At 63.1% G+C, this 57,671-nt stretch carries 50 protein-coding genes, 1 tRNA gene and 1 pseudogene (2 of these 52 cut by a window edge); 18 read left to right on the forward strand and 34 right to left on the reverse strand.

Annotation, left to right across the window (positions count from 1 at the left end):
• A protein-coding gene (locus M0534_RS02420) for an ammonium transporter (protein ID WP_248566824.1) crosses the window boundary here: on the reverse strand, window positions 1-597 show its beginning. 651 nt of this gene lie to the left of the window's left edge; the window shows 597 of its 1,248 coding nt (coding positions 1-597); it begins with the start codon at window positions 595-597; its stop codon lies beyond the left edge, outside the window.
• Between the two features lie 30 nt (window positions 598-627).
• A complete protein-coding gene (gene glnK, locus M0534_RS02425; protein ID WP_248566825.1) occupies window positions 628-966 on the reverse strand; it encodes a P-II family nitrogen regulator in 339 nt (112 codons plus the stop codon).
• 320 nt (window positions 967-1,286) lie between these two features.
• Between glnK and ubiK the strand changes: the two genes are divergently transcribed.
• Both ubiK and M0534_RS02435 read left to right on the forward strand, forming a co-directional pair.
• Window positions 1,287-1,553 carry a ubiquinone biosynthesis accessory factor UbiK gene (ubiK, locus tag M0534_RS02430; RefSeq protein ID WP_248566826.1) on the forward strand — a complete coding sequence of 89 codons (267 nt, stop codon included), beginning with the start codon at window positions 1,287-1,289 and terminating at the stop codon, window positions 1,551-1,553.
• Window positions 1,554-1,634: 81 nt separating this feature from the next.
• Entirely contained in the window at window positions 1,635-3,134 is a 1,500-nt protein-coding gene (locus M0534_RS02435) for a YifB family Mg chelatase-like AAA ATPase (RefSeq protein ID WP_248566827.1), read from the forward strand.
• A gap of 86 nt (window positions 3,135-3,220) precedes the next feature.
• On the opposite strand, the gene M0534_RS02440 is transcribed toward M0534_RS02435, so the two are convergent.
• The gene (locus M0534_RS02440) at window positions 3,221-3,925 is read right to left on the reverse strand and encodes a TorF family putative porin (RefSeq protein WP_248566828.1); all 705 of its coding nucleotides are present in this window, start codon (window positions 3,923-3,925) and stop codon (window positions 3,221-3,223) included.
• A 335-nt stretch (window positions 3,926-4,260) separates the two neighbouring features.
• Window positions 4,261-4,851, reverse strand: coding sequence for a c-type cytochrome (locus M0534_RS02445; protein ID WP_248566829.1), 591 nt, complete (start codon window positions 4,849-4,851; stop codon window positions 4,261-4,263).
• Between the two features lie 181 nt (window positions 4,852-5,032).
• Between M0534_RS02445 and M0534_RS02450 the strand changes: the two genes are divergently transcribed.
• Window positions 5,033-5,109 (forward strand) — tRNA-Arg (locus tag M0534_RS02450).
• Between the two features lie 38 nt (window positions 5,110-5,147).
• On the opposite strand, the gene M0534_RS02455 is transcribed toward M0534_RS02450, so the two are convergent.
• On the reverse strand, window positions 5,148-5,558 hold the full coding sequence (locus tag M0534_RS02455; protein WP_248566830.1) for a transposase: 411 nt from the start codon (window positions 5,556-5,558) through the stop codon (window positions 5,148-5,150).
• A gap of 10 nt (window positions 5,559-5,568) precedes the next feature.
• Here M0534_RS02455 and M0534_RS02460 point away from each other — a divergent pair, with 10 nt between their 5' ends.
• From M0534_RS02460 to M0534_RS02470, 3 genes are all read left to right on the forward strand, one after another.
• The gene (locus M0534_RS02460) at window positions 5,569-5,772 is read left to right on the forward strand and encodes a hypothetical protein (protein ID WP_248566831.1); all 204 of its coding nucleotides are present in this window, start codon (window positions 5,569-5,571) and stop codon (window positions 5,770-5,772) included.
• 87 nt (window positions 5,773-5,859) lie between these two features.
• Window positions 5,860-6,531, forward strand: a complete 672-nt coding sequence (locus M0534_RS02465) for a helix-turn-helix domain-containing protein (protein ID WP_248566832.1) — start codon at window positions 5,860-5,862, stop codon at window positions 6,529-6,531.
• Window positions 6,532-6,621: 90 nt separating this feature from the next.
• Window positions 6,622-10,152, forward strand: coding sequence for a PAS domain-containing protein (locus M0534_RS02470; protein ID WP_248566833.1), 3,531 nt, complete (start codon window positions 6,622-6,624; stop codon window positions 10,150-10,152).
• A gap of 95 nt (window positions 10,153-10,247) precedes the next feature.
• Here the strand turns inward: M0534_RS02470 and M0534_RS02475 are convergent, their stop codons facing one another.
• Window positions 10,248-11,108: an MBL fold metallo-hydrolase gene (locus tag M0534_RS02475; RefSeq protein ID WP_248566834.1), complete on the reverse strand. Its 861-nt coding sequence runs from the start codon at window positions 11,106-11,108 to the stop codon at window positions 10,248-10,250.
• A gap of 101 nt (window positions 11,109-11,209) precedes the next feature.
• On the opposite strand from M0534_RS02475, the gene M0534_RS02480 reads away from it, so the two are divergent.
• Genes M0534_RS02480 through M0534_RS02490 form a run of 3 tightly spaced genes read left to right on the forward strand, consistent with a single transcriptional unit; the run spans window position 11,210 to window position 12,399 of the window.
• Window positions 11,210-11,536, forward strand: a complete 327-nt coding sequence (locus M0534_RS02480; RefSeq protein WP_248567134.1) for an ArsR/SmtB family transcription factor — start codon at window positions 11,210-11,212, stop codon at window positions 11,534-11,536.
• A complete protein-coding gene (locus tag M0534_RS02485) occupies window positions 11,533-11,967 on the forward strand; it encodes a YeeE/YedE family protein (RefSeq protein WP_248566835.1) in 435 nt (144 codons plus the stop codon). The genes M0534_RS02480 and M0534_RS02485 overlap by 4 nt, the downstream gene beginning before the upstream one ends.
• Before the next feature lie 3 nt (window positions 11,968-11,970).
• Window positions 11,971-12,399, forward strand: a complete 429-nt coding sequence (locus M0534_RS02490) for a DUF6691 family protein (RefSeq protein WP_248566836.1) — start codon at window positions 11,971-11,973, stop codon at window positions 12,397-12,399.
• Between the two features lie 5 nt (window positions 12,400-12,404).
• Here the strand turns inward: M0534_RS02490 and M0534_RS02495 are convergent, their stop codons facing one another.
• The 11 genes from M0534_RS02495 to cpaB form a co-directional block, all read right to left on the reverse strand.
• Window positions 12,405-12,797, reverse strand: a complete 393-nt coding sequence (locus M0534_RS02495; RefSeq protein ID WP_248566837.1) for an acyl-CoA thioesterase — start codon at window positions 12,795-12,797, stop codon at window positions 12,405-12,407.
• Window positions 12,794-15,313 carry a DUF3772 domain-containing protein gene (locus M0534_RS02500; RefSeq protein ID WP_248566838.1) on the reverse strand — a complete coding sequence of 840 codons (2,520 nt, stop codon included), beginning with the start codon at window positions 15,311-15,313 and terminating at the stop codon, window positions 12,794-12,796. Before M0534_RS02500 ends, M0534_RS02495 begins: the two co-directional genes overlap by 4 nt.
• 213 nt (window positions 15,314-15,526) lie before the next feature.
• Window positions 15,527-17,242: a pilus assembly protein TadG-related protein gene (locus M0534_RS02505; protein WP_248566839.1), complete on the reverse strand. Its 1,716-nt coding sequence runs from the start codon at window positions 17,240-17,242 to the stop codon at window positions 15,527-15,529.
• A complete protein-coding gene (locus tag M0534_RS02510) occupies window positions 17,239-17,559 on the reverse strand; it encodes a DUF3613 domain-containing protein (protein WP_248566840.1) in 321 nt (106 codons plus the stop codon). The genes M0534_RS02505 and M0534_RS02510 overlap by 4 nt, the downstream gene beginning before the upstream one ends.
• 129 nt (window positions 17,560-17,688) lie before the next feature.
• A complete protein-coding gene (locus M0534_RS02515; protein ID WP_248566841.1) occupies window positions 17,689-18,471 on the reverse strand; it encodes a tetratricopeptide repeat protein in 783 nt (260 codons plus the stop codon).
• Complete coding sequence (locus tag M0534_RS02520) at window positions 18,468-19,334, reverse strand: type II secretion system F family protein (protein WP_248566842.1); 867 nt, start codon at window positions 19,332-19,334, stop codon at window positions 18,468-18,470. The genes M0534_RS02515 and M0534_RS02520 overlap by 4 nt, the downstream gene beginning before the upstream one ends.
• Complete coding sequence (locus tag M0534_RS02525) at window positions 19,331-20,218, reverse strand: type II secretion system F family protein (RefSeq protein WP_248566843.1); 888 nt, start codon at window positions 20,216-20,218, stop codon at window positions 19,331-19,333. The genes M0534_RS02520 and M0534_RS02525 overlap by 4 nt, the downstream gene beginning before the upstream one ends.
• Complete coding sequence (locus M0534_RS02530; RefSeq protein ID WP_282571255.1) at window positions 20,212-21,489, reverse strand: TadA family conjugal transfer-associated ATPase; 1,278 nt, start codon at window positions 21,487-21,489, stop codon at window positions 20,212-20,214. The genes M0534_RS02525 and M0534_RS02530 overlap by 7 nt, the downstream gene beginning before the upstream one ends.
• A gap of 4 nt (window positions 21,490-21,493) precedes the next feature.
• Complete coding sequence (locus M0534_RS02535; protein WP_248566844.1) at window positions 21,494-22,702, reverse strand: CpaE/TadZ family protein; 1,209 nt, start codon at window positions 22,700-22,702, stop codon at window positions 21,494-21,496.
• A gap of 81 nt (window positions 22,703-22,783) precedes the next feature.
• Window positions 22,784-24,049, reverse strand: coding sequence for a type II and III secretion system protein family protein (locus tag M0534_RS02540; protein ID WP_248566845.1), 1,266 nt, complete (start codon window positions 24,047-24,049; stop codon window positions 22,784-22,786).
• Window positions 24,049-24,951, reverse strand: a complete 903-nt coding sequence (gene cpaB / locus M0534_RS02545) for a Flp pilus assembly protein CpaB (protein ID WP_248566846.1) — start codon at window positions 24,949-24,951, stop codon at window positions 24,049-24,051. Before cpaB ends, M0534_RS02540 begins: the two co-directional genes overlap by 1 nt.
• 252 nt (window positions 24,952-25,203) lie before the next feature.
• Here cpaB and M0534_RS02550 point away from each other — a divergent pair, with 252 nt between their 5' ends.
• Both M0534_RS02550 and M0534_RS02555 read left to right on the forward strand, forming a co-directional pair.
• On the forward strand, window positions 25,204-25,398 hold the full coding sequence (locus M0534_RS02550; protein ID WP_248566847.1) for a Flp family type IVb pilin: 195 nt from the start codon (window positions 25,204-25,206) through the stop codon (window positions 25,396-25,398).
• A gap of 125 nt (window positions 25,399-25,523) precedes the next feature.
• The gene (locus tag M0534_RS02555) at window positions 25,524-25,976 is read left to right on the forward strand and encodes a prepilin peptidase (protein WP_248566848.1); all 453 of its coding nucleotides are present in this window, start codon (window positions 25,524-25,526) and stop codon (window positions 25,974-25,976) included.
• A 357-nt stretch (window positions 25,977-26,333) separates the two neighbouring features.
• Here the strand turns inward: M0534_RS02555 and M0534_RS02560 are convergent, their stop codons facing one another.
• Both M0534_RS02560 and M0534_RS02565 read right to left on the reverse strand, forming a co-directional pair.
• The gene (locus M0534_RS02560; protein ID WP_248566849.1) at window positions 26,334-27,083 is read right to left on the reverse strand and encodes a response regulator transcription factor; all 750 of its coding nucleotides are present in this window, start codon (window positions 27,081-27,083) and stop codon (window positions 26,334-26,336) included.
• Window positions 27,080-29,329 carry an ATP-binding protein gene (locus tag M0534_RS02565; protein ID WP_248566850.1) on the reverse strand — a complete coding sequence of 750 codons (2,250 nt, stop codon included), beginning with the start codon at window positions 29,327-29,329 and terminating at the stop codon, window positions 27,080-27,082. The genes M0534_RS02560 and M0534_RS02565 overlap by 4 nt, the downstream gene beginning before the upstream one ends.
• Window positions 29,330-29,454: 125 nt before the next feature.
• On the opposite strand from M0534_RS02565, the gene M0534_RS02570 reads away from it, so the two are divergent.
• Entirely contained in the window at window positions 29,455-29,937 is a 483-nt protein-coding gene (locus tag M0534_RS02570; protein WP_248566851.1) for a TadE/TadG family type IV pilus assembly protein, read from the forward strand.
• Window positions 29,938-30,039: 102 nt separating this feature from the next.
• Here the strand turns inward: M0534_RS02570 and M0534_RS02575 are convergent, their stop codons facing one another.
• On the reverse strand, window positions 30,040-31,215 hold the full coding sequence (locus M0534_RS02575) for a hypothetical protein (RefSeq protein ID WP_248566852.1): 1,176 nt from the start codon (window positions 31,213-31,215) through the stop codon (window positions 30,040-30,042).
• A gap of 301 nt (window positions 31,216-31,516) precedes the next feature.
• Here M0534_RS02575 and M0534_RS02580 point away from each other — a divergent pair, with 301 nt between their 5' ends.
• Complete coding sequence (locus tag M0534_RS02580) at window positions 31,517-32,737, forward strand: MFS transporter (RefSeq protein ID WP_248566853.1); 1,221 nt, start codon at window positions 31,517-31,519, stop codon at window positions 32,735-32,737.
• Window positions 32,738-33,047: 310 nt separating this feature from the next.
• Window positions 33,048-35,282 carry a putative bifunctional diguanylate cyclase/phosphodiesterase gene (locus tag M0534_RS02585; RefSeq protein ID WP_248566854.1) on the forward strand — a complete coding sequence of 745 codons (2,235 nt, stop codon included), beginning with the start codon at window positions 33,048-33,050 and terminating at the stop codon, window positions 35,280-35,282.
• A 12-nt stretch (window positions 35,283-35,294) separates the two neighbouring features.
• Here M0534_RS02585 and M0534_RS02590 read toward each other — a convergent pair whose 3' ends face one another.
• From M0534_RS02590 to M0534_RS02610, 5 genes are all read right to left on the reverse strand, one after another.
• Window positions 35,295-36,134 (reverse strand): endonuclease/exonuclease/phosphatase family protein, encoded by an 840-nt coding sequence (locus M0534_RS02590; protein ID WP_248566855.1) that lies wholly within the window; start codon window positions 36,132-36,134, stop codon window positions 35,295-35,297.
• Window positions 36,131-36,757, reverse strand: a complete 627-nt coding sequence (locus M0534_RS02595; RefSeq protein ID WP_248566856.1) for a thiol:disulfide interchange protein DsbA/DsbL — start codon at window positions 36,755-36,757, stop codon at window positions 36,131-36,133. Before M0534_RS02595 ends, M0534_RS02590 begins: the two co-directional genes overlap by 4 nt.
• A 123-nt stretch (window positions 36,758-36,880) precedes the next feature.
• Window positions 36,881-38,044, reverse strand: coding sequence for a c-type cytochrome biogenesis protein CcsB (gene ccsB / locus M0534_RS02600; protein ID WP_248566857.1), 1,164 nt, complete (start codon window positions 38,042-38,044; stop codon window positions 36,881-36,883).
• 11 nt (window positions 38,045-38,055) lie between these two features.
• Entirely contained in the window at window positions 38,056-40,125 is a 2,070-nt protein-coding gene (locus M0534_RS02605; protein ID WP_248566858.1) for a cytochrome c biogenesis protein ResB, read from the reverse strand.
• 153 nt (window positions 40,126-40,278) lie between these two features.
• Window positions 40,279-40,896, reverse strand: a complete 618-nt coding sequence (locus tag M0534_RS02610) for a c-type cytochrome (RefSeq protein ID WP_248566859.1) — start codon at window positions 40,894-40,896, stop codon at window positions 40,279-40,281.
• Window positions 40,897-41,056: 160 nt separating this feature from the next.
• Here M0534_RS02610 and yihA point away from each other — a divergent pair, with 160 nt between their 5' ends.
• Window positions 41,057-41,659 carry a ribosome biogenesis GTP-binding protein YihA/YsxC gene (yihA, locus tag M0534_RS02615; protein ID WP_248566860.1) on the forward strand — a complete coding sequence of 201 codons (603 nt, stop codon included), beginning with the start codon at window positions 41,057-41,059 and terminating at the stop codon, window positions 41,657-41,659.
• A gap of 228 nt (window positions 41,660-41,887) precedes the next feature.
• Here the strand turns inward: yihA and polA are convergent, their stop codons facing one another.
• Window positions 41,888-44,614 carry a DNA polymerase I gene (gene polA, locus M0534_RS02620; RefSeq protein ID WP_248566861.1) on the reverse strand — a complete coding sequence of 909 codons (2,727 nt, stop codon included), beginning with the start codon at window positions 44,612-44,614 and terminating at the stop codon, window positions 41,888-41,890.
• A gap of 234 nt (window positions 44,615-44,848) precedes the next feature.
• On the opposite strand from polA, the gene M0534_RS02625 reads away from it, so the two are divergent.
• Window positions 44,849-45,568 (forward strand): LOG family protein, encoded by a 720-nt coding sequence (locus tag M0534_RS02625; RefSeq protein WP_248566862.1) that lies wholly within the window; start codon window positions 44,849-44,851, stop codon window positions 45,566-45,568.
• 164 nt (window positions 45,569-45,732) lie between these two features.
• Here M0534_RS02625 and uvrD read toward each other — a convergent pair whose 3' ends face one another.
• From uvrD to M0534_RS02655, 6 genes and pseudogenes are all read right to left on the reverse strand, one after another.
• Window positions 45,733-47,904: a DNA helicase II gene (uvrD, locus tag M0534_RS02630; RefSeq protein ID WP_248566863.1), complete on the reverse strand. Its 2,172-nt coding sequence runs from the start codon at window positions 47,902-47,904 to the stop codon at window positions 45,733-45,735.
• Between the two features lie 93 nt (window positions 47,905-47,997).
• A complete protein-coding gene (locus M0534_RS02635; RefSeq protein ID WP_248566864.1) occupies window positions 47,998-48,930 on the reverse strand; it encodes a LysR substrate-binding domain-containing protein in 933 nt (310 codons plus the stop codon).
• A 62-nt stretch (window positions 48,931-48,992) separates the two neighbouring features.
• Window positions 48,993-49,415: a GFA family protein gene (locus tag M0534_RS02640; RefSeq protein WP_248566865.1), complete on the reverse strand. Its 423-nt coding sequence runs from the start codon at window positions 49,413-49,415 to the stop codon at window positions 48,993-48,995.
• A gap of 109 nt (window positions 49,416-49,524) precedes the next feature.
• Window positions 49,525-50,442, reverse strand: coding sequence for a hypothetical protein (locus M0534_RS02645; RefSeq protein ID WP_248566866.1), 918 nt, complete (start codon window positions 50,440-50,442; stop codon window positions 49,525-49,527).
• A gap of 157 nt (window positions 50,443-50,599) precedes the next feature.
• Entirely contained in the window at window positions 50,600-51,955 is a 1,356-nt protein-coding gene (locus M0534_RS02650) for a pyridoxal phosphate-dependent decarboxylase family protein (protein ID WP_248566867.1), read from the reverse strand.
• Between the two features lie 82 nt (window positions 51,956-52,037).
• Window positions 52,038-52,942 (reverse strand): annotated as a pseudogene (locus tag M0534_RS02655) (LysR family transcriptional regulator).
• Window positions 52,943-53,112: 170 nt separating this feature from the next.
• On the opposite strand from M0534_RS02655, the gene ycaC reads away from it, so the two are divergent.
• Both ycaC and M0534_RS02665 read left to right on the forward strand, forming a co-directional pair.
• The gene (gene ycaC / locus M0534_RS02660; RefSeq protein ID WP_248566868.1) at window positions 53,113-53,739 is read left to right on the forward strand and encodes an isochorismate family cysteine hydrolase YcaC; all 627 of its coding nucleotides are present in this window, start codon (window positions 53,113-53,115) and stop codon (window positions 53,737-53,739) included.
• Window positions 53,740-54,012: 273 nt separating this feature from the next.
• A complete protein-coding gene (locus M0534_RS02665) occupies window positions 54,013-54,888 on the forward strand; it encodes an undecaprenyl-diphosphate phosphatase (protein WP_248566869.1) in 876 nt (291 codons plus the stop codon).
• A 110-nt stretch (window positions 54,889-54,998) separates the two neighbouring features.
• Here the strand turns inward: M0534_RS02665 and glmS are convergent, their stop codons facing one another.
• Window positions 54,999-56,828, reverse strand: coding sequence for a glutamine--fructose-6-phosphate transaminase (isomerizing) (gene glmS / locus M0534_RS02670; RefSeq protein ID WP_248566870.1), 1,830 nt, complete (start codon window positions 56,826-56,828; stop codon window positions 54,999-55,001).
• A gap of 108 nt (window positions 56,829-56,936) precedes the next feature.
• A protein-coding gene (locus M0534_RS02675; RefSeq protein ID WP_248566871.1) for a universal stress protein crosses the window boundary here: on the reverse strand, window positions 56,937-57,671 show its 3' portion. The gene runs 102 nt beyond the window's last position; only the last 735 of its 837 coding nucleotides appear in the window; its start codon lies off the right edge, out of view; its stop codon occupies window positions 56,937-56,939.

The following is a 57,671-nucleotide window of genomic DNA, read 5'->3' on the forward strand; positions in this document are numbered from 1 at the left end:
GCCGTACTTGCCCTTGCGCGGTCCAAGCAGAATGACACCGGCAAGCGCTGCGGCGGCGCCAGCCATGTGCACGATGGCGGAACCGGCATAGTCGGAGTAGCCCAGCGCGTCCAGCCAGCCTTCGCCCCAGCTCCAGTAACCCTGGAACGGATAGATGAAGCCGGTCATGACCACCGCGAAGGCCAGGAAGCTGAACAGCTTCATGCGTTCGGCGACGGCCCCGGAAATGATGGACATGGTCGCGGCGGCGAACACCACCTGGAAGAAGAAGTCGGACGTGTTCGAGTAGTAGATGTCGCCATCACTTCCCAGCACCTCGGCCACCGTGTTCTCGGCGTCCAGGCCAAGGGCAAAGCCGGGGATGAATCCGGTGGCGCCGCCCGCGTACATGATCTGGTAACCGACAAGGAAATACATGATGCAGGCGATGGAATACAGGGCCACGTTCTTGGTCAGTATTTCCACCGTGTTGCGGGATCTCACCAGCCCGGACTCAAGCATGGTGAAGCCCGCGGCCATCCACATGACCAGGGCGCCGGACATCAGGAAGTAGAACGTATCTAGTGCGTATGCAATTTCGATGGTTGCGTCATTCATCGTTGAGTCCTCTCAGAGAGCCAGTGCCCCTTAAAGCGCATCCTTGTCGGTTTCGCCGGTGCGAATGCGAACGGCCTGTTCCAGCGGAAAGACGAAGATCTTGCCGTCACCGATCTTTCCGGTATTCGCCGCTTTGGTGATCGCATCGATGGTGCCGTCGACCAGCTCGTCGGCAATCGCTACCTCGATCTTCACCTTGGGCAGGAAATCCACGACGTACTCGGCACCGCGGTACAATTCGGTATGGCCCTTCTGGCGGCCGAAACCCTTGACCTCGGTCACCGTGATGCCCTGAACGCCGATCTCGGAGAGTGATTCGCGAACGTCGTCAAGCTTGAACGGCTTGATAATGGCGGTAATGAGTTTCATCCCCTGTATCTCCCTGATACGCCGGTCCCTGGGAACCGTAATAGGTCGGCGGAGGTGGCAGGACTACAAGTGGGGACTACCACCCCCTCCAGCTTGATCGGGCTCTCGCCTATCTCCCAGGAGCTATTCAGGCATCATGGGACGTCGCGGGAGCCGACTCGGGGGAGCAAAAGCACGAGCTGTGCCACTTGTTGTTTTTATCGATAAAACATGATGTTATCGGATTATCCGGGTCGCTCTAGCAGACCCTTTCCGCAAAAGATGCACCGCCATGGTGCGTACCGCGCAATCGCGGTGCAGCGTATCAACGAGGAGCCGACATGCTTGATCCGAAAACCCTGGATGATCTGGCACGCCGTTTTAGCGAGAGCCTGCCGGAGGGCGTCCGTGAACTGCAGCAGGAGGTGGAACGCAATGTCCGCAGCAGCCTGCAGAGCACATTCAACCGGCTGGACCTGGTGACGCGTGAGGAATTCGACGCGCAAAGCAAGGTGCTGGCGCGCACCCGCAATCAGTTGGAGGCGATGGAAGCGCGGCTGAGGGCACTGGAAGGATCTGCCGACGGCGAGCAGACTGAGGAAAACTGAATCAAATGCGAACGCCAACACAGGCGTGCGAATAAATCAGTGTTTCCTTAACGATCACCATGAGGCCAGGGAGGGCGACTCATGGCACTTGCGATTACGCTTGGCCGAGCCGAATACGGCATACAGGCGCCACTTGTTACCATCGAAACCCATCTTGCCAACGGCCTGCCCGCATTCTCGATCGTCGGACTTGCCGAGACGGCGGTCAAGGAAAGCCGGGACCGGGTGCGTAGCGCCATCGTCAACAGTGGCTTTGAATTCCCGGCCCGACGGATCACGGTCAACCTGGCGCCGGCGGATCTGCCGAAACACGGCGGCCGTTTCGATCTGCCCATCGCGCTGGGCATTCTTGCAGCCTCCGGCCAGGTGCCGGCGGATGACCTGGAGCGCGTGGAGCTGGCCGGGGAACTAAGCCTTGGCGGACGCCTTCGTGGTGTATCCGGGATTTTGCCGGCGGCGGTCCAGGCCCGCGCTGCAAATCGCGAGCTGATCCTGGCGGAGCCCAATGCCGGCGAGGCCTCGCTGGTTCATCCGAATGGTTGTCGCGCGGCATCGCACCTGCTGGAAGTGTGCGGACATTTCGCAGGAGAAAATCCCCTACCGGTTACACCGCATTCCCGAATCGAGCCATCACCATCGAACGCCCCGGACCTGGCCGATGTGCGCGGACAGAGCCGCGCCCGGCGGGCGCTGGAGATCGCTGCCGCCGGCCGCCACAACCTGCTGCTCGCCGGACCTCCCGGCACCGGGAAAAGCATGCTCGCGGCGCGCCTCGCCGGCATCCTGCCAACGATGTCCGAGGTCGAACGCCTCGAGACTGCTTCTGTACATTCCCTCTCGCACGAGGGCTTTGCCGCATCTCGCTGGGGCTGGCGGCCATTCCGGGCTCCACACCATTCCGCATCGCACGTCGCCCTGGCCGGTGGAGGACGTCAGCCTCGACCCGGTGAAATCTCCTTGGCGCACAACGGGGTGCTGTTCCTCGACGAACTGCCCGAATTCAGCCGTCAGTCGCTGGAAATCCTTCGCGAGCCACTGGAGTGCGGAGAGGTCACCATCTCGCGGGCCGCGAACCAGGTGATTTATCCGGCCCGATTCCAGTTGATCGCCGCCATGAACCCCTGCCCATGCGGCTTTCTGGGTGATCCGGTCGAGAATTGCCGCTGCGCGCCGGAACAGATCAGCCGGTACCGCAGTCGCCTCTCAGGTCCATTGCTTGACCGCATCGATCTGCATGTCGAAGTCAATCGGTTGCCGGCTGAAGCGCTCCAGGACGCCAGTCCCGCAGAGCCCTCGAACACGGTTGCAGAGCGCGTTCGCGCTGCATATCAGCGGCGGATGACGCAATCGGGCAAGCCCAGCGCGGACCTGGGCGCGAAACAGCTGGAATCCGCCTGTGCCCTGGGACCGGCGGAAACGCAGTTCGCCCGGGGCGCACTGGAACAGATGCGACTGTCGGCCCGCGGCTACCACCGCTTGCTGCGAGTAGCACGGACGATTGCTGACCTTGGGGGAGAGGCACGTGTCAGCACGGAATCCCTGTCGGAGGCATTGAGCTATCGCCGCCTGCCGATGTCCTGAGCCAACATCTGCCGAAAGGAAAACGGACCATTGGCCTCCATGCCGCCGGTCCGTTAAGGGAGGAGCAGAACTGCGTCAAAGCTGGCTTAGAAATCCGCACCGACCATAAAGGCGAAACGACGACGGCTTTCAAGGTCCTGATCGGTGTACATGACGCTGAAGTCAAGGCCGACAACCTCGACACCGGCGCCGAATTCCCAGTACCAGTAGTCGTTGGTGTCGAACTCATCGCGCAGTGCATTCCATTTCGTGTAACCCGTGTTACCGAACAGGTAGACGTCGCTGTCCGGCACGTTGTAGGTGACGAACAGTTCCGGAATCGAGGCCGAGTCGCCGGACTTCAGGTAGTCATTGGCGTAGCTGTAATACAGTTCGACGTCGAAATCGTAGAAGCTGGTACCAAGACCGACGTAATACTCGTTGAAGTCCTCGTTACTCTCGGTCCGCGGGAAGATGTAGCGATAGATCCCGATATCAAAGGTCAGTCCGGGGTAGAACTCAACTTCGTAACCACCATAGACACTGGTTTCCAGACCATTGCCATCGTCACCGGAGGCAAGACTCGAACTCCAGGAGCCGAGGTAAAAGCCGGTTTCGTGCTCGACGGCGAACTCACCTTGCACGGCCGGACCCGCATCGGATTCCGTGAAACCCCGGAATAGGTAATCGGAGGTGAAGGTCAGGTTCCCGCTCCAGCTGAGACCTCCGCCAATTTCGTTGGCAGTGGCAGTCGTCGGGACGGCGGCGGCGATCAGGCCGGCGGCAGCAAGAGCAGAGAGCGTCTTTTTCATCTGAAGTTTCCTCTTCACGGATCGTGGACGGTTCAAGACTGTGCCGTTGTACGGATACAACGGCTGCCCCGTCGGTCTCTGCAGATGCCATGCCAGAACCCTAATTAATATAAAAAACATATTGTTATGAATTTTTAAGCTGTTGCTCAAACGCCACGCCCCGGAAACAACGCACCATCAGGGAGCGACCGGGTCGAACCCGCACCGTTGCAGCGCAACATGCCAAGTCGGTGTAACGGAATGGGTCAGGGCAGAGGGGCGACGCGAGGAGCCATCAGGCAAGAAAAAAGCCGGCGAGCAGCCGGCTTTGGAAAACCGCCAGGAAGGGGTGCCATTCAGTCGTCTGCGACGTCCAGTCCGGCCTCTTCAAGCATGTAGACCACCGCAGCCCGCACTTCCTCATCCGACAGGTCACTGTCGCCACCACGCGCGGGCATGCCGCCAATGCCGGTGATGGCATTCTCGACCAGCTCATCGAGACCGCCACGTTCGTCCATCAGCTCGACCCAACCGTCCTCGTCATCAAGGCGCAGCGCGTCCATCAAGCCGGCGTCGTGACAGGCCATGCAGACCGCAGCGTACACATCCTCGCCGCGCTGCACGTCGTCCGCCTCGTCCTCTTCGGCGACGTCGGTGTCGACATCCACGTCCTCGGCTTCTTCCGCCGCCGCTACAGCGGCTTCAGGATCTTCCTCGGCCTCCAGTGATACGTCGGCGGCGTCTTCATCGACCCGGACGGCACCGACACTCTGCAGCCGGCGCTCAAGCTGCTGCCGTTCAAATGCCTCACGGGCCTCGCGGGTAGAGGTATCAAAGGTGCCCATGAACATGGCCAGCGAAAACACGATCACGGTGCCGATCGTGAGCAGCACGCCGGCGATGATAAACTTACGAATTGTTGCGGATTCGTCTTCGGCCTGGCTCACGAGATCTCTCCCTTCATTATTGGTCACCGGCAATTGCCGACGGTAAACGGAAATCAGCGGCGAAGTATAGCCGCAAAGCCTTGTCCGGCAAAGCGAACCAGGCACATGCACCGCTGCCAGAACCACCCACCATCATGGACGCGAGCCCTCGATCAGGCTATCCTTGCGGCGTTTTTTCAAAGCGCCCGTAGCTCAGCTGGATAGAGTATCGGCCTCCGAAGCCGAGGGTCGCAGGTTCGAATCCTGCCGGGCGCGCCAGATTTATTGGGGTCTGTACCGGACACATGGGTTACAGATCATACCGAGCACATCGGTAACACTTTTGGCCCGAAGGGATTCTCGGCGGGTTCGACGCGATCCGCGTCCTCGTCGAAGAATCCCAGGTCATACTGCATGAAGCTGACGAGCCAGATCCTGTCAGCGACCTCTCGAATGCCCACGTGCTGTCCTGCGAATACGGTGCTCAGGCTGATTTTGCGTCTGCCGATGCAAAGCTGTCCGCACCGCGTCACCAGGATGGTGCGCTCGTGGAACGGGTACTCAGGCACGTTCGGCGGCGCGCAGGGACAACGCCGGAGCGGATCGAGGGCGGCCCGCAGGGCGAGGCGAAGCCGAGTCATCCTGCCGGGCACGCCACCCTCACGAAGTTGCGTTTCCTCAAGTTCTTCGATCTGCCGCCGATAGCCCAGTGAAAACCCATAAAGCAATGGAACTGCCGTGTATTTCTTCGATTTCGACTGGGCATTCGCCCTCGCCGGCCTGGCCTGGGGCCTGACGCTGCTACTGTCACTCCGTCTGTCGGACCTGTTCTGCGGGGTAATCCTGGTGGGTTGCCTGCTGGGGGGAATTTCCCTGTATCAGGATGCGGTGCATCACTTTGGTGACCGACTGGCCAGTGAAATCCGCGCGTCGCTCGGCTAACGGACTCCCCTCTGCCCCCGTTCCATGCCATTCTGGTGTCTTTATGTTCACACGGTGCCAGCCGCTCCAACCCGGGGGTTGAGATTCGTGAAAAAGCAGCAGCTTGCAGCGCGCCTGCAACAGGCCCTCGCTGGCTGGGAAGGGGCCGAGGACGAGCGGATTAAGCGCCTTGCCGGCGATATCGGCGTAACAGACCGGATGGTCCGGCGCTGGCTCGAGCGGGGAGAGATCACGCCGCTAATGCTGGCGGAAGTGGCCCAGGCCCTGGACGTCAGCAGCCATTGGCTGCTGGCCGGCGATGCACCCCAGGCCCTTGCCGTCTACGATGGCCTTGAAGCCATAGCGTGTCCGGGCCTGCCGCGCTGGTCGATGCAGCACCCTCCAATCACCGCCACCGGAGTGTTCGGCATGCGTTTGGATACCAGCCTGTACGAACCCCGTTATCGGCACAGCGAGCTGATTCTTCTCGACCCGCTGGCGACGATTTATCCCGGCGATGATGTGCTGTTGCTGCTGCAGGGCGAGGATGTGCCGGTCTTGATGGAAATGATTGGCTCGCGACCGGACGGGGTATTGGTCCGTGCATTGGATGATCGGGGCACCAGGGAACGCATACCCGACGAGTTCATTGTCGAACTTTGCCTGGTCCTGGGCCAGATCCGCCTCGCGCCGGATCAATTGCAGAATGAGGCAGACGACACGGAGACGACTGCCGAATTGGTCGATGATGACGTTCCGCCCAGTACCGGACTGCATTGATTTCACCGTGCCGGTAGGGTCCGCGCGACAGCTTGATGCCGTGCACGGAGGCGATGACGTTTGCCCGAGGTAAGTCCCCAGCATCTCAGCATGATCTACCAGATACAGGGCGTGTCCTTCCTGATTCTGGGCACCGTCGCGCTACTGCTTCCGCGGCAGCAGCTGACCCTGAAATGGCTGGCTCGAAACCTCTGGCTGCTGGGCCTGTTCGCGCTCATCCACGGCCTCGCCGTGTTCGCCAACTGGCATGGCATACAAGGCGTCTCCGCGTCGGTGGCGCTCGGCTACAGCGTGCTGCTGCCGCTGTCCTATCTGGCCTTGCTGGAATTTGCCCGCCGCGCGGTTGCCGACCAGGGCCTGGTCGACGGTCGTACCTCGCTTGCCCTGTATCCGCTGCTGCTGCTCCCCGCCGCTTTCCTGATGCTCGGCCAGGGTATGGATGGCGCGACCGTGGAATCGGCGTCGCGGCTCCTGCTCGGATTCCCGGCAGCAAGCCTGGTCACGGTGGCTTTTCTCGGCGGTGCGCTGATGATTCGGGATATCGACCTGCGACGTCATGCCCGAAACTGGCTACTTCTCGCTGCCGGCGGCACCGCCGTCTATGCCGTGGTGCTTCCAGTTGTTTCGATCCCTGCGAGCGGTCTGCTCTCAGGTCTGCCGGTGGAATCGACAGTCTCGGAGGGCGTTGGCGTTCCAGTCCGCCTGATCCGCGCGATCGCGATACTGGCCATCACGGGCGCGCTGTTCGGCCTGGTACGCGCCCTGAATAACCTGGGGAACCGCGAACTGACCCGCGTTCTCGACACCGTGCGCGGCTACGTCTATCGGGTGCGCAACGACAAGGACTGGAGCGCCATCTACATCGCAGGTGATATCGAGAGCCTGCATGGTCTGCCGGCATCGGAGTTTCTGGAAGGCCGGGCAAAGCTCGATGATCTGGTTCACCCGGATGACAAGCCCTGGGTCTGGAAGACGGTCCAGCAGGGGCTGGCGCGGGAAGGCCGCTATGAGCTGGTCTGCCGAGCGTTGGGGCCGACGGGCGAAATGCGCTGGATCCATGATCGTGGCCGCGGAATCTATGACTCCTCCGGCCAGCTGAAATATCTCGAAGGGCATATGGTCGATGCCACGGCACTGCAACAAGCGCGGGGCGAAGTGGATCAGTTCAAGCGCAGCCTGGACCAGGTGCTTGACGGCGTGCTGATCGTCGATCCGGATGATCTGCGTCTGACCTACACCAATGAGGGTGCATCGCACCAGACCGGCCGTGACGCGGCGACACTGCACGGCATGCCGTTATTCGACCTTCTTGCCGACCAGACGGAAGCCGACCTGCGACGCCTGATCCAGCCGCTGCTCGACGGCTCCGATGAGGCCCTGCGTTTCCAGACCGAACTGGACCGCCGGGATGGCGGGCGAACACCGGTGGAGGTGTTCCTGCAATACCTGGGGCGGGCCGAAGGGACACCCCGATTCGTCGCCATCGTGCATGAAATCAGCGCGCGGTTGGCCGCGGAAAAGGCCCTGAAACAGGCGAACAACAGGCTGGAGCAGGCGGAATGGGTGGCTGCCCTGGGGCACTGGGAACTGGATCCGGCCAGCGGTGTGATGATCTGGTCCGAGGAACTGCGACGGCTGCTGGACCTTACGGAACCGGCGACCATTGAACGTTTCCGGGCGGCGTTCCATCCGGACGACCAGCGGCTGCTCGACGAGGCGTTCGCCCGCTGCAGGGACGCGGGCCCCAAGGAAACGCTCACCTTGCGTGGCAGACCGAAAAATCAGTCACAGCAGTATTTTTCACTGATCACGCGCCATGTCGGCGGCAACGACGAACTGAGCCTGGTGGGCACGCTGCAGGACGTCACCGAACGCGAACAGGTGCTCGCTGAACTGCGGGAAGCCGAGCGCCGCGAGCGCAGGCTGCGGGATCTGGCGGAGCGGGAGCAAAGCCGCATGGCCGCCCTGCTATCGGGCATGAGCATCGGTATCCTGTTCGAGGACAGCCGCGGCCGAGTGGAATACGTTAATCCAGCGTTCCGCAACATGTGGGCGGTGGCGGAAACGGTCAACCTGGTGGGCAAACCCACGAGTGACGTGCTGGCCCATTCCACGCATGAGTTCGCCCGTCCCGACCATGCCTCTCGTTATGCGCTGCAGGTTCTCGACACCCACGAGATCAGCGAACGCTTCGAGCTGGATCTCCATGACGGGCGCATTCTGACCCAGTTGTCCTATCCGGTACATGGCCGGGAAGGCCAGGTCATCGGCCGCCTGTGGATCTACGAAGACGTGACCCACGAACGCCAGACCGCGAAGCAGCTGGTCTACCTGGCCGAACACGATCCGCTCACCGGGCTCGCGAACCGGCATCGGTTCCAGGAGCACCTGGAGCGGACGATACACACCTCGGGCCGCCTGGAGCAGCGCTTCGCCCTGCTGTACTTCGATCTTGACGACTTCAAGCACATCAATGACAACTTCGGTCATCGCGCCGGCGACACCGTGCTGGTGAGAACTGCCGGCGAGATATCGGCGCTGGTGCGCGGAGGCGACCTGCTGGCGCGCCTGGGTGGCGACGAATTCGCGATCCTGACCGGGCTCGGCCGCGGTGACCTCCCGCGTGAGCTCGCCGAACGCATCATCCATGCGGTATCCAGCGTTCCGCTCCGCTTCCGCGGCAGCAATTACCGGCTGACGGTCAGTGTCGGCATTGCCGTGTTTCCCGATCACGGACGCGATCCGGAAACCCTGGTGGCACACGCCGACGTGGCGATGTACCAGGCCAAGAAACAGGGCAAGAACACCTGGGCTGTCTATGACGCCAGCCAGGACCAGGCGCAGGCCGATCTACAGCGACTGTCCTGGGGGCGGCGGGTCGCCCTCGCGCTGGAGCGTAATCTGCTGGAACTGCATTACCAGGGCGTCTACCGGGTTCGGGATCGGCGGCTCAGTCATCTGGAAACGCTGGTGCGAATGCAAGATCCGAAGGATCCTGCGCGTCTGCTGATGCCGGGGCAGTTCATTCCGGTGGCGGAGAAGACCGGGCAGATCCTGGAAATCGACCGCTGGGTGCTGCGCCAGAGCATCCAGACGCTCTCGCGGCACGCCGATTTGCGCGGACTGGCCGTGAATCTCTCGGCCCGTAGCCTGGATGACACCACCCTGCCGCACTACATCCAGAGCCTGTTGCTGGAACACGGGGTCGAGGCCGGACGTCTCCTGATCGAACTGACCGAGACTGCGGCGGTGTCTGAAATGCAGGATGCCCAGAACTTCATCGAAGCGCTGCAGCGCACCGGCTGCCGGGTCTGCCTGGATGACTTCGGTTCAGGCTTCGCGACCTTCGCCTATCTGAAGTATCTGGCGGTCGACGTGCTCAAGATCGATGGCATGTTCATTCGCGACCTGCCCAACAACCGGGACAACCAGGCCTTCGTCAAGGCCATGATCGACGTCGCCTCCGGCCTGCAGAAAACCATTATTGCCGAATGCGTCGAGGACGAAGCCACGCTCCAGCTGCTTGACGAGATGGGCGTCAGCCATGCCCAGGGCTTTTTCCTGGATCGCCCCGCCGCGCATCACGCGAGCCTGGGCGATACGCGAAGGGCGCCGGATTAGGCTCTGCCGGCCCTCCGACGTCCGGCCGGGGGCAGGGCACCACTGATTCCGGCCGCTGCGCGAGGGAATAAGTTCAGTGTTTCGCTAGGGCCTTTTCAAAGCGCGTTCAGCGGGATCTTCAGATAGCTGCGGCCGTCCGACTCCGGCGGCGGCATACGGCCGGCACGGATGTTCACCTGGATCGACGGCAGGATCAGGCGCGGCATGCCCAGTGTTGCATCCCGCTTCGTCCGCATGGCGACGAAGTCCGCCTGGGTGGCACCGGCGCCGACATGGATGTTGTGCTCGCGCTGCGCACCCACGGTGGTCTCGAAGGCATGATCCCGTCGATCGTCCGGATAGTCGTGGCAGACGAACATGCGGGTGTTGTCCGGCAGGGCCAGCAGTTTACCGATGGAGCGGTACAGGGTCGCCGCATCGCCTCCGGGAAAATCGCAGCGTGCCGTGCCTGCATCCGGCATGAACAGCGTGTCGCCGACGAACACCGCGTCGCCGATGAGATAACTCAGATCCGCGGGTGTGTGACCCGGCGTATGCAGGACACGGCCATCCAACTCACCGATACGAAAGGTATCGCCCTCGCGGAACAGATAGTCGAAATCGGCACCGTTGGGCAGGAACTCCTTTTCCAGATTGAACACCTTGCGGAAGATGTCCTGCACCTGCCGGATGTGTTCGCCGATCGCAATGCGGCCCCCCAGTTGCTCACGAATGAAGGGGGCCGCTGACAGGTGGTCCGCATGGGCATGCGTTTCCAGCACCCAGTCAACCGTCAGATCCTTTTCGCGAACAAATGCGACGATCTCCTCGGCGCTCGCGGTGTAGGTGCGGCCTGCGGCATGGTCGTAATCCAGCACCGGGTCAATCACTGCAGCGTGACCGCCGTCATGATCGTAGACCGCATAGCTAAAGGTCTCCGAGTCCTTATCCAGAAAGGCCTTCACAGTCGGATTCATGTCGAAACACCCGTGAGTTGCTGGAGGATTGTCCCTGAATTTATTTGCACGTTATATATAATATGGATAATGATAACGGTGAGTTCAAGGACGGAGATGGCATGAGCACGCCGGAGATCGACATTCTCAGCATGCGTCAGGCGGCGCAGAGCGCGAGTGATCACCTGCGCGGACTGGCCCACCCCGATCGGCTGTTGCTGCTGTGCCAGCTCAGTCAGGGTGAAGCCTGCGTCAGCGAACTGGAGGACAGCCTGAATCTGCACCAGCCCAGTCTGTCGCAGCAACTCGGCGTGCTGCGCCGCCAGGGCCTGGTCAAGACACGCCGCGACGGCAGGCATGTGTACTACCGCATCGCCGATCCGAACACCCTTCGCCTGCTGCAAACCCTCTACAGCATCTTCTGCAACGGCAACGGAGCCGGAACATGAGCATCGACTGGACGGCCTTTACACCCTGGAGCGCCCTAGCGGGCGGCATTCTGATCGGTCTGTCGGCCAGCCTGCTGCTGCTTCTGCACGGCCGGATCGCCGGTATCAGCGGTATTGTCGGCGGTCTGCTGCAGGCTCCGGACGGCGATAACCGTTGGCGCATCGCCTTCCTTGGCGGCCTGATCGTGGCACCGCTGGTCTGGACGCTGGCTGCCGGGGCACCAACAATCCAGGTGGACGCCGGCTATCCGACATTGATCCTGGCCGGTCTGCTGGTGGGCTTTTTTACCCGCATGGGCGCGGGATGCACCAGTGGGCACGGCGTCTGCGGCCTGTCCCGGCTGTCACCGCGATCGCTGGTCGCCACGCTCAGTTTCATGGCCACGGGCTTTGCCACGGTCTTCGTACTGCGCCACCTGTTGGGAGCCTGAACCATGCCCATTTTTGCTGCATTCCTGATCGGTCTGCTGTTCGGCTTCGGCCTGCTGCTGTCGGGCATGATCAATCCGGCCAAGGTGCTGGGCTTTCTGGACCTTGCCGGCGACTGGGATCCATCCCTTGCGCTGGTCATGGTGGGCGCCATCGGCGTCGGCCTGATCGGCTTCGGTTTGTCCGGCAAACGCCGGCGCAGTGTCTTTGGTGAGCCGATGCGCCTGCCGACACGCCGCAACATCGATCGGCCGCTGGTACTCGGCGGTCTCGGTTTCGGCGTCGGCTGGGGGCTTGCCGGCTTCTGCCCGGGCCCGGCGATCACGGCCTTGGGTGCGGGTGAGTCCGGCGCCTTCGTGTTTGTCGCCGCCATGCTGCTCGGCATGTGGCTGTTCGGACTGTGGCAGCAGAAGCGGGTCCGGCAACCGTCGTAGCCGGCCTAATCCTGCGGAATGAGCCGGCTGCGGCCGTCCGCATCGATGGCCACAAAAGTGAACTGGCCCTCGGTGACCTGGATCATCTCCTCGGTCGCACGCGGCCGGCGCCAGGCTTCCACGGCAATGCGCATGGACGAGCGGCCTACGCGGACGATACGGGCATACAGGCTGACCTCGTCGCCCACCAGCACCGGGCTGATGAAACTCATGCTCTCCACGGCAACCGTGGCACAGCGCCCGCGAGCCCGCCTGGCCGCTGCATTGCCGGCGGCCAGGTCCATCTGGGCCATCAACCAGCCACCGAAGATGTCACCGGCGGGATTGGTGTCGGCCGGCATGGCAATGGTGCGCACCACCAGATCGCCGACCGGCGTCCGTCTGCTGGCCTCGTTCATCCCTGAGGTCTCCCGTCCTTGTGCACGCTGGAAAGATCCTCGTTCTCCAGCGCCGCCGCATCGTCCGGGACGGCGTCCGTATGCCGCAGGTGCAAATCGCGCTGCGGGAACGGAATCTTGATGCCGGCCTCGCGGAAGGCCTGATCCACGGCAAAATGCAGGTCGCTGAGGACCACCACGAAATCATCGGTATCGCCGATGAAACACCGGAGTTCGAACTCCAGCGCCGAGTCGCCGAACCCAAGGAAATAGACCACCGGCGGCGGCACCTTGAGGACCCGCGGGTGTTGTTCGGCGCAGCGCGCGAGAATACGCGCGACCTGCCGGGTATCGCTGCCGTAGGCAACACCGACCTTGAGTATCTCGCGGGCCATGCGGTTCTTGTGCGTCCAGTTGGTGACTGCCGTGGAAATCAATTCCGAGTTGGGCACGATCACCGAAGCCCGGTTGAAGGTCTCGATCTCGGTGGAGCGCACAGAGATGTGGCGCACCGTGCCTTCGTTGCTGCCAACAATGATCCAGTCGCCGACCTTGATCGGGCGCTCGATCAACAGCAACAGCCCGGCGGCAAAGTTCTCGACCACATTGCGCAGGCCGAACCCGATACCCAGGGACAGGGCACCGGCGACCAGCGCCAGGTTGGTGAAATCGAGACCCATGACGGACAGCGCCAGCAGGATACCGATGCCGACACCCAGGTAGCCCGTGGCGGCCGAAATCGAATTGCGGGCACCGTCGTCCAGCCGCGTGTTGGGCAGCACCTGATGGTTCAACCAGCGGCGTATCAGGTTGGTCACGAACACTGTCGCCAGCAACAGGCCGACAGCCAGGATCAGGTTTGCCGGCGACAGGGTGACGCCGGCAATCTGCACCCCGGAGAGGAAATCCCGCGTCCAGATCGCCAGCGCGATGGGCGGCACCCCGTAAAGTAGCAAGGCGATGTACAGCAACGGGATGAGGATCAGCACATTGGTCAGCAGGGACGACCAGAACACCAACGCCCGGACGGACTGCTCGGATGGCGGCGGACTGCCCGCCTCGCGGCGGCCGTGAAACGGCGAATAGCCGCTGCGGTAGAGCCGCTCCAGCCCCTCGCGGACCGCCGCAAAAAGCAGGATACCCAGGCCAACCAGCGCCATCGTCGCCAGCAGGCGTGTCTGCAGGAAATAACCCAATCGGCCGAAACCGGCCAGCGCCAACACCGGCGCCAGGACCAGCGCAACGCGCACCAGGGCACGCCCGCGATCCAGCAGATGCGGACTGTCTCCTTCATCCGATACGGGCTCCCCGGAAGGCACCTCCCCGTCAACCGGCGCGTCCGCTTCACTGACCGAGCCGCCTGCCTGGGAGGCGGCCACCGAATCAATCCAGTATCGGGGTGACAGCATCCACCACGACAGTCCTGCCACCAGTGATGTCTGGATCAGGAAAAACGCCGCCTCCAGCTCGTCGGAATGGACGCCGACCTCCAGCGAGAGCAGCAAGGTGGCAACGGCGACGGTGACGACGGCAAAGGTCGCCCGGATCGCGAACAGCAGCTGGTTGGCGTAGGCCGGCTCGACAGGCAGGATCCGCCAGGCAACAAGGTACGGGGAGAGCGCCGCGCGGCTGAGGCCAACCAGCATCAGGTATCCGGCAACGGCTCCGCCCACCACAATCAGCAGATGGCCGAAGAGCCCGGTCAGCACGTCCTGGGTCCAGAGCGAGGCGATCACCAGGCCGATGATTGCTGCCGGCACCACCGCGTTCGCCAGCCCGTCGCCGACCGCGGCAAGAATCCGCCGTGCGTAACTGGGCTGCAACTCCTCGGGATCCCGTCCCAGATGGCGAATCAGCCAGCGGCGAATCGGCCAGCCAAGCAGCAGGCCGATAATCGGCATGGAGAGGAGCAATACCAGCGCAACGGTGTCGTGCTCGTCCTGTCGCTGTTCCTCCCACCACTCCACCGGCGACCGCAGCACGATCAGACCCAACTCGGCACCCGATGAACCGGCCGCCGGCCAGATATCCGGTGATAACGGGGTAGGCACCCGATAGAGAATCTGCTGACGAAATCGGCGCTGCTCCCACCAGGCGATGTCTTCCAGCAGATCCGCGGCACGGCGCACGACCAACTCGATGCGGGTGACCTGGCCGGTGTAGGTACTGGCCGAGCGCTTGAGATCATCGCGCATGCGAGACAGCGCGGCGTCCTCCTCCGGCTCGTCCTCCGCGGGTGCCTCGCCCAACTGGTCCAACTGGCGCTGACTGGCCTCGGCGCGGCTGCGCGCACGGCTGCGTTCCTGGCGAGCCTCGTCGAGCACGCCTTGCAGATCCTGCCGGATCTCGCGCATGTCGGCCTGCTCGAAATCCGCCTCCAGGGCAGCCTCAGCCTCGTTCAGCGTCCGCTCCCACAGGTGCAGGCGCTGATCGACCGATAGCGCTTCGTCGGCCATGGCCTTCGGCGATGCACCCAGGGTAACGCCCAGAATCAGCAGGATGACCGTCAGAAAACGGAAGGAACAGATCGAGAACATGGTCAGGCAGGTGCCTCGCCGCCGCCGTATGCTGTTCGCATGGTAGGGAACCGCTGGCCTATTCGCACCCTTGCGATGGAATCCGCGTGTTTCCGTGGCAAGACGCACTGGACCAGGACCGAGTCATTTTGCGGTCAAGCAGCCTGAGGCTGCAATCGGGAAAATGCTGGCGGATTGGAAGGCGCCAGTAGACAGCGAAACGCCGGGAGGCAATCAGAGGATCAGTTCGGTACGGCCGTCATCGATATCGATGAGCTCCACGTCCGCGCCGGAGACACTGATGCCCAACAAATCGAGCAGGGGATTGACGATTGCGGAAACCACGAGATCCAACAAAGGCAGAACCACCCCGGACACGGTCTGCAGCAGCGGATTCAACAGCGAGCCAACGAGACCGGACCCACTGATGCTGAAATTCCCGCTCGCGGATCCGACAACGGAACCGCTCTGGCCCAACGACGCCGAGGCCAACTCCGGCAACTGGTCACGGCTGACGCCTGAAAACATCACTTCACCATCCGCCATGGCGGCGACTGGGAAATCACCCGAAATATCTAGCGTTAGTGTACCGCCCAGCAAATTGATACCGCTGCCGCCAGGCTCGATGACCCCGTCGGACGCACCGAGATCCGAAAACGTCCCGAGCTGCACGTCGACGGCGCTGGTATCGACCGCCAAGCCAACATCTAGATCGTCTCGCGCGATGGTCCGGCATCGGATTGAATCAAGCCTCGCGGAAGCGCTTGCCGCATCGACGGCGATATTCAGCGGAATCTCAATGACGGAAGGCAGCAGGAGAATGGATAAACCGATACTGGCATCCAAACCGAGTTGCAGGCGGACCTGCGCATTGCGTGCCTCGGCGAACGGCTCACCGGAAGGCGACAAGCCGGGCCTGCCAGCGGCAATCCTCGGTGGCTCGATCACCGCCAGTTGAGCCGTTGTATCGAGCCCAGCGAGCCCCGGCACACTCAGGGAGATGTCATCGAGATCCACGTCGACTGCGTTGTTCGCATTGGCAATCATCACCCCGGCAAGCAACAGATCCGCCGCACGAATGGTGGCATCGGATGCTGCGTCTGCCGCGCCGGAGTCGATCACCAGAATATCACCGAGGCGAAAGGTATCCGGCAGCGGGGCGAGTTCGACCGGACCGAGCAAGCCATCGATATCGGCCTGTGATCCACCGCCCTGCTCCAGTGCGCTCGCCATGAGTTGGCCCAACTGGCCAAGGGTCACATCGGCATCCAGCAGGCCGTCAACCGTTCCGGCTTCGGCACCGATTTCGATCTCGCCGACGCCCAGCAAGTCGGCAACGCTGACCTCGGCATCCGCAATCCCCTGATAGGAGACCGCCGAGAGGTTCACCGAACTGCCCAACAGGCCACTGAGCAGGGCATTCAACAAGCCGCTGTTGCTGTCATCGACGCGGGCAAGCCAGCTACCCACGGAAAACGTCGCCACCGGAACCCGCTGTGCCACCGCCGTTTTTTCAAGCGTCACGGTTCCCGGAAACAGGGCCCCAGCGACGATACTGCGCGGGATTTCCTGCCTGGCCTGCAGCAGGAACGCCTCGGGCTGGTCGCTCTCCGCGACGAACTGGCGGACGCCGTCGTCCCGGTCCATGAAACCGAACACCGCATTCATGACGGTTACCGGGTTGCGCAGGTCCTGGTCCACCAGCGCCGCCTCGACCTCGGCGGGGGCCGGATCCTGGCCCATGCTTTCGCCGGCACAGTATCCGTCGTGCATGGCGTACTGCATGGCGACCGTGTCCACGGCCTTCTGCAGGCGACGCTCCTCCATGTACCAACGACCAACATCCAGCACCAGTGCGGTAAACAGCACACCGAGCAGCAGCACGATGGCAAGGCCGATGGCCATCGCTCCGCGCTCGCGCTCTGCTCGATGGGCGACGGCGGACATCATCGCCGCGTCGCCCGCTGATCGGTATCGAAAAAGAGCTCCGGGATCGGATGCTCGAAACTGTCCAGATAGCGCTGGTAAATGCGGCTGCGGACACCCGATGGCAGGCTGTGGTCCGTGTCCGAGGCCTTCGCGCCCGAGGCCTGCAGCCGCAGCCATTCCCGGGTGTCCTCACCAAGGGGCTGCCGAGACTGCTTGGACAGATGCGGACTGTCGGAGTAGCCGCTGCGCGGCTCAGCGCCGGCAACCATCAACGGCAGCAACAGCACCGGCAGAATCATCCAGCGGGGGCTGGCCGACGACTTTTTCCTGATCGACATCGCTGCTCTCCTCAACGCGGATTTGGTGCAAACGGCAGATGCGACGCGGTGCCGCCTGCGCCCATCCGAACCGGGCAATCTCATTCACGCTCTGGCTTTCCGGATACCATTGAAATGCACGCCATCGGGCTATTTCTGACCGGTCCGGGGGCCCGTCGACCGCTGGCCGATGGTTTCCTCCTCGGACTCCTCTTCGATAACCGGCTCACTTTTCCAGGCCTCCTGCAAGGCCGGCAGTCGGCTGTTGATCCGCTGTACCAGCGCGCTGTCCACCTGATAGGCATTGACCACGGCCGCCATCTCGTCCATCGCGTCATCAGCCAGCAGCGCAAGTAGCAGGTTCGACAGGGCGCGTTCGTTCTCTGGATTCAGTTCCAGTGCGGTCTTCAGTTCGAAAATGGCCTGCCCGGTCTCGCCCTGCTGCAGCAAGGCATAGCCGTAGTCATTGCGGACCTGGCTGCTGGACGGATGCGCGTGTCGAGCCTGTTTCAGGCCATCCACCCCGATGGCCGGATCGCCGTGGTTCATGTGGAACAAGCCGAGTCCGTGGTGGGCGATGCCGTCCATGCAACTGCCAAGCAGTGATTCGTAGTCGGCCTTGGCCTCCGACCGGCCGAGGCGACGGTTGGCCTCTGCCCGCCAGTAGCGCACCGCGACCGCCTGCTCATCCATTTCGTCGAGCATGGCAAGTGCCGCGTGAAAGCGCCCCTCGCGCATTTCCTCGCGGGCAGCCGACAGGCTGACCCGTGCATCGGACTCCAGCGCGCCGTCACAATTGTTCAGATCCGAGGCCGTGTTCACGCGCTGCGAGCCCTGGTTCGAACCCGGGCCGTTAAAGGTCGCGGCACAGCCGCTCAGCAGCAGAGCGATACAGGGCAACACGACGAGGCCAGATACGCGTCTTGTCGTCATCCGGACAGATCTCCGAGTGAACCGACCACGGCGATGAAGGCCGGTCCTGCAAGCAGGATGAACAGCGCCGGAAAGAAGAACAGCACCATCACGACGGTCATCTTCCCAGCCATCTTGGAAATCCGCTCCTGCAACTGCTGGCGCCGGCGAATTTCGAGGATGTCGGCCAGTGACAGCAGTGAGCGCCTGGCCTCGCCCCCCTGCTGCAGAATCTGCCGCAAGACGCTCACCAGGTCGCTGAACGAATCCACATTGACGGATTCGTCCATCATCTCCAGCGCGTCGACAACGTCTTCCCCGTGGTCCAGGCGGGCAAACAGCTGGTCAAGCTCGTCGGCAATATCCGGGACCAGGCGCCGGCTGTCCCGCCGCACCGATGCCAGGGAACGTTCCACGGTCAGGCCGGCATCAAAGGTCATGATCATCAGGTGAATCAGCATCGGGACCTGGGCATCCATCCGCTGGCGATGCCGCACCTCGCGCAGGCGTCCGATCCAGACCGGCAGCATGTAGCCGAGGATGCCCCCGATCATCCCGAGGATCAGCAGCTGATCCATCGACTCGCCCCGCAACAGCCCGAAGGCCGACAGAGCAACGGCGAGCAGCGGCGCCATCAGCAGGCGCTGTGTGCGGACACGCTCCTCCAGCGTGGCCCCCTGCCGCTGTCGGCGTTTACTGCGGCGGGCCTTGCCGCCGAGCAGGCGCTCGAGGCCACCACCGGTCTCACCCCCGGCCCCGGGCCCGAATCCGGCCAGAATGCGGAAGCGACGGGCAACCGCTTCGTCTCGCGCCACCTGACCTCGCGCCACCAGCAGCAATGCCGCGCAGGCAAGCAGCAGCAGTCCGGCGGCAAGCAGCATCATACGGTCTTCACCATGCGCCAAAGCAGAAAACAGCCCAGCGCCTGCCAGGCAACCGAACCGATCAAGACCAGTTGCCCGGTCTCGTGTTCCCACATGTGCATCAGGTATTCCGGATTGCTGGCAAACATGTAGGCAGCCAGACCGACCGGCATCAGAGCCAGCACCAGGGCGCTGAAGCGGGTCTCCCCGGTCATGGCCCGCAACTCCCGCGCCCAGCGATCCCGCTCGCGAATCATGCGGGCAATGCTCTCGAGCAGGGTGACCGGGCTGCCGCCATAACGGGTATTGATTTCGATGCCCGCGGCCAAGGCCCGGAACGCCTCCAGTTCATAGCGATCGGCGGCGTCATGGAAGACCTCGTGCAGGCTGGCACCCATGCGTAGCGCGCGCTCGGCCGGGCTGAGCACCTCGGCCAGGGGCTCACGGGTGTTGGCGATGGCGGTCAGCATGGCACCATGCAGGCTGGCGCCGGTTCGCACGCCGCGGACCACCTGGTCCAGGAAGGTTGGGAACTGCGCGGTCATTCGCGCAGCGCGACGGCGGGCCTTGATCAACAGGGCGGCGTACAGCAGCACCGGCCAGCACACGATCCAGAACAGCAGGCCCGGCAAGCCCAGCCACCAGCTCAAAGGCACGGCACCGAGCAGGAAGGCCAGCAACAAGCCAAGCAAGAGACGCCCGTTCAGACGATAGCCGGCCCGCCGCAACAGGGGATTCAGGTGTCCCCGGCGTATCAGCCGTGCCTCGGCCTGACGAATGCCCGCACGGTTGAACACCCGGGCCTCAACCTGCTCCTGGTGCCGCCGCCACCTCGCTTTCAACAACAGGCTGGCACTGGCCAGCAGCAGCAATCCGGCGACCAGCTGTACGGCCACGATTACCATCGGCGGCCGCCTCCGAACAGCGGCTGGTGGCGCAGCTTGTCCAGGCTGGGGGGCGTCTCGGACATGACGAAACGATCCGCATCAGGGTCGTAGCGGCACAGGGAATTCACTACGTAATAGCCGTCGCGCACGTCCAGCACCTCAAGTACTTCGCTGACCAGACGCCGCCCGGAGCGCAGCCGCGTCACATGCACGACCAGATCCAGCGCCATTGCGATCATCCGGCGCAGGGTTTCCTCGGGGGTCTGGTGGCCGGCGAGTCCGACCAGCATCTCCAGCCGCAGTAGTGCGTCCTGTGCGGTGTTGGCGTGCAGCGAGCTCATCGAGCCGTCATGGCCCGTGTTCATGGCCTGCAGCAGATCCAGCACCTCGTCGCTGCGCACCTCGCCAACCAGGATCCGGTCCGGGCGCATGCGCAAGGCGTTGCGTACCAGGTCGCGGGCCTTGATCATGCCGCGCCCCTCGACGTTCGGCGGCCGCGTCTCCAGGCGCACGACGTGGTGATTCTTCAGCCGGAGTTCGGCGGCGTCCTCAATGGTCACGACCCGCTCGGCATCGTCGATCTGGCTGCTGATCATGTTCAGCAGCGTGGTCTTGCCGGTGCCGGTGCCGCCGCTGATCAGGATGTTGCAGCGCTCGCGCACCGAGGTCTCCAGCAGGCTCAGCAATGCCGTGTCCAGGGTGCCATTCTGCAGCAGATCCTCGGCCTGCATCAGGTCGTGACTGAACTTGCGGATCGAGACACAGGGACCGTCAAGCGCCAGCGGCGGGATGATGGCGTTGACCCGGCTGCCGTCGGGCAGGCGCGCGTCGACCATCGGTTGTTCCTCATCAAGGCGGCGGCCGATCGGCGCCAGAATGCGCTGCATCACTCGCAACACATGGTTGTCGTCAACGAACTCCAGATCCGTCTCCCGCAGCCGGCCCTCGCGTTCTATGAAGATCCGCTTGGCGCCATTGACCAGGATCTCGGTAATCCGGGGATCGGCCAGCAACTGCTGCAAGGGTCCGTAACCCACCAGTTCGTCCACCACTTCCTCGACCAGGCGATCGAGGTCGTAGCGGGACATGGCGACGTTGCGCTCGGCCACATAGGCGGCGCAGCGGTCAGCAACATAATCGGTGAGGTTGCCGCGCAGCCAGTTGCTGATATCGATGCCATCCTCTTCGATGGCGGCAATCAGGTGGCGGTGCAGATCGGGGCGCAGGTCGCGCTCCACCCGGTCGGCGCGTAACGTGAATTTGCTGGTTACGTCCGACGAGCTGGCCATGGTGTCAACCTCCCACCAGGGTCTGCTTCAGACGGGACAGGAGGCCTGTCGGAGCGGCAGGCCTGAACAACTGGCCGTTGAGACGACAGACGGCGCGATGGTAAGGCTCCCGCTTGTTTTGCTGGTCCAGCATCTTGCCGGTATTGCGCAACAACAGGCGTGCCTGTTCGTTAGCCGGCAGCACACCGGCCAGCGGCAAACCGAAGTTCTCGGCCAGGGCGTCCGCCCGCGGCGGCACGCGTTTGTCATAACGATCGACCAGCAGATGCGTCTCAGCCGGCAGTATCTCGGCATCGCGCAATTTGCGCAGCACCGACAGGTTCTGCCGACAGCTGCTGACCGACTGCTCGACAATCCAGATCAGGCGATCCGCATTGGCCAGCATCACGTGGAGGAATTCCGAATCGGGGACACCGCCAAGGTTGACGATGATGCGGCGGTAATAACGCCGCAACGTGCCCAGCAGCAGATACAGTTCGGCGGAGCTGACCTTGCCCAGGTCATCATCATCGGGCATCAACGCCAGCACACGCAGACCACCGTCCTGACGGGGTATCGCGCCATCCAGCATTTGCTGGTCCAGCCGTCGCAGATTAGCTACCGCGTCGAGAAAACCGAATTCGGGCTCGGTCCCCAGACAATCCACCACCTCGCCGGTCGGCATGCCCAGGTCGATCAGCAGCACATCCTCGGGCGGGTCGTTGCGCCGATGCGGCTGACAGCGGGCCAACTGCAGTGCAAAGGTCACCGTGTCAGTGCCCGGGCGGGCGCCATAGATCGCGGTGATGCTGGATTCGCTGCGACGCAGGTCCGTTGCATCGGTGGCGTCCGGCTCCGGCGCCCGGCTGGTGGCCAGGCGGCGGATCAGACCGGTCAGTTCACTGGTGCGACTGGCAGGGGTGATGAAGTCGCGGGCACCGGCACGCATGGCGGCAAGGACCAGGCCCGTCTCGGCATCGTCGGCCAATGCGACCACCGCCACCGCCGGTCGCGCCGCCACCAGACCCTCGATCAATGAAGCCTGTCGACCGATTCGATCCCGGTCCAGCTCGACAACGATCAACGACGTCGTCGTCGAGTCCAGCAGGCGCACCAGGTCCTCCAGCGACGGCTCCGTGGTATCCACCACCTCGCATTCACCCTGCAACGAGGTCCGCAACCAGTTCTGGTAACGGGCGGTCACGAAGGCGGCAAGAATGGTCTCCGCCGTCATGCCGCCACCCCGGCTTTCATTCCGCTGAATCCCTGCTGCATCCCCATCTCTCGTGTCTTCCCCGCACCCGCGCGAGCGGCGTCAATTCGAGAATCCCGGCCCGGTGTCGCTGCCCTCGATGGCATCCAGCCCCTGGAACATATGACGGAAGAAACCCGGCCGGTACTGGCGGTATTCCTCGCCTGGCAACGGCGGCAATTCGGCGTCGGAGCGCAATGGTTGCACCAGCCGGGGCGTGACAATCATGACCAGTTCCCGGTCCTCGGTATCCAGCTGCGAGGAACGAAAGAACGCGCCCAGGATCGGGATATTCGACAGCCCCGGTAAGCGGTCCATGCCGCCCGTGATTTCGGTGCTGATCAGGCCGCTGATGACAAAGCTCTCACCGTCACCCAGCGACACCGTGGTATCGGTGCGTCGGACCCGCAAGGCAGGCACCTCCACATCGCCACTGCTGACTGCGGCGGTGAAATCCAGCTCGCTGACTTCCGGTGCCACCTTCATCACGATGCGGTTTTCGTCCAGCACCGTGGGCGTTAGCGAGAGACGAACACCGAATTCCTTGAACTGGATCGTGACCGCCTCGCTGACCCCCGCCTGCACCGGCACCGGAAACTCGCCACCGGCGAGGAAGGTCGCCGTCTGCCCGCTCAGGGTGACCAGGCTGGGTTCCGCGAGCGTCGAAGCGAAACCGGAACTTTCCAGCGCATTGATGATGGATACGAAGGTCGTACGTCCGCCTCCGGCGCTGAAGGCGAAATTAAAGCCTCCTCCTGGGGAAACCCGGCCATCGAATCCGCCCGTGCGCCTACCGATCGGCGGCCCTGCTGATCCACTAATGCCGATGTCGCTAAGCACGCCGTCCGAGCCGAGCGCCGCCCGATTTCCTCGACGGCCGGCGAAAAACCTGCTGCCGGCCTCCAGCAGACGCTGCCGGCTGACCTCGACGATCCGGATATCGGCCTGCACCTGCGGAATGCCAGGACCCGGCTGCGCCGGGTCCGTCGCGCTGGCACCACTGGCCGCCAGGGCACTGGGTTGACTGACCAGCAGCAGCAGGCGATCCGGCTCCTCGGAGCAACGGGTCCAGACCATCAGGCTGGTGGCACCGGCACTGACCGCCGTGACCAGCAACTCCTGATCCTCGATCAGTTCCACATCGGCCACCTCGGCATCGCCAACGGCGATGCGACGAATCGGCGTCGGGTACTCCAGCGTGTCCTGCGTGCCGGCATAGAATTCCTGCACCCGGGGCACGTTTTCGGCACGATCACAGTCGGCCTCGACCGCCACGCTGGCAAGCATCAGGCAGGCGAGGGCAAGGCCGCCCAGCGGCAGACGGGGCATCAGCGTTCTACCTCCTGGCGGCTGGTTCCACGGTGAATGGAAACCGGGGATCGGGTCGGCGCCTGATTACGCGCCTCGGGTGTCGGCTCACCGCCCGGACGTGAATACTCGGAAGGTCGTGCGAACAAGGCCTCCTCGGTGAGGCCACCGACCACGACATCGTCCTCGGGCTGACCGGTCAGGGCCAGGCTGAGGCGGCCATGCTGCTGCGCCATCAGTAATACCGGAACGGCCTCGCGCTCCAGCGCCAGGACGGCGGTACGGGACCCGGTGTCCTGCTCACGTTCACCGTCGTCGTTTCGCTCAAGGGAAGGTCCGAAGCTGAGCACGGCGGCGTACTCGACCAGCACCCGGGAGGCGTCTTCCGATTCATCCTCCAGGTGTGCCAGCACGTCGACATGATCACCGGGCTTCAGCAGGCCGCCGACCGCGGCCAACTCGTCCACCGGCACCGCGAATGCCCGCTGCCCCGGCCGCAGGCGATCGGCCAGCGCATCCGGTGCGCGCAGCAAGTCAGTGGTGATGACATCACCTGCCTCCAGGTCTTCCCGCAGGCGATGGTCCACACCCTGGTCGCGCCCGCCGATGGCCGTTTCCGGCGCGTCATCCATGTGTTTCAGTTCCAGGTCATCCAGCAGCAACCGCGTCCCGGCGGTCAGGTCGCGGGCAAGCACGACCACCTCCCGCGCTACCGGCTCCGGCTCGGACGGGTCCTCGACAAGCTCGGGCTCTTCCTCGACATCCTCCGGCTCGTCGGTTTCCGGCGCTTCCTCGACCGGCACGGGCTCGCGCTCGACAACATCGATGCCGGTGTCGTTCTGAAGCCGCAGCCCGAGAACGATAAGGACGATCGCCCCGGTACCCAACAGCACAGCAAGGGCTGTAATGACTCGGCTGCTCATGCGAGTTTCCGTTTTGTGAAATCTCAAGCACCAACGGCTCCAGTCCGGGAACCGCTGGACAGTCGCGCATAAAGTGATTTCGCTTATTCGACGGTATCAACTGCCCGTGGTGCACGTTGTGACTGGCGTCACTAAATTCGGCCCGGTTTTCAGATATTTCTTGGTAAAACAAAGTGCCAGGGATTATGTACGCACAAAGAAAAGTGATGACGAAATCACTTCAAAAGCTTGTTTAAACTGAGGAGGTACAAAATGTTGTACGTTAAAATGCTTCGCAACACCCTCCGTCGTTTCGTGAAGGATGAGCGCGGGGCGAGCGCCATTGAATACGCCCTTATTGCTGCGATGGTGGCGATTGCACTTGTCACCTTTGTTCCGGAGATCAACGCGGCAGTTTCCGGAATTTTTGAACAGATCCGAGACGCTCTGCAGGGTACTGAGAGTTAAATTATCGAACAAGCGATTCACCAAAAAACCCCGATGGGGGCCTCTCTTAGGACGTGCTGCGCGTCCGTGCGAGACTTGCTCGCACGGAATCCGCCGCAATAGACTTCGGTGATTGGGTCTGACAGGTGACGGGCTGGCTCTTCTTATTGCTGACACTCACCCTGCTCATCTGCGCAGCAACGTCTGATCTCGTTCAGCGAAGGATTCCAAACACGCTGATCGCGAGCGCGGCGATTTTCTTATCAATATGTGCCTTCCTAGATCAGGAAGGCATCCTGCCTTGGGTGGGGCTTGCCTACGGATTGATTGGCCTTATGACCGCCTTGGTATTTACTCTGCCAGGCTGGCTTCTCAATAAAGTCGGTGGTGGCGACGTGAAACTGTCGATGCTGCTTGGAGCATTTCTCGGCCCAACGGGATACATTTTGTCGGTGGTCCTGGCATTGCCTTTCGGACTGATTTTCCTGGTTGGCCACCGCTTAGCCGCGAGACCAATTCCGGTGGACTTACCCGTGGGCGCCTTCCTGGCGGGAGGTGCCAGCGTCGTGCTACTGGTTGCCTCCTGGTCTACCGTCTGACGCGGGAATCGATCAGTGTTTCCTTAAGGAAACACTGATTTATTCGCACGCCTGCGTTGGAGTCCGCATTTTTCTCCGAGGCAAGACACAAGGGTGCATTAAGCGCAGCGAATGCACGCGGTGTCAGGCATCCCGGTGCGGTAGGCCCTCCCAGGATAAGTCGGGCCATGGGAGACCCGGGCAGACCGGCCGGCCAGGCCAATTCGATAACGGATCACACCGCGCGGGCCCGCTGCGCTTGACCCGCCCTACGCATCTGGCCAGGAGCAGGTTGCCTTGGGTAGTGGGCGGCACCGCGCCGTGCCAGATGACCAAAACCGGCTTCGGGCGCAGGCGCGGGAATCGCTCAGTGTTTCCTTAACCTCCGCGGTGCCACTTCTCGTAGGCCAGCGCAAGCTGTGTCCTGTTGTAGAGCCCGGTGGCTCGCAGGATCCGCGAGACATGCAGCTTCACGGTACTTTCCGACATGTCCAGTTCGCACGCGATCTGAAAGTTGTTCATGCCCCGAGCCACCAGCGATAGCACTTCTTTCTGTCTGGGGGTAAGCCGCAGGTCCTCCGGTATGCTGGAACCAGCATGGCCGGATTCAACATCCATGGCCGCACCAAGCGTGCTGCGCCCATTCAGGTTCTCCATGCGCTGATTGATGCTTTCTATGGCCGTCGCCAGTTCCTCCAGCCGCGAAAAAAAACCGGAATCCATCGCCAGGCGTTGCTTCTGCTCGAAATAGGATTGCTGCAGACGCCCCGCAATTTCCACCAGCTCATCCAGGTCCACCGGCTTGCGCAGATAATCGGCGACTCCCAGCCGGAGGGCCTGGATCAGTTCATCCTCGCCGCCGTGGCCGGTGAAGATCACGACTTCTAGCGGGCGACCGTCGGGCAGAAACTCTCCGAGATCCCGGATAAACGATAGGCCGTCCTTTTCCGGCATGCGCAGGTCAATCAAGAGCAACCCGATGTCCTCGTCGTCAGCGAGACGCTCGCGGGCCCTGAGTGGCGAGGTTTCGCCGATGCAGTCAAAGCCCTCGGCATTGAGAAACTCGGTCAACTCCTCGACAATATCCGCCTCGTCGTCGAGAACCAGCAACTTGCAGGGACCCGTCATGGGGCTGTGCCTCCTTCCTGATTTTCGTTTGCCGAAGGCAGCTCGATCTGAAATTCCGCACCGCCCCCGACGTTGCGTGCGGACAGGTGTCCGCCCATGTCATTGATCATCCCGTAGCTGATGGACAGCCCGAGTCCGGTTCCCTTGCCAACCTCCTTGGTGGTGAAAAACGGCTCGAAAATCCGCGGCAACAACGCATCCGGAATGCCTCCGCCGGTATCCTGCACGCGCACGGACAAACTGGATTCCGAGCCGAGTTGCGTCACGATTCGCACTTCGCCGGCAATGCTGTCCGGGTGGCTGTCTCCGGGCCCACTGGCCAGGATCGCGTCTTTCGCATTGAGCATCAGGTTGATCAACACCTGTTCAAGCTGCTCGCGATGACCGAACACCGGGGGTAAATCCCGCCCGGGCCGTAAATCCAGTGAGATACGGTGGCGCACGAGTTCGGGCTCCGCCATGTCCACCGCCTCGGAGACCGCCGCATTCAGTTCGAAGCCGGTCGGCTCGCGCCCGGAAGCCCGGCCGAATCGTCGTATGTTGTCGACGATCTCCGACGCCCGGCCAACCTGATCTTCCATGCGCTCCAGCTTGGCGAGAATCGCATCCGGATCGATCTCGCCACGGCCAAGCCGGCTACGGGTATTGCGGATGGTCAGGCGCATCACGTTAAGCGGTTGATTCAACTCGTGCGCGACGCCGGTCGCCATGACGCCGAGTGCTGCCATCTTGCCCGCCTGGATCAGCTGCTCCTGGGTTTCCCGCGGGCTGGTGTTGTCCTGTCCCACCGATTGCACTTCCTCCAGCAGTCCGTTGCTGCTGAAAAAGCCCCGATCGGTCCAGGCATACCAGCGTTGGCGCTGGTCCGACATCTGCTCGTTGATTTCGTACCGCACCGCCGGTTCCGCTTCAGTCAATGCGGAAAGCCGGCGCAGATGCGCGTCGCGGGCCGCCTCGGGCAGAAACTCCTGCCAGGACCGGCCCTGCATTGCCTCCGGCTCCAGTCCGAAATGCTCGGCACAGGCCTGATTGGCATAGGTAATCGTGTAATCGGCGCGGTAACGACAAATCATCGCCGGCGCATCGTCCAGCAAGCCGCGAAACCGCTGTTCACCATCATGCAGGGACGCCTGCATGCGGTACTCGTCGGTCAGGTCGGTACATATCGCGAGCAGATATTCATCACCATCCGGCCGCTGCTGACACACACCCTGCTCCGCGAAATACAACCATTCCTGCTTACGATTACGGATCCGATAACGCAGCCCGTAACTACCGCCGGGCTGCTGCCGCCGGCGTATCTGCATCAACCGTCCGAGGTCGTCCGGATGAATCAGCGACTCCACGGTGCCGGGCGCGTGCAAATCGCTTTGTCCACGACCAAGGCGCATGGCCAGTGCGGCGCTGACGGACTCCAGTTCCCAGCTTTCGCCGACCCGGCTGTACCGCTGCAACAGCAGGCCATCCGTGCCCTCCAGGTCCTCCGCGAGCAGTTCCTCACTGGCCTGTGCCGGCTCCCTTTCAATGGTCACGATGCCATTGGCGCCTGCGAGTGTCGCGACGCCTTGCCAGCGCGCGTATCCGGCACCGTCGGTCAAGGCGAGCCTGAATCGGCAGTCGATCACCTCGCCCGCATCGGCAGTGCGCAGTAATTCCCGCAGGGTTGCACGCGCTGCGCCTGACATCTGCCGCAGCGGTTCCGGCTCCCAATCTTCCGCGGACCGTTCCTGCTTGCGGAAGCTCTGCGTATCCCGCCGCCAGAACCAGTAATGGACACCTGGAACATCCACCGCCGAACGATGCACCGGCTGTTCCGAAAACAGCCGGTTCGTCACCTGACGCAGGCCGATGGCCAACTGATTCAGTCGTGGCGCTGGCGGACGCTGTCGCGCTGCATGCCAGGCGAGAATCAGAATCCCGAGCAAACCACCACGACCAGGCAGCGGGAATGCAACGGTGCCGCCGATGAAACCGGCGGAGAGTCGAACGCTCTCGCCTGACTGCAAGGCCGGCAAATGCCGCTCGGAGACGGGCGGCGGCGGCCGGCGCGAACCTTCCGGCGCATACAGGGCCTCTGCGACAAGGACATCGCGCGGCACCAGCCAGCCGTAGCTTGCGTCGGCCGATCGCGCCACGATATGCAGCACCTGGCCCAGGTCCGCCGGACAGTCATCGGCTGACTCGGCTGAGCCGAGCCAGTCAAGGCAGGCGTCAAGGGAGCGTATTTTCAGTTGAGTATCCGACATCGTCCGACGCAGGCCAGAAAGCATTGAATTGTGTGAGCCCTGTGGCGGATTTTGCTCGAAATATCGGGCATTTTGCGTGGACATGGGTCACAGTTGTGACCTGTCGGCTGCAGAGGATCTTGCCAATGGCCGTGCTCCGGACCACCCGCCCGAGAAACCGGACAAAGCTTCTTCAGTCAGGTGCCGTCGCCATTGAGTTCGCGCTACTGTTCGCGCTGGCGTTCGCGCTGTTCTACGGCGCCGTGGTCTATGCGGTCACGTTTCTGCTCTCGCAGAGCTTTGAGTCGGCCGCTGCCGAAGGCACCCGGGCAGCCGTGTCCGTGGATCGCGACAATCCCGACAACGGCGCCGGAAACTGCTCCGGTTATGCCGATTGCGTCAGCCAGGAGGCGACCAACGCGGCCCTCGAACGACTCGCCTTTCTACCCGCCAATATGCGGGAGCGGGTTGAAGTCGAACCGCAGTTGAATGGCGAGACACTGGAATTGCTGGTCATCATTCGTGACTATGGCGCGGCGCCTCCACTGCCACCGATACCGCTGCCAGGTCTCGGCTCGATCCCGCCGTTACCGGACAACCTGTCCGCAGTGAGCCGGATTCGGCTCTAAGGAAACAAAAAAAGCCGATCCGTCACAGCACGGATCGGCCCAGTCGGCTTCTAATTATTATTTTCCCCTCGTAACTTAGGAAGCAGGCATCAGAAATGGCGGTTATGCGACCAAACTTCTAGTTTTTTCATGCTCTAGCACTTCAGAATTCGCAAGGCCGAGAAGCCCCTCGACAACTCCCAGAATGGTATCTAGCAAACCGTTCAGGAACCCTAGTAGGCCGCCATCTACCTCGAGGAGGCCTTCAACTTCAGCTTGCAAATCCGCAATCACCGACTCCACATCGTCCGTATCTTCAAGGCTAAGCAGACCGACGACATCATTGAGAACGTCGTCCAACAAATCGACTTCAAATTGCTCCAAGATGCCCGTCAATTCATCCACTTCCTCAACGTTAAGGTCTAATAGCTGCACCAAGAGCACTTCTGTCGTATCGAGTGTTAAATCAACAATGTTATCAACCAGCGACAAGGCCTCCTCACCGCCGGTCAAGACAAGAAGCTCTTCAACTGCCATGAGAACCGTGCCGGCAATTTCTGAGAGGTCGTCAAACAGTGGCACGTCGAGCCCAGACGACTCGACAAGCGTCTCAAGTTCACTAAGCAAAACCTCTACATTTGCCATTGCGAGAACGTCGCGAATTGCGTCCGGCGTGGTAGTTGGATCATCAGCCGATGCCAGCAGATCGATCACGAGGTTGTCGATTTCGCCGAGCAACTCCATTGCGGCTGCATCAACCTCAGGGACTCCGGTTTCAAGGTTTCCAGGGTCATTACATGTGCCACCAGAGCCGAGCGCTAACAGAACTCCATTACCCAGGCGTTGATAGAAAGCGGCGATACGATTTGCTAGCTCGGCGTCTGCGAGAACTGCATCTGACAGGCCGCCAACGCTCGGGTCTTCCTCTATCAAAGCAATCAAAAGAGCGTCGCCGCCATCGACCAAAAGGTTGCTCGATTCTTCAATGCAGGCCACCGCTTCCGCCTCACCGTCCAGATCGTTTTCTCTGAGTGCAGCGATAAGTTCATCAAAGACTGTCTCTCCTAATAGAGCCTGCAGCGGATCCAAAGGGCCTGAAACGGGCTCCACGTTGATCAATTCTGTGCCACCTGGACCGCTCCCATCACCGTCGTCCAGCCCGTCATCTCCGTTACTGCTGCTACTACCGCTGCTGCTGCTACCGCCGCTGCTGCCACCACCACACCCGGCGAGAATCAGCGCGAATGCGAAAGCAAACAGGAGCCAGCGAACGTTTTTCACCTGTTGCATGAGTCCCATGACAAAATCCTTCCTGGTTCTGGACGCTCCGGGCTGCTGTGGTCCCGGGCCATTTGTTTTACCGTGAGGGCCGACCCTGGTTCGGAAACTGGAGCGGGCCGGAACCACGAGACTTTCAGGAAGTGAGACGGGTGCCAATCCAACTTACGGCGTACCACCAAATAGCATTCATCCGTTTTTCATGGGCTTGCGATTGTCCGGACTTCCGTTTTCGTGACACAGGTTTGGCCGGCTCGGTGTTTGGACGCCTGGCCGCCGGGTTATACGCCATGGTCGGATCCCCGGCCAAGGATGGTTCGCTGTGCCTCGCCTGAGCCGCGCCATTGCCGAGTTGCGCCCACTGCTGCCCACGCTGTTGCTGCTCTGGGGTCTGGGTGTCTACCTGCGACTGACCCTGATGGCAGCGGCGCCGCTGGCGCCGCTGATTCGAGCCGAGCTCGGCCTTGGCGAGTCCGCAACCGGCGCCCTGACGACCCTGCCCCTGCTGATGCTGGCAGCGGCGGCGATGGCGGGCTCTTTCATCGTTGCGCGGCTGGGGGTTCGCAACACCGCCTGGCTGGCCCTGTTCGTGCTGGCGGCCGCGTCGGCGGCGCGGGGCTTGTCGCCAAACCTGCTCTGGTTGCTGACCGCCACCGCAGTCATGGGTCTGGGAATCGCCGTGCTGCAACCGACCCTGCCAGCGATGGTTCGGGAACATTGTGCCGGGCGGATCGCCCTGGCCACCGCGATCTATACCAACGGCATGCTGGTGGGCGAAGTCATTGGCGCCGGCCTGACATTGCCCCTGGTGATTCCGCTCAGCGGGGGTAACTGGCGGCTTGCCGTTGCCCTATGGTCGTTACCCGCCGTTCCACTGCTGCTGGTCCTGCTGCGTCGCCGCGAACAGGCCGACAGGACAGCCACCGTCACGCGCCACATTCGGCAGTGGATGCCGCGCTGGCGGGAACCGTTGCTTTGGCGCCTTGGTTTGCTGATGGGCGCGACCGCTGGACTGTTTTTCGGCACCAATGCCTATATGGCGAGTATCCTCGAGGCCCGCGGCGAAGGGGACTTGCTGGCCGGCGGGCTCCTGTTGTTCAACACCGCGCAGGTGGTTGCCTCCGTGCTGGTGCTCGCGTTCGCCTGGCGCCTGGCGCTGCGCAGCGGGCCAATCATCGTCATGATGGCAACCGCCTCGCTGGCCTTGATTCCGTTTCTTGCGGCAAGCGGTTGGACGGCCCTGTGGTTCGGTTTCTTGGTCAGCCTGGCAAGCGGCGTCCAGTTGATCCTGCTGTTGTCCCTACCGCCAGCGCTGGCACAACGCGGTGAAACCGCGGCAATGGCAGCAGGCATGTTCACCATCGGCTACGGCGTATGTTTCGTCGTGCCGCTGCTCGGTGGCGCGCTTGCCGACAGCCTCGGGGAACCGCGCTTGGCGCTTGTGCCGGTTTTGGTCTTCGGGCTGATGATGTGCCTGCAGCCCGGCCGGCTGGCCACTGACATCCACACGGCATTGCAGATCAGGAATCAGCTCCATGGATGAGAGTCCACTCCATGTTCAAGTGCCAAGCAATTGTGAACGTAAGAAAAATTGGAGATACTCAGCTCCGGGAAGGTGGATGTTTCATCGTCAAACCCGGCAAGGACTAGGGCGTGCCGATAACGCCAACGGGCTGAAATAGCTCCAGCCTCCCGATGCAACGCGTCGGATTCGGCAGTGACGCCGAGTAGTCGCGAATCGCAAACAATAAATCCGGCTCGTGGTACCACTGCTTGGGGCCGCGAGCCGAAACAGGGCACCGCATCATGCGACATGACACGGCCATCCAGGCTCGGGACGACAAGAGCGGCGCATGAAGGATCGATCTGACCCGAACTCGGGCAATCGACCTGCCGATTCCGCCGACGAACTGCTGGCCCGACACTTTCCGGCCGGACACGAGACCTTATTGGTACTCACCGGCGAGGACGGCCGGCTACTCAGCATCGGCGGCCGCCCGACTGCCGCACTGCTCACCGCTCCCCGGACCTGCCTGCTGCCCGATCTTGTCCACGAGGACGACCGGACGCTGCTTCTGTCGGCGCTCCGCCGCTGCCGTAGTGGCGAGCGGGAATCCGTCAATCTGTCGTTTCGGCTTGCGAATAATGCCTCGGGTGACCGCGAGTTCAGCCTGACACTGCGGCGTCTTGATGATGACAACCTGATCGGGGTGGTCAACGATCCGGCAAGCCCTCCGGTATCACCGGCCAACCCGGCAGCCGCATCTGTGGATCCCGGGATCCATCACAAATTGCAGAACTACGCGGACGAACTCGGCAACCGACCGCTGGCCGACCTGCCCGAGGCGATTCGGGACAGTCTAAGCTCCGTCGGCCAGCATACCGGCGCAGGACGGGTGTACCTGTTCAGTCTCAAGGGCCCCCGGCATATCCTTCGCCGCTGCGCCGCCTGGCAACACCGCGACGCGCCGCCGCCCCTGCGGAAGGGGCCGCATAGCCTCGAAACGCTGCCCTGGATTCGCGAACGCCTGCGCCGTGGCCAGTCCGTCGTACTCCACGACCCGGATGAGCTGCCGGAATCCGCTGCCGCCGAGCGCGCCTTGCTGGCCCGAGAGGGTATCCGGGCATTCAGCATCATTCCAATCCGTCATACCGGCCTGTTACGGGGGTTCGTGGCGATGGACCGGTGCGTACCGGCGCACCCCTGGTCGGCCGAACAGCTGCAATTGCTGCAGTCCGTCGCAACCCTCCTGACAATGGCGCTGCTTCGGCAGCATAACGGTCGCAGCCTGCATCGCATGATGTTCTTCGACCCGATCACCGGGCTGCGCAATCGCGATGCACTCCGGCAACGCCTTGAGGACCGTCTGGAACGCCTGTCCGGACAAAGTTTCTCCGTCGTACTGCTGGATTTGGACGACGCCGACACCGTGCGCGACCTGCTGGATCAGGACGCGATGGACCGGCTGCTTTCGGTGCTGGCGGAACGGCTGCGGGATCAGCTGAAGACGGAAGAAATGGTCGCCCGCTGGGGCAACGACGGATTCATGCTGATTCTCGATAACGACCCGACCGGCGAAACCACGGAGCACCGGCTTGAGGGGATCCTGCATGCCCTGATGGCACCGGTCCTTCTTGCCGGCCATGCGCTGAACCCTGGCTTCAGTACGGGTGTCTGCCGCTATCCCGATGACTCCCGCCATGCGCCCGATTTGCTGCGTTTCGTCGAGCTCGCGATGCGGGATGCCCGCCGGCAGGGTCGCTGCCTGACCCGGCATTTCTCCAGTGTGCTGGAAACCCAGGCCATCGCGCGCAGCCGTATCCGGCAGCGGCTGGTGCTGGCAATTGAAAACGACGCCATGGAGTTGCACTACCAGCCATTGGTCAGTACCCACACCGGCAAGCTGGCGGGCGTCGAGGCGCTGCTGCGCTGGACCGACGCGGAACTGGGTGTCGTGCCGCCCCACGAATTCGTCGACATTGCAGAACATTCCGGCCTGATTCAGCCGCTCGGCGACTGGGTGTTACGGCGCGCCTGTCGCGACCTTCTGCGCTGGCAGGCTGCCGGCCTTCATGTGCCGCGGGTTGCGGTCAATGCCTCGCCGCACCAGCTGCAGGACGGTCATCTGCCGGACAAGATCCGCACCCTGCTTGACGAGTACGGCCTGCCCGGCGCGCGCCTGGAACTGGAGATCACCGAAAGCACGCTGATGGAACGCGAGCAGCGCGGTCTGGCCGTCCTTCAGCGGCTAAGGGCGATGGGCATTGGCCTGGCGATCGATGATTTCGGCACAGGTTACTCCTCGCTCGGCAAGCTCAAGCATCTGCCGGTGACGGTGCTGAAGATTGACCACTCCTTTGTCCGCGACATCCTGACCGACCCCAGCGACCACGCGATCATTCGCGCGATCCTGGCCATGGCGCGTCAGCTTCGCCTGCGGGTGGTGGCCGAGGGCGTGGAAACGCTGCAACAGCTGGAGCTGTTGCGCATCGAGGGCTGCGACGTGACCCAGGGCTATATTCACGCGCCGGCAATGAGTGCCGACGACCTGGTCGCCTGGTCACAACGCCAACGGCGGCCGGAATAAATCCGCGCCCCCCTATGGCACCAGGACCACGGACTCCGGCAACACCACGCGCATGCTGATCGGCAGATGATCGGACAGCGGATAGTCCAACACGGCTGCCTGTTCCACGGTCAGCGAATCCGAGACCAGGATGTGGTCGATGTTCCGCCGGGGCGCCCAACTCGGGTAGGTGTAGAGCGTCGGCAATGGTTCCCTCAGTGCCGTCGTATCCAGCAGGTGTCGTAATTCGCGGCTATCCGAACGGCAGTTCAGATCGCCCATCACGATCACGTGCTTCAACTCACGGACCAGGCCCGCCACATAGGCAAGCTGACGCATCCGGGTGCGTTGGCCCAGAGCCAGGTGCATCAGGATCAGATCCAGGTCGTCACGCGGCCCGCCGAAGGTAATATGCAATGCGCCACGGCCAGGAATCATGCCGGGCAGCGGGTGCTCGCGGATACGCAGTGCACGATAACGACTCAGCAGGCCGTTGCTGTGCCGCGCGAGGCGTCCGATTCGGCGATTGGTCTGATCGTGCCAATAGGGGAAGCCGGCGCGCTCACCGAGATAGCGGGTCTGGTTGACGAAGCCGCTGCGCAGGCTGCCGGCATCGACCTCCTGCAGGCCGACCAGGTCGAAGTCACCTACGAGGCCGGAGATCTGATCGATGTTCCTGGATCGTTCCGGATGCGGCACCAGGGTCTGCCAGCTGCGCATCAGGTAGTCCCGGTAGCTGCTGGTCCGCATGCCGGTCTGAATGTTGTAACTGAGCAAGCGCAGGGACTGGATGTCGGCGCCCGCGCCTTCACCGCCAATGGTGCTGCCCTGGGCGGCAACACCATTGACCATCGACTTTGCGGTCTCGCTCACCGGCCCGCCTGGCGCTCCTTCTCCACGAGGTAGTCGACGACGCGCAGCATCCGATCGAAATCGCCGGCCAGTTCCGTGTCGATGTAGTAACGGCCATTGACGCCCATCGACGGAGTACGCTGCACACCATGACGACTGGCCGAGCGTTCAGCGGAGCGCATGGCGCCATCCACGGAAAATCCGTTCCACTGCGCGCGGACATCATCCGGATCCACGCCCTGTTCCTCGAACAGCGCCACCAGCGAATCCTCGGTTTCCAGCCGCTGATTGTCGTTGTGGTAGGCGTTGAAAATCGCGCCGTGCATCACGTCGGTGACATCAAGGGCGTCCGCAACATGGTAGGCGCGCGCGAGATTTTCCCAACTGGGGTGGAAGACTACCGGGCTGTGCACCAGCTCGACGTCATCGTCCAGGGTTTCACTCCACTGCCCGACCATCGGGTAGAAGGCATTGCAGCCCGGACAGGCATAGGCGAAGAATTCCCGCACCTCGATCCGGTCCCCGGTGGCGGTGCGAGTCTCGGACGCCAGCTCCCGGTAATCCTGCCCTTCTTCGAAGCTCTGGGCTGCGGCGGTACCGGCCAGCAGCAGCGACACCAACAGCCCACCGAAAACCTTTTTCATCGTTGCCAGACTCCTTGTTGGTCCATCCGTCGCGCCATCGCCCGCGATCCCTGCTGCTTTGAACGCTGCGCGGCGCCCGGGTTCTGCCCCGGACGCCGGTGCTGACATTTCCTTACAACCTGCCTACAGCTCGCCGTAGGAATGCAGGCCCGACAGGAAGATGTTCACGCCAAGGAACGTGAAGGTCACGACGAACAGGCCGATGATCGCCCACCAGGCCATGGGCACGCCACGCCAGCCCTTGGTGAAACGCAGATGCAGCCAGGCCGCATAGTTCAGCCAGGTAATCAGCGACCAGGTCTCCTTCGGATCCCAGGACCAGTAGCCGCCCCAGGCCTCGGCGGCCCAGAGTGCGCCCAGGATGGTCGCGATGGTGAAGAACGCGAAACCCAGGGCGATGTTCTTGTACATCAGGTCGTCCATGACATCCGCCGAAGGCAGACCGCGCTCCTGCCACTTCTGCGGATTCCGCGCCTGGATCACGTAGGCCACACCGATCATCGCGGCAATGGCGAAGGCGCCATAGGCAACGAAATTGGTCGGCACGTGGATCTTCATCCACCAGCTCTGCAGCGCCGGGATCAGCGGCTCGATCTCATGCGCCCCCTGGGCAAAGTGGTACCAGAGCAGGAAGCCGATGGAGGCGCAGATGATCAGGCCCACGAAACCGCCCATGGCCCGCGTCCTGTACCGGTGCTCGTAATACAGGTAGATCAGGGCGGTGGTGAAGGCGAACAGCACGAAGACTTCGTACAGGTTGGTTACCGGGATACGCCCCACGTCGGGCGCAATCAGGTAGGACTCCCACCAGCGCACCAGCAGGCCGACGAAACCAGCGCCGCTGGCCAGCCAGGTCAGTGCGGTGCCGAGCTTGTTGAGAAACTCCGAGCGCAGCAGCAGGCCGGCGAAGTAGACCGGCGTTGCCGCCAGGAACAGGGCGCACATCCACATGATGGCGGCCTGGCTGGAAAGCAGGTAATTGAGGAAGAAATCCGACTGCCCGGCGGCCAGGTCCGGATACCGCGCCAGGGCAAACAGCGTGACCAGCGTAACCACGATGCTGAACAGGCGTGCCGGCTTCCACATCCAGCCCACGGCCACCAGCGTGGCCCAGCTCAGGTAAAGGATGCCCTGCTCGTAACGGTCCATCCAGGGCGCGAATTCCATGCTGGCGTAGATCGTGCCGGCCAGAAATGCCAGTGCCCAGAGCCAGTCGAAGGCCGACAGACGGCGGAAAAAACCGCGCTCGTCGAATCCGGCCTGCATTGTTTCCTGTGGCGTGCTCATGCTTGCCTACCTCATGCGTCGCCGGAGTCGCTCCGGTCCGTCGTTGATTCTGCCGCCCGCAGGCGCTTGTCGAATTCATCGCCAAGTGCAGCAAACTTGCGTTCGAAGCTCAGCGGATCCCGCTGGTTGGCCCCGGCCACCAGCAACATGGTGCGCTCGCCGTCCCGACGAATCCAGCACCAGACTCGCCGGTGAGACACGTAGAACAGCAGGAAGATTCCGGCCACCAGCAGCGCGCTACCGAAGTACACGATGTTCGCCCCGGGGGCGCGCGCAATCTGCAAACCGGTGGCCTGGCGGTGATTGTAGCTGTCCAGTTCCAGGAACAACGGTACCCCGTACTCGGCCAGGGCCGGAATGGTGCTCAGCGAATCCTGGAAGAAATGCTGGTCCGCCTCGTCCAGTTCCCGCTCCAGATCATCGCCGGCCGCTTCCCGCGCATCGCTGAAGGCCTCCCAGAGGGTTCGCTCCAGCACCAGGCGGGAGAACATGATCAGGCTTTGCTGGGTCGACTCCTCGCCCTGGTCGGCCATGCGCGCCTCCAGGTCGGTCATCACCGCGCCAAAGCCCTCGTCCAGCAATTGGCGCACCAGCTCGCGCCCTGTGGCGGCGACCTGGGGCACCAGTTCCTCCTGTGCCAGGCCGAACTCCTGCATCGCCACCCAGGCGCCACGTTCGGAGGCATCGCGCAGGCCTTCCTCACTGCTCAACGCATCGTGGAAGAACAGGAAGGTGTCCGGCCGATCATTGCGGTCAGCTGGCAGATGCAGGTAGCGGAATGGCTCCTGTGGCGTCGTGCGCATGCCGCTGAGGAAGAATTTGCGGCCGTCGATATCCACCGGACGCATGTAGTTGTGGAACTCGCGGGCACTGCCATCCGCGGCGCGCAGGCGGTACTCGAAGCTCGGCCCGAGCTCCTCCATTTCGCGATTCTCGGTGCCGGGCACACGCCGCGTGTTGAAGGTTTCGAATTCGGTCAGTTCCAGGGTCAGACCGCCGTCTGCAATCTCGATTTCCTCTCGGCTGCTGACCCGTTGCTCGATATCCAGCGGCTCTGCGCCGTCCCCCAGCAGGGACCAGCCTCGCAGATTCAGCGTCGAGCCGCCGTCACCGAAACTGGACTGGTAGATCGCGTAACCATCAATGATCAGCGGGTGGTTGACGCGTAGCGTGTGGTGAATGGGCTCGTCGATGTCATCGCCGGTAATGATCAGGTCACTTTCGAACAGGCTGGGCTCGCCGGTATCCCAGTGCTCTACCCGGAATTCCTCGACTTCGATGCGGAACGGCAGCTCCTGGACGATGTAACCATCTCGCAGTGGCAGAAACACGACCCGCGCGCCGGCACCTTCCGGGATGTTGACCATGCCCCGGAACGAACCACGGCCGGGCGGGATTCGGCTTTCTTCACCGATCTGCGAGACTGGAATGTTGCGCGTCTCCAGGGTCAGATCGCCGGTCCATTCACGGTATTTCAGCATCAGGTTGCCGTCGACCAGACCACCGACGCAGATCACCACGATCGCCAGGTGGGTCAGCACGTAACCGATGCGATTGCTGGATCCGGCCATCCCGGCCAGCAACACGCCGTGGCCGTGATCCTTCCGGCGCATGCGCATGCCGTTGTGCTTCAGCGCCCGGGCGGCGACTGCCTCGACTTCCTCGGGCTGCAGTGTGGTCTGCCATTCGCGGTGGTTGCGGAAGGCGCGCAGCGAGCGCTCCTGCTGATGCTCACGGAACTTGCCCATCTCCCGCAGCATGCCCGGCGTCTGCCGCACCAGGCACACCGACACCGACACGACCAGGAATGCCAGCATCGCCAGATACCACATGGCGCTGTACACGTCGTACAGGCCGAGGTTGTCGAAAACCTGGAACCAGAATGGACCGAACTTGGAGAGGTAGTCCTCGTAAGGCTGGTTCTGCTGCACGACGGTGCCGATCACGGAGGCGATGGCGATGGCCACCAGCAGCGTGATGGCCAGGTTCATCGATCCCAGGAAATTCAGCAGAATTACCGACGTTGAGCGCGTCTGACGCTTGCGGCCGGCAGCGCCTGCCTCTTGCGGAACGCTTGCCATTATCTATCGGTCCTGAGCGGTCAGTGCGGATCGGGGCGATCCGACGGGGCCCTGTTTCAGCACGACTGCTGATCACGACACCCTGTGTGGGGACAGCAAAACCGCCCGACGGTTCGTCGGGCGGTCAGAATTCTTTGGTTCTACAATCAGACGCTAGTTTTCTCGCCGATAAAGACCCTGCATGTAAGACGATACGGCCTCGATCTCCTCATCCGTCATCCGCTCGGCGATATCCCGCATCATGCGATTCGGATCGGTAGACCGTTCGCCGTCGCGGTATTTCCGCAGCTGGATCGCGGAATAGGTACCCTGCTGGCCCGCAATACGCGGGAACCCGGCGGCTTCCATGCCCGACCCGGCCGGGCCATGGCACGCCATGCATGCAGCAACGCCCTCGTCAGGCAGGCCGCCGTGATAGATGTCGCGGCCAAGATCAACCAGCTCGGGGTCGGCAGCGCCGGTCTCGGGTTCCTGGTCGGCGTAGAAAGCCGCCAGGTCCTTCATGTCCTGTTCGCTCAGGCCCGCAGCCTGTGGCGCCATCAATGCATCCTCGCGCTCACCGTCCTGGTAGGCCTGCAACTGCCGCACCGTATAATTGGCATGCTGCCCCGCCAGGCTTGGCCATTCCGGGTTGGCGCTGTTGCCATCCGCGCCATGGCAGGCGGCGCAGGACGCCGAGAGTTCCTGACCGCGAGAGATGTCACCTGCCGTGCTGACAGCGGTGACCGAAAGCGCGAAGCTTGCAAGGATGAGGCTCTGCCAGATCTTCATGGACACTTGAACTCCTGGGCGGCTATCACTGCCTTGGGATACAGCGCCCGAGCGGACGCGAGAGCGAAGTCAAAACGATCAGTTTTATACCAGCGCAGCCGAGAACGGTCAATTTGCAGGTATGCTGCGCACCCGGCTATCGAGCAAGAGTCTGTCGCCAATGACGAACAAACGCTATCACCAGGCCCGGTTCCTGATGAGTGCCGCGGACCTGTCCCAGCTACCGCCCGATCAGGGCCGCGAGATTGCCTTTGCCGGACGCTCCAACGCAGGCAAATCCAGTGCGCTCAACCGTCTTACCGGACAGAAAGGACTGGCACGGGTGAGCAAGACGCCCGGTCGGACCCAGTTGATCAACGTATTTCCGATCTCCGATACAGAGGCATTGATTGATCTCCCGGGATACGGCTATGCCAAGGTGCCAGAGCGTGTGAAACAACAGTGGCAGGCCCTGCTGCCGGTCTACCTGACGGAGCGACGCTCGCTGGTCGGACTGGTATTGATCATGGACAGTCGCCACCCGTTGCGGGACTTCGACCGGCAAATGCTGGACTGGACCGCTGCCGCGGGCCTGCCGGTGCATATCCTGCTGAGCAAGGCGGACAAGCTCAGTCGCGGTTCCGCCGGCAACGCGCTGCAGGCCGTTCGCAAGGAACTGGCACGCCGCGTTCCGCCGGTCAGTGTGCAGCTGTTCTCGGCCGTGGACGGACGCGGCGCGGAAGAGGCCTGGGCGGCGATGGACGCCTGGCTGGATCAGCGCTGAGAAAACCCGGATTACCGGGAACCCGGCGCCGTTTTTTTTGTCTCAAAGAGTGCGCCAGTGCCCGGCGCTGCCCGCTCCCTTCCCCAACGAACGAGCGGGCTTGATGCAGCCTCCACCCCAGAGGCTGCGAATGTTGGCCCTGGACTTTCCCCCGAGAGCCAGGGCCTTTTCTTTATCCGCAAAATGGTTGCTGCGCAGACGCGGGAATAGATTAGCGTTTCCTTGGCCTCAATGCGCCTCTTCCCAGTTATCGCCGACACCTACATCCACTTCCAGCGGCACCGTCAGCTCGGCGGCGTCAGCCATGATCCGGCTCACCCGATCCGCCACGGCATCCGTCTCGCCTGTCGGGACCTCGAACACCAACTCATCGTGCACCTGCATTACCAGCAGCACATCCGGCTCATCCTGATCGAGCCACGTCTGCACCTCGATCATCGCCCGCTTGATGATGTCCGCCGCCGTGCCCTGCATCGGCGCATTGATCGCCGTGCGCTCGGCATATTGCCGGCGCTGGGCATTGCGGGCATTGATTTCCGGCAGGTACAGGCGGCGGCCGAACGCCGTTTCGACGTAGCCCTGCTCACGGGCCTGCTCGCGGGTCCGGTCCATATAGGCGCGCACGCCTTCGAAGCGGGCGAAATAACGGTCCACGTAATCCTGCGCCTGACCCCGCTCGACCCCGAGCTGACGGGCCAGGCCGTAGGCCGACATGCCGTAGATCAGGCCGAAGTTGATCGCCTTCGCGGCGCGGCGCTGCTCGTCACTGACCTGTTCCGGCTCGCCACCGAAAACCTCGGCCGCCGTGGCCCGGTGAATGTCGCGGCCCTCGGCAAAGGCCCGGCGCAGCGTATCGTCGCCGGAGAGATGCGCCATGATCCGCAGTTCCACCTGCGAATAGTCGGCCGCCAGCAGTCTGTAGCCGTCCGCGGCGATGAAGGCCTTGCGGATTCGCCGCCCCTCCGTGGTGCGCACCGGGATGTTCTGCAGATTGGGGTCGGAGGAGGACAGCCGACCGGTAGCGGCAACCGCCTGATGGTAGGAGGTGTGCACCCGGCCCGTGTCCGGGTCAATCATCCGCGGCAGCTTGTCGGTATAGGTCGAGCGCAGCTTCGACAGGCCGCGGTGTTCAAGGATCAGTCGCGGCAGGTCGTAATCCACTGCCAGTTCCTGAAGCACCGACTCGGCGGTGGAGGGCTGGCCCTTCGGCGTCTTCTGCAACACCGGCAGCCCCTGGCGCTGATAGAGGATCTCCTGGATCTGCTTGGGCGACCCCAGGTTGAACGGCCCGCCGGCGGCCTCGAAGGCCCGCTGCTCCACCCGCTGCATGCTTTCCGCCAGTTCCCGGCTCTGCCCGACCAGGCGTTTCCGGTCAACTAGCACACCGTTGCGCTCCATGCGGGACAACACCGGGACCAGGGGCATCTCTATCTCGCGGTAGACGCGGCACAGGGACGCGTGCTGCTGCAGGCGCGGCCAAAGCGTCTGATGCAACTGCAGGGTGACATCGGCATCCTCGGCGGCATACGCGGTGGCCGAGTCCAGGTCCACCTGATTGAAGGTGAGCTGCTTGACGCCCTTGCCGGCCACCTCCTCATACTTGATGGTGCCGCGGCCGAGATACTTCAGCGCCAGAGAGTCCATGTCGTGCCGGGTGGCCGTGGAGTCCAGCACGTAGGACTGCAGCATGGTGTCGTGGGCCACGCCGCGCAGCGTGATGCCCGCGCGCGCCAGCACGCTCATGTCGTATTTCAGGTTCTGCCCGAGCTTTGGCCTGTCGGCATCCTCCAGCAACGGCCGCAACTGCTCGAGTACCGCTTCGCGGTCGAGCTGATCCGGGGCGCCCGGGTAATCGTGGGCCAGCGGGATATACGCCGCCTCGCCGGCGGTGACGGCCAGGCAGATGCCAACGATGTCAGCCTGCATGTAGGACAGGCTGGTGGTTTCCAGATCGAAGGCGAACAACGGCGCGACCTCGATCCGTTCGATCCAGGCGTCGAGGCCTTTCTGCTCGGTAATGGCCAGGTATTCGGTCGCCGGCTGGGCCGCGGCGTGTTGCTCCTCTGCCGCGTCCTCACCGTCCAGTAATTCCTCCAGCCAGCTGCGGAATTCCAGCGCCCGATACTGCTCCTTCAGCGCTTCCCGATCCGGTTCTGCCAGGGCAAGGTCGGCAACACGTTCATTGAGCGCGCAATCGAGCTTGATGGTGGCGAGCTGATAGGACAGGAAGGCCTGGTCCCGGTGCTCCTCGAGTTTCTTCGGCAGGCTCTTGGCGCCTCGAATCGGCAGCTCCGGCACACGGTCGAGATTGTCGTAGATCCGCTGCAGCGATCCGATCCCCTGCAACAGGCCGACCGCGGTCTTCTCGCCGACACCGGGCACACCGGGAATGTTGTCCACCTTGTCGCCCATCAGCGCGAGCAGGTCGATGACCAGTTCCGGGCCGACACCGAACTTCTCGACCACGGCGTCCGGATCAAGCACCGTGCCGCTCATGGTGTTGACCAGTGTGATCCGGTCGTCCACCAGCTGCGCCATGTCCTTGTCGCCGGTGGAAATCACTACCGCCTGGCCTTCGTCGGATGCCTGCCGCGCCAGCGTGCCGATCACGTCATCCGCCTCGACGCCATCCTCGACGATCAGCGGCAGGCCCATGGAGCGGATGACGTTGTAGAGGGGCTCCACCTGCTGTCGCAGCTCGTCAGGCATCGGAGGTCGCTGCGCCTTGTACTGCTCGAACAGCTCGTCACGAAATGTCTTGCCCTTGGCATCGAACACCACCGCCATCTGATCCGGCTGATAATCCGCCAACAACTTGCGCAGCATGCTGACCACGCCCCGGACCGCGCCGGTGGGCTGGCCCCTGGAGGTGCTCAGCGGCGGCAGGGCGTGAAACGCGCGGTACAGATAGGAGGACCCGTCCACCAGAACCAGAGGTGCCTTGCTCGTTGTCATGCCTTCCCTTGACCGCTTCGCAGAGATTCAATCCGGAAACAGCGTGACGTGCGCTCCGAGTACGCCGCCAACGCCAAGATCGGAACGGTAGCCGATGCGCGCGGGCGGGTCGACCAGGCTGTAGAATCGCGGCGGTCATCCGCACCCTAGGCAGGTAGGATAGCGGGAAAGGCCGTGATCAGCGGCAGGCAATTCGATGGGCGCACGCCGTTGCGGCGTTTCCGGGAGAACAGGATGAGCGGTAACGACAAGTACGCAGGACGGGGTCCGATCAATGATTCCATGATGACCCGCGAGTCCTGGAAGATCTTCCAGATCATGGCCGAGTTCGTCGAGGGGTTCGAGCGACTGGCACACATCAAGCCCTCGGTCAGCATCTTCGGCTCGGCCCGCACGTCCACCGACCATCCCTATTACCAGCTGGCGGAGGACACTGCGAAACAGCTCTCCGATGCCGGCTTCTCGGTGGTGAGCGGAGGTGGTCCCGGCATCATGGAGGCCGCGAACAAGGGCGCCCAGGCCGGCAAGTCGATCAGCATCGGACTCAACATCCAGTTGCCGATGGAGCAGGCCGGCAATCCCTATCAGGACATCGGCCTGAATTTTCGCCACTTCTTCTCGCGCAAGGTCATGTTCGTCAAATACGCCTCCGCCTATGTCGTGCTGCCCGGCGGCTTCGGCACCCTGGACGAACTCGCCGAGATCCTGACCCTGGTGCAGACTGGCAAGACCCGCCGCATTCCGATCATCCTGGTGCACAGCGAGTTCTGGGGCGGCCTGCTGGACTGGTTCCGCGACCGACTGGTGGCCGAAGGCATGATCGACGCCGAAGACCAGGAGCTGTTCAAGCTGGTGGACGATCCGAAAGACGTGGTCGATGCGATCTTCGACCATTACGAGGACCGCGGCTTCGAACCGTCGGCGAGGGAGCGGGAGATTTTGTTGGATTTGTGACCAGGCGAAGAAGGCTTCGCCTGGAGTTTTCAGTGGTTCAGGTTTCAGTGTTCAGGGGGTGCTGATCTGTAACGCCGAAGTCCCTCTCAGGGCTTGTCGGTATGTCAGGCCTGGTGCCTCCGTCTGAAAACTGAACACTGAAACCTGAACACTCCGTGTCGGCCCTAGCCGACCGGTTCCAGTTTCGCATACGCCGCCACCAGCCATTTGGCGCCGACGCTGCTGAAATTGACCTGCACCCGGGCGCTGGGGCCCTGGCCTTCGTACTGCAGCACGACCCCGTCGCCGAACTTGGCATGGCGCACCGGCTGCCCGAGCCGGAGGGCGCCGGGTTCGGGCTGCTGGTCGACCAGGCCGCGACGCACCGCCATTTGCGGCCGGGAGACGCTGACCCGCGTGCGGATCTGGTGCTGGAACTCCTCAGGCACCTCGCGCAGGAAGCGGGACGGCGCGCAGAAATTGTCACTGCCGTGCAGACGGCGCTTTTCCGCCCAGCTCAGGAACAGGCGTTCCCGCGCGCGGGTCATGCCGACATAGCAGAGCCGGCGTTCCTCCTCCAGGCGTTCCGGATCCTCGGCCGACATGCGGTGGGGGAACAGGCCTTCCTCCATGCCGGCGAGAAACACCACCGGAAACTCCAGCCCCTTGGCCGAGTGCAGGGTCATCAACTGGACGCAGTCTTCCCAGTCATCAGCCTGGCCTTCACCCGCCTCCAGTGCGGCATGGGACAGGAAGGCAGTCAGCACATCCATTTCGCCGTCGTCCTCCCATTCCTGCTCGAAGCCGCGGGCGGCGCTGATCAGCTCATCCAGGTTATCCAGCCGCGATTCCCCGCGATCGTCACCCTGCTTGCCGAACAACTCGCGCAGCCCGCTGCCCCGGATCACGGTCTCAAGCCGCTGGGCCAGTGGCTGGCCGTCAGCGGATTCATCCAGGGTATCGATCAGCGCCAGGAACTTGCCCACCGCCGTCGCGGCGCGGGCCGGCAACAGCCGCTGCTCATGGGCCCGCGCGGCGGCCCGCCAGAGGGTCAGCCCCTCGCCGCGGGCCAGTTCGCGCAGCATGTCCAGCGTCTTGCCGCCGATGCCGCGGGCCGGCGTATTCACCACACGCTCGAACGCGGCATCGTCGTCGCGTTGATTGCACAGCCGCATGTAGGCCAGCGCATCCTTGATTTCCGCCCGCTCGAAGAAGCGCAGACCACCGTAGACGCGGTACGGCACACCGTGCGCCAGCAGCGCCTCCTCGAACACACGCGACTGGGCGTTGGAGCGGTACAGAATCGCGAATTCGCTGCGCAGTCGCCCTTGTTGCAATTCATCACGAATGCGGGCGACCACGAAGCGGGCCTCGTCCAGCTCGTTGAACGCCGCATAGACGTGGATCGGCTCGCCGTCGGCGCCGTCGGTCCACAGCCGTTTGCCCATGCGACCGCTGTTGTGATCGATCAGCGCATTGGCCGCGTTAAGGATGTGTGCGGTGGAGCGGTAATTCTGTTCCAGCCGGACCGTGCGGGTATCCGGGTAATCCTCGGCAAAGCGGCGGATGTTCTCGACCCGGGCACCCCGCCAGCCATAGATGGACTGGTCGTCATCGCCGACCACGAAGGCGTCCGCGTCGCTGCCGATCAGCAACTGCAGCCAGGCATACTGGATACGGTTGGTGTCCTGAAACTCGTCCACCAGCAGATGACGGAACTGCTCGCGGTAATGCGTCAGCAGCCTTGGGGTCTTGCGCAGCGTCTCGAAGGCCCGCAGCAGCAGTTCGGCGAAGTCCACCTGGCCACCCCGATCACAGGCCTGCTGATAGGCCCGGTAGATACGCACCATGCGGTCGGTGTACGGGTCATTGCCCTCGCCGATGTCGTCCGGCCGCTGGCCCTCGTCCTTGTGCCCGTTGATGAAGCCCTGCACCTGCTTCACCGGCCAGCGTGATTCGTCGATCTCCAGTGCACGCATGACACGTTTGATCAACCGCCGCTGGTCCTCGGAATCCAGAATCTGAAACGTCTCCGGCAGACCGGCCTCGCGGGCATGCCGGCGCAGCAGGCGATGGCACAGGCCGTGAAAGGTGCCGATCCACATGCCGGCTGCACTGAAGCCGAGCAGGGTCTCGATCCGGCCACGCATTTCGCCGGCCGCCTTGTTGGTAAAGGTCACGGCGAGAATCGAGTAGGGCGACGCTCCTTCGACGCGCGCCAGCCAGGCGGCACGATGCACGAGCACACGGGTCTTGCCGCTGCCGGCACCGGCCAGCACCAGGGTTCGGCCAAGCGGCGCCGAGACGGCCTCGCGCTGGGCATCGTTCAGGGAATCAAGCAGGTCGGAAACGTCCATGGCGAGGGAGTGTATCAGGCCAGCGCCACCACCCTGGAGTACCCTGCAATGGTGACGACAAGGCACGCGCGAACGCCGGAACGCAAAGAAAGCTCACCCCAGGCTGTCCGGGTCGCCAACCAGGCGCTCGACCAGCGGCATTCGACAGATCGTCTCGGCAATATCACGCACCGTTGGCTCCCGAGCCGAGCCCTTGCGCAGCACCATCGCGATGTGCCGCATTGGCGGTGATGGGCTGAACCGGTGCAGCACGAGGTTTCCCAGGCCGCCGGCGGTATCCGGGTCACCGCCGGCCAGGGCAGGCAACAGGGTCACACCGCCGCCGGCGGCCACCATCTGGCGCAACGTCTCCAGGCTCGCGGCGCGGAACTCGCGCTCCTCCCTGGCGCCGACCATGCGACAAATGTCGAGTGCCTGGTCCCGCAGGCAATGGCCGTCTTCCAGCAACAGCACCTGCTCATCGCGCAGGCACTCCAGGCTCACCGAATCGACACGATCCAGTCGGTGGCCGCGCGGCACCGCCAGCAGGAATGGTTCATCGTAAAGATGCAGCCGCTGGAAGGCATCGATCCCGTCCACCGGCACCGCCAGGATCGCGGCATCGATTTCGCCATGCCGCAGACGCTCCAGCAACACTGAGGTCTGTTCCTCCTGAAGCACCGGCCGCAGCCGCGGGAACGTTTCACGCAGCACCGGGATCAGCGCTGGCAGGAGGTACGGCGCGACGGTGGGGATCAGGCCGAGGCGGAAGTCACCGGCCAGCGGATCACTGGCCGAGCGGGCCACCTCGACAAGGTCGTCCACTGCGGCCAGGATCTGGCGTGCGCGGCTGGCGACAGCCTCGCCGACGGCCGTTAGCATCACCTGCTTGCTGCTGCGCTCGACCAACTGGACGCCGAGAAAGCCTTCCAGTTTCTTGATCTGGGAACTGAGCGTGGGCTGGCTGACCTGGCAGGACTCGGCCGCGCGACCGAAGTGCCGGTGCTCGGCAACTGCCACCAGATAACGTAAATCCCTCAGATTCATTGTGGCTTAAGGAAACACGGATCTATTCGAACGGCTGCATCCCGGCCTTCCCTGAACCCCTTTCATTTCTGCGAGTACTGGGCGAAGAGCTGCTCACCGGTGAGGTTCCTGGTCGTCTCCGCAAACGAATAGAACGACGGTTTGCGGTCGATGAAAATCTGCTCGGCCAATACCCACGGGGCACTGTCCTGAAAAAGCCCGATCGGGATGGCGTAGAAATCGTCCTCCTTCAGACGATAGAACAGATGGGTGCCGCAGGTCCGGCAGAATCCGCGCTCGGCCCACTCGGACGAGGCATACACGGAAATCTGGTCGGCGCCCTCGAACTCAACCGCATCCCCACACTCGGCCGCGAACAGCGGTCCACCGCCCCATTGCCGGCACATGTCGCAGTGGCAGACGCCAATCTGGCTGCTCTTCGGCGTGGCCCTGAGCCTGACTGCACCGCAGAGGCACACCCCATGACGTTCGGCACTCGAATCCATCGTTCGCCCTCCCAACACGTATCACTTCGGGGTGAAGCATAGATCCTTGCGCCGTTTCGCGCCGACGGACTACGGCATTGCCCTCGCTGTCCGTCGCTTCGGTGTTTGCTTAATCCGAATCCGGCCAGGTGGCCTGATCGCTGCTTGAGAACACCTTCGGCATCTCACCCGGTGCGGTGGGGACCAGTGAAAGTCGCTTCCAACGGGCCCGAACCTCATGGTCCATCACCGGTTCCTGCCGGATCACCAAGTCCAGTCCGTCATCCTGGCCGAGACCCCGTTCAACCACGATGTCCAGGAAGGGCTCGCCGGCCGCCGCGGTCTCCGGCCACTCGGGTTCCTTCCAGCGCGGTTGTTGATCGTCTCCACCGCCACCCATCAGTCCCAGTTCTGCGAGGGCGACATCCAGCAGGGCCGCCTCCGGCAGCGCGAAGTCCGGATCCGCGCCTGACCGCGCCGCCCTGGGCCAATCCCTGATCACGTCATTGATCGACTCGGCGCGGCCGCAGTCACTGCCGAGACAGTACTTCCGCTCCGATGCCGTCAGCTCCCGGCGGCCAGCCGCGGTGATATCCGCAGCCTGCCCCATGACCGGCCGGGTCAGGAAACGCCAGCTTACGTCCGGCCCTTCGCCAAAGTGCGAAGGTGGCGCAACACGTTCCTCGCCCAGGTCCCGGGCAAGCGATTCACGAACCGTGGGACCCAGATTGAACCGGCTGACCTCCACCAGCCCGATTTCCAGCGGCGGACCTTCGTCCGGCTGCACCGTGGCCCTCGCATAGCGCAAATGGAAGCGCGCCCGCGGTAGTTCCGGCTCCTCGTTCAGCAGAATCCGCAGCGCCTTGCTCAGCGGACCGAACCGGGCGTCGGGATGCAGGACGCTGTCGTCCTGATCCTCCGCCAGGGTCTGTCGCAGCCGATTCTGCAGACCCATTGCATCGCGTTCCTGCCAGCGCCCGGCAGGCATGAATGACGCGGCGATGGCGTCCAGGGATTCCGCGCCCTGCAGCTCGGCCTCCGGTGCCATGCCTGCAACCGCAGGTGACCCCGCCAGTGCCACGCCGAGCGTAAGGCCGCGCGCAGCAGTCCGAATGTCCCATCTGAACACCGCTTCCCCCTTTGATGCCCTTGCCGCCGTCATCCGGAGTCATGGGGATCCGGATGATCGCGGAAACACAGGATAGTCAGATGCCAAGACGCGTTGCCAACTCGTCAACGAAATCCTTGTGTTCTTCTTTCATGAACACGCTGCGCAGGATCACAGCCTTGTCCGTGTCCACCTCATAATCCGGGAAACTCTCCAGGAACTGCACGGCGTTAATCGTGTAGAGACTCAGGTAATAGCCGCGTGCACCGGCGTCCATGCCATGTTGAAAAATATCCCGATTGATCCGGTTTAGAGCGGACAGTCTCTTCGACTCAGGCGTCTTGAAGTAGCCGACGATGTCCAGATCCGGCTCGCGATAAAGCGTCCAGCCGGGGCTTCGCTGAATCCGGTCCGCAAAACGCACCGCCGCCTGCCTGGCTGAAGCAAGCACCTGGCCCAGGCCTGCTTCATCCAGAGGCAGCAGTTCCAGGGTGGCCCAAAAGGCGGCCGCCGACGCGCCGGCGCGTGAGCATTCCAGACTGATTTCACCGAGATGCAGGTCATCCGAGGTGAAATAGGTGTACGGCGAATCATGGGCCAGGAAGCCCGCAATCGATGCATCCTTGTACAGCACACTGCCGCAGCCATAGGGCTGCAGCCCATGCTTGTGCGGGTCGATGACGATGCTATCCGCATGGCGAAAAACCTCCCAGTGCCGCCTGGAAGGCAGTGAATCCCTGATCAGCGTGAAGAATCCGCCGTAGGCACCGTCGAGGTGGATACGGATCCCGTGGCGCCGGGCCAGGGCCAGCAACTCAACCAGCGGCTCCACGATGCCGAGCCCGGTGGTGCCAAGCGTGACCACGATGGTGCCGATCGCCTCGGCATTGCGTTCGATGAAGCCAAGCTCCGGCAACCCACGGGCGTCGACCGGGATTTCGACGAACTCGGCGTTGAGCACCCGGCACATCCGACGATGCGTGAAATGGGCATTCGCGCTTGCGGCGATGGCCTTACTCGGGTGGGTCTCCCGGGCCACGAAAAGCGCCTCAAGGTTCGCGATGGTGCCGCCGGAGGTCAGATGACCGATGCAGGTTTCATCATAGCCAACCATACCGGCCAGCTTCATAATCACCGCCTTCTCCAGCTCGGATGTCGGCGGCCCACCGTCCAGCGCGTGGTTGTTCGGGTTGATGGTCATTGCCAGCGTGTAGGCCAGCCATGCCGCGGGATGCGGTGGCTTGAGCATCTGGCCGGCGTATGCGGGGTGATGGAACGGATAGTTTTCCTCCAGCCGTTGTTCCAGCCGAAGCAGGACGTCCTCTATCCGTTCCGGTGACTGGTGCGGATCCGGATCGGTGTATCCATCCGTTGTGCCGAAGGATTCGCGCCAGGCATCGAGTCTTTCCAGGGCGTTTCCCAGTGCCGGCAGAAATTGCTGGAATCTGTTCACTGCAAGCTTTTCCATCGATTGGGGGTGAAACAGGGTGCGGGACGGTCACGGGATCATCGCCGTGTTCCGCCACCAAATCGTGCTAATCCTCTTCGAGCACGCGATAATTCTCGGCCAGAAAGTCGATCAACGCCCGCATTGAGGGCAGCATGCCCCGGCGGGACGGGAACAGCACATGGATTACTTCCCTGGGCGGCCGCCAGTCCCTCAGAACGGGAACAAGTGCTCCACGCTGGAGTTCCTGCGACAACATCAGAACCGGTAGCTGGACAAGGCCTACCCCTGCCAGCGCTGCCGACTTCAGGGCCATCATGTCAGTGGTGATGTAGCGGGGGGAATGCCGGATGGTGACGCTTTCGCCGTGGTCGTTCTCCAATACCCAGGCATGGTCTTCCTGCGGCACGGCCCGATTCAGGCTTGGCCAGTCCCGGAGATCTTCCGGCGTTGCCGGGGTTCCCATTCGCCCAAGGAGCGCAGGACTGGCGACCAGGCACTGGCCCCGGTCCGATAGCACCCGAAGTGCCAAATCGCTGTCCTCCAGCGGTGGCGGGCGCACGCGAATCGCCATGTCCAGCCCCTCGGCCAGAACATCGACACGCCGGTTGGTCGCCTCCAGGTGAATCGAAACCTTCGGGTATCGCGCCATGAAGCGGGCGAGCATGTCTCCAACATGAAAGTTGAGCAGGCCGACCGGGCAGGTCGTGCGGATGGTTCCGCCCGGCTCCGCAGCCAGGCTGTCGATTGCCTGCTGGGCGGCCTCCGCCTCCACCAGCATGGCGCGGCAGTGCTCCAGGTAACGCTGGCCAACCTCGGTCAGGCGAAGTGGCGCGTGGAACGGTGAATCAAGCGCACGCCCAGGCGTTGCTCCAAAAGCGCAACCCGTCGGCTCAGCCTGGACTTCGGCACCCCAATGGCTCGTCCGGCCGGGGCGAAACCGCCACTCTCGGCAGCCTTCACGAAATAGTAGAGATCGTTGAGATCCTGCACCAAACCTCGCTTATCGTCCCACTGATGGGACGATCAGTGCTTTCTGTCAGACTACAAGTCTTTGCGTCCTGCAAATAGTCTTATTTCAGACAGGTATCCGATTGACGGCGCCGGGGAACGGCGTGGTACCGAGCAGCCCGCACGTCCGGGCACAACCTGCAGGAGGAACGATGACTACCTCATACAATCGTCTCGACAAGGATCAGGCAGCCGTGCTTCTGGTCGATCATCAGACCGGTTTGCTGTCTCTGGTCAGGGACATCCATCCCGACACCTTCAAGAACAACGTGCTGGCGCTCGCAGATCTTGCGCAGTATTTCCGGCTGCCGACAATCCTGACCACGAGTTTCGAGGACGGTCCCAACGGACCGCTCGTTCCGGAGCTGAAGGGGATGTTTCCGGATGCGCCATACATTGCCCGTCCGGGCCAGATCAATGCCTGGGACAACGAGGACTTCGTTGCCTCGGTCAAGGCGACCGGCAAGAAGCAGCTGATCATTGCGGGCGTCGTCACCGAAGTCTGCGTGGCCTTTCCGACGCTTTCCGCGCTATGCGAAGACTTCGAGGTGTTTGTCGTCACCGATGCCTCGGGCACATTCAACGCCCTCACTCGCGACTCCGCCTGGGATCGCATGTCACAGGCGGGCGCCCAACTCATGACCTGGTTCGGCGTCGCCTGCGAACTGCATCGCGACTGGCGCAACGACATCGAAGGACTGGGTGCCCTGTTCGCGAATCACATCCCAGACTACCGGAACCTGATCAACAGCTACACCACCCTGACCAGCAAGTCCTGAAGGCAACGTCCACCCGGCGAACCGGACGGTTCGCCGGGCCTCAGGGAAACGCCATGCCCGGACGCCGCCGCCGCGCAGTCCCTGCGAGTTCCGGTACGTCCTCAAGCAACTCGAAATCCGCGAACTCGAGTCCCTGCGCCACCGTGCATCGCAAGGTTGCACGCCGGCTGCCGAACTATCCAGACGTCCTGATTCAGTGCCCTTCGCCATTGACCCACCCGCCCCGCACACGTAGAACCGGGGCGCCGCAGCACCGTCGAGAGGCCCAGCGACATGACGCTTTGGATTGCTGCCCTGCTCGGTGTTATTCAGGGCGTTTTCATGTTCCTGCCCGTGAGCTCTACCGCCCACATGGTGCTCACCGAACACTGGCTCATCGCCCAGGGGCAAGCCCTGCCACCACCAGAAAGCCCGGAGATGATCCTCTTCGCCCTGGTGGTACACGTGGGAACCCTGGTCTCCATCGTCGTCGTCTTCTGGCCCAGCCTCTGGCGATTCGTCAGTAACTCCCTTCGCGACGTTGCGGCCTGGGCTGGTGGGGGTGGACGCGAGCGATTACCGCTTTTCTGGAGGCTCTTCTGCCTGGGGATGTTCTCGGTGCTATGCACCGCTGTGCTCGGACTGAGCCTGAAGGCAGCCTTCGAGCACATCTTCGCCTCACCGTCGATGATCGCCGGCACCCTGACTCTCACCGGCATACTGCTCTGGTGGGCCGACCGGCTTGCCCCCAGGCGCCGGGGGCTGAAGGGTGTCAACTTGCGGGTTGCCGGTGTGATCGGCCTGGCTCAGGGCCTTGCGTTAATGCCGGGGTTGTCCCGCAGTGCCATGACCATCGTCTTCGCCCTGTTCACCGGCCTCAAGCGGCGCTGGGCGGCGGAATACAGTTTTTTCCTGGCTATCCCGACGATTTGCGCGGCAACCCTGCTGCAGGCAGTCGATGTCTACCGTCTGGATGCCCCCACCGAGGTCAGCCCCGGCGCGCTCGGTGTCGGCTTCGTGACGGCGGCCCTTGTTGGCATCATCTCGCTGAAGCTGGTTATTTATTTCCTGTACAAGGCACGTCTGAAGGTTTTCTCGTTCTATGTCTGGGCTTTGGCGCTGGCCATCGCCGTCGGGTGGCTGGATTTGGCGCCGGCGCCGCCGAGCTGAGCCGGGAATGGAATGCGGGACGGCCTGGCCATTAGAAGCATGCGCGGGCTTACCCGCTTGGGGCCGGCGCGGCCCCGGTCAGTAAACTGCCGCGTACAATCCGCAAACGGCTACTCGACAGTCACCGACTTGGCCAGATTCCGCGGCTTGTCCACATCCGTCCCCTTCAGCACGGCCACGTGATAAGCCAGCAACTGCAGCGGCACGGTGTAAATCAACGGGGCAAGCTCGTCGTCGACGGAGACGACGGGCAGGTGGTGCTGGACTTCGCCGACCTCGACGGTCTGGTCGGCGAAGACGAACAGTTCGCCGCCTCGGGCATTCACCTCCTGCAAGTTGGAAAGCAGCTTCTCAAGCAGTTCGTTGTTGGGCGCGACGGCCACCACCGGCATATCGGCATCGACCAGCGCCAGCGGGCCGTGCTTGAGTTCGCCCGCCGGGTAGGCCTCGGCGTGGATGTAGGAAATTTCCTTCAGCTTGAGCGCACCCTCCATCGCCACGGGATATTGCGCGCCGCGACCCAGGAACAAGGCGTGATGCTTGTCGGCGAAGTGTTCGGCCATGGCCTGGATGTCGCCTTCCAGGGCGAGGCAGGCCTCGACGGCCTGCGGCAGTTGCTGCAGGGCGGCGGCCAGGCGGCGCTCCTCGGCCTCGGGCAAGCCGCGGTGGCGACCCAGCGCGAGGACCAGCAGCATCAGGGCGACGAGCTGGGTGGTGAAGGCCTTGGTGGAGGCGACGCCGATCTCCTGCCCGGCGCGAGTCATCAACACCAGGTCGGATTCCCGCACCAGCGAGCTTTCCGGCACATTGCAAATGGCCAGGCTGGCACCGTAGTCGCGTTCCCGCGCATCGCGAAGCGCGGCGAGCGTGTCGGCGGTTTCACCGGACTGGGAGATGACCACGAACAGGGTGGTCTCGTCGGCCACCGGACGGACCCGGTAGCGATACTCGCTGGCGACCTCCACATTGCAGGGCAGGCCACAGAGTTCCTCGATCCAGTACCGGGCTACCATGCCGGCATGGTAGCTGGTACCACAGGCGACAATCTGCACGCGCTTGATGCGTTCCAGGATGGCGTTGCCCTCGCCTCCAAAAAAGTCAGCGGAAAGCCGACCATCGGCCAGGCGGCCGCTCAAGGTGTTGGCGATCACCGCGGGCTGCTCGTGGATCTCCTTCAGCATGTAATGCCGGTAGGCGCCACGGTCTGCGGATTCGGGATCAATGCCGGAGACCTGGATCGGACGCTCTGTCACCTCACCGGCGGCGTTCAGGATAGTGAAGCCCTCCGCCCGCAAATCGACGACATCGCCTTCCTCCAAAAACACGAAACGCTGGGTGACGGGCAGTAGGGCGAATACGTCCGAGGCAAAAAAGTACTCATCGAAGCCCAGGCCCACCACCAGCGGGCTGCCACGGCGGGCGCCGATCAGGCGGCCCGGCGCATGCCGGTCCATGACCGCCAGCGCATACGCCCCGCGGATCTGGCCCAGCACCTTGCGCACGGCTGCAAGCAGGTCGCCGCCGTCGTCCAGTGCCTGATGGACCAGGTTGACCACAACCTCGCTGTCGGTGTCGGAAGAAAAACTGTAGCCGTCCACCTGCAATTGCTGCTTCAACGCCTGGTAATTCTCAATGATGCCGTTGTGGACCAGAGCAATACGGTCGCGGGAGATGTGCGGATGGGCGTTGCATTCACTGGGAACGCCGTGGGTCGCCCAGCGGGTGTGGGCGATCCCGGTGTGTCCGGACAGCGGTACTTCGGCGATCTGGTTCTCCAGCGCCTCGACCTTGCCTACGGCGCGGTGCCGCTGGATCGGACCACCGGCGGCCAGCACCGCGAGACCGGCGGAGTCATAACCACGGTATTCAAGGCGGCGCAGACCCTCGAGCAGGATCCGTTTCACGTCGCGCTGGGCGACCGCGCCAACGATGCCACACATAAGCCTGATTCCCGATGCAATGCAAGGCCGGGGTTCGACGGCGGCGGCCGAATCCGGCGGCAGAGGGCCCTGTGCCGACCGCCAGGGCCGGTCGGCACAGGGCTTCGGTCAGATGCCGCGACGCGGTGATGGCACCAGCAGCAGTGGCCGGGTCGTACGGCGAACCAGGGCCGCCGCGGTGCCGCCCAGCATCAATTCGCGCACCGGGCTGTGGCCGCGCTTGCCGATGATGATCACGCCGGCGTCCGTCTCATCCGCAAGAGCAATGATCTGCTTGCTCGGGTTGCCACGACCAAGCCGACACTCGGGTTTCTGGCCGCCGGCAACCCGTGCCGCGAGGGCGTCCAGGCGTTCCTTGCCGTAGCGCTCAGCTTCAGATTCGCCCTGGTCCTCGATGGCGTCATAGTCAATCACGTGGACAAGGGTGCCATTGCCGCCCGCAGCCAGTAATTCCAGCGCCATGGCCTCGGCGCCGGCCCCGCTGTCGGAAAAGTCCGTCGCCAGCAGCGGCCGCCCCAGGTCCACGCCGGCCAGGCCATCGGCCGTTGCCGGTTCGATCAGCACCGGAACGGTGGTCTTGCGCGCAAGCTGCAGGACCGTGCTGCCGCGCAGGAATTCACGAAAAGCGGATTCGCCGCGCGAGGCAACCATGATCAGGGATGCCTCGCGGGCGCGAGCCAGGGTCGAAAGTTCGTGCGCCGGTTGCCCGATCCGAAGCTCGACGTTGACCTTGGTGTTGCCGTCCTCCAAATGCTCCCGCGCATCTTCCAGGCGGCGGGTTGCCGACTTCCGATGTTCCTCGTCACCGGCACTGGCATCGTGCGACCGAAGCACATCCACCAG

This window comes from Methylonatrum kenyense (assembly GCF_023195885.1).
Taxonomy (GTDB): domain Bacteria; phylum Pseudomonadota; class Gammaproteobacteria; order Nitrococcales; family Aquisalimonadaceae; genus Methylonatrum; species Methylonatrum kenyense.

Excerpts from the sequence above, each read along its gene's own strand:
- M0534_RS02550 (WP_248566847.1), top strand. The coding sequence starts at position 25,204 with ATGTTGTACGTTAAAATGCTTCGCAACACCCTCCGTCGTTTCGTGAAG.
- M0534_RS02490 (WP_248566836.1), top strand. The coding sequence starts at position 11,971 with ATGCCCATTTTTGCTGCATTCCTGATCGGTCTGCTGTTCGGCTTCGGC.
- yihA (WP_248566860.1), top strand. The coding sequence starts at position 41,057 with ATGACGAACAAACGCTATCACCAGGCCCGGTTCCTGATGAGTGCCGCG.
- M0534_RS02480 (WP_248567134.1), top strand. The coding sequence starts at position 11,210 with ATGAGCACGCCGGAGATCGACATTCTCAGCATGCGTCAGGCGGCGCAG.
- M0534_RS02570 (WP_248566851.1), top strand. The coding sequence starts at position 29,455 with ATGGCCGTGCTCCGGACCACCCGCCCGAGAAACCGGACAAAGCTTCTT.
- M0534_RS02560 (WP_248566849.1), bottom strand. The coding sequence starts at position 27,083 with ATGACGGGTCCCTGCAAGTTGCTGGTTCTCGACGACGAGGCGGATATT.
- glnK (WP_248566825.1), bottom strand. The coding sequence starts at position 966 with ATGAAACTCATTACCGCCATTATCAAGCCGTTCAAGCTTGACGACGTT.
- M0534_RS02505 (WP_248566839.1), bottom strand. The coding sequence starts at position 17,242 with ATGATGTCCGCCGTCGCCCATCGAGCAGAGCGCGAGCGCGGAGCGATG.
- M0534_RS02470 (WP_248566833.1), top strand. The coding sequence starts at position 6,622 with ATGATCTACCAGATACAGGGCGTGTCCTTCCTGATTCTGGGCACCGTC.
- glmS (WP_248566870.1), bottom strand. The coding sequence starts at position 56,828 with ATGTGTGGCATCGTTGGCGCGGTCGCCCAGCGCGACGTGAAACGGATC.
- M0534_RS02435 (WP_248566827.1), top strand. The coding sequence starts at position 1,635 with ATGGCACTTGCGATTACGCTTGGCCGAGCCGAATACGGCATACAGGCG.
- M0534_RS02625 (WP_248566862.1), top strand. The coding sequence starts at position 44,849 with ATGAGCGGTAACGACAAGTACGCAGGACGGGGTCCGATCAATGATTCC.
- M0534_RS02520 (WP_248566842.1), bottom strand. The coding sequence starts at position 19,334 with ATGATGCTGCTTGCCGCCGGACTGCTGCTGCTTGCCTGCGCGGCATTG.
- M0534_RS02515 (WP_248566841.1), bottom strand. The coding sequence starts at position 18,471 with ATGACGACAAGACGCGTATCTGGCCTCGTCGTGTTGCCCTGTATCGCT.
- cpaB (WP_248566846.1), bottom strand. The coding sequence starts at position 24,951 with ATGAGCAGCCGAGTCATTACAGCCCTTGCTGTGCTGTTGGGTACCGGG.
- M0534_RS02640 (WP_248566865.1), bottom strand. The coding sequence starts at position 49,415 with ATGGATTCGAGTGCCGAACGTCATGGGGTGTGCCTCTGCGGTGCAGTC.
- M0534_RS02585 (WP_248566854.1), top strand. The coding sequence starts at position 33,048 with ATGAAGGATCGATCTGACCCGAACTCGGGCAATCGACCTGCCGATTCC.
- M0534_RS02575 (WP_248566852.1), bottom strand. The coding sequence starts at position 31,215 with ATGGGACTCATGCAACAGGTGAAAAACGTTCGCTGGCTCCTGTTTGCT.
- M0534_RS02440 (WP_248566828.1), bottom strand. The coding sequence starts at position 3,925 with ATGAAAAAGACGCTCTCTGCTCTTGCTGCCGCCGGCCTGATCGCCGCC.
- M0534_RS02540 (WP_248566845.1), bottom strand. The coding sequence starts at position 24,049 with ATGCCCCGTCTGCCGCTGGGCGGCCTTGCCCTCGCCTGCCTGATGCTT.
- ubiK (WP_248566826.1), top strand. The coding sequence starts at position 1,287 with ATGCTTGATCCGAAAACCCTGGATGATCTGGCACGCCGTTTTAGCGAG.
- M0534_RS02565 (WP_248566850.1), bottom strand. The coding sequence starts at position 29,329 with ATGTCGGATACTCAACTGAAAATACGCTCCCTTGACGCCTGCCTTGAC.
- M0534_RS02665 (WP_248566869.1), top strand. The coding sequence starts at position 54,013 with ATGACGCTTTGGATTGCTGCCCTGCTCGGTGTTATTCAGGGCGTTTTC.
- M0534_RS02610 (WP_248566859.1), bottom strand. The coding sequence starts at position 40,896 with ATGAAGATCTGGCAGAGCCTCATCCTTGCAAGCTTCGCGCTTTCGGTC.
- M0534_RS02510 (WP_248566840.1), bottom strand. The coding sequence starts at position 17,559 with ATGTCGATCAGGAAAAAGTCGTCGGCCAGCCCCCGCTGGATGATTCTG.
- M0534_RS02495 (WP_248566837.1), bottom strand. The coding sequence starts at position 12,797 with ATGAACGAGGCCAGCAGACGGACGCCGGTCGGCGATCTGGTGGTGCGC.
- M0534_RS02530 (WP_282571255.1), bottom strand. The coding sequence starts at position 21,489 with ATGGCCAGCTCGTCGGACGTAACCAGCAAATTCACGTTACGCGCCGAC.
- M0534_RS02525 (WP_248566843.1), bottom strand. The coding sequence starts at position 20,218 with ATGGTAATCGTGGCCGTACAGCTGGTCGCCGGATTGCTGCTGCTGGCC.
- M0534_RS02605 (WP_248566858.1), bottom strand. The coding sequence starts at position 40,125 with ATGGCAAGCGTTCCGCAAGAGGCAGGCGCTGCCGGCCGCAAGCGTCAG.
- polA (WP_248566861.1), bottom strand. The coding sequence starts at position 44,614 with ATGACAACGAGCAAGGCACCTCTGGTTCTGGTGGACGGGTCCTCCTAT.
- M0534_RS02500 (WP_248566838.1), bottom strand. The coding sequence starts at position 15,313 with ATGTTCTCGATCTGTTCCTTCCGTTTTCTGACGGTCATCCTGCTGATT.
- ycaC (WP_248566868.1), top strand. The coding sequence starts at position 53,113 with ATGACTACCTCATACAATCGTCTCGACAAGGATCAGGCAGCCGTGCTT.
- M0534_RS02475 (WP_248566834.1), bottom strand. The coding sequence starts at position 11,108 with ATGAATCCGACTGTGAAGGCCTTTCTGGATAAGGACTCGGAGACCTTT.
- M0534_RS02645 (WP_248566866.1), bottom strand. The coding sequence starts at position 50,442 with ATGGCACCGGAGGCCGAGCTGCAGGGCGCGGAATCCCTGGACGCCATC.
- M0534_RS02635 (WP_248566864.1), bottom strand. The coding sequence starts at position 48,930 with ATGAATCTGAGGGATTTACGTTATCTGGTGGCAGTTGCCGAGCACCGG.
- M0534_RS02595 (WP_248566856.1), bottom strand. The coding sequence starts at position 36,757 with ATGAAAAAGGTTTTCGGTGGGCTGTTGGTGTCGCTGCTGCTGGCCGGT.
- uvrD (WP_248566863.1), bottom strand. The coding sequence starts at position 47,904 with ATGGACGTTTCCGACCTGCTTGATTCCCTGAACGATGCCCAGCGCGAG.
- M0534_RS02535 (WP_248566844.1), bottom strand. The coding sequence starts at position 22,702 with ATGACGGCGGAGACCATTCTTGCCGCCTTCGTGACCGCCCGTTACCAG.
- ccsB (WP_248566857.1), bottom strand. The coding sequence starts at position 38,044 with ATGAGCACGCCACAGGAAACAATGCAGGCCGGATTCGACGAGCGCGGT.
- M0534_RS02485 (WP_248566835.1), top strand. The coding sequence starts at position 11,533 with ATGAGCATCGACTGGACGGCCTTTACACCCTGGAGCGCCCTAGCGGGC.